Origin of the sequence: Limnohabitans sp. Bal53 (assembly GCF_003063355.1) — a bacterium.
Classification (GTDB): Bacteria; Pseudomonadota; Gammaproteobacteria; order Burkholderiales; family Burkholderiaceae_C; genus Limnohabitans_A.
The window spans coordinates 1-41,828 of sequence record NZ_NESH01000010.1; the positions used below are offsets into that span (position 1 = coordinate 1).

Annotated in this window: 27 protein-coding genes; 18 read left to right on the forward strand and 9 right to left on the reverse strand. The window is 57.8% G+C overall.

Annotation, left to right across the window (positions count from 1 at the left end):
• The first annotated feature begins 365 nt into the window (after positions 1-365).
• Entirely contained in the window at positions 366-2,651 is a 2,286-nt protein-coding gene (locus B9Z50_RS16710; RefSeq protein WP_108365894.1) for a TonB-dependent siderophore receptor, read from the forward strand.
• 289 nt (positions 2,652-2,940) lie between these two features.
• Here B9Z50_RS16710 and gtfA read toward each other — a convergent pair whose 3' ends face one another.
• The 3 genes from gtfA to B9Z50_RS16725 all read right to left on the reverse strand — a co-directional run bounded on the left by gtfA (position 2,941) and on the right by B9Z50_RS16725 (position 7,105).
• Complete coding sequence (gtfA, locus tag B9Z50_RS16715) at positions 2,941-4,419, reverse strand: sucrose phosphorylase (protein WP_108365895.1); 1,479 nt, start codon at positions 4,417-4,419, stop codon at positions 2,941-2,943.
• Between the two features lie 46 nt (positions 4,420-4,465).
• Positions 4,466-5,743 carry an MFS transporter gene (locus B9Z50_RS16720; protein WP_233249920.1) on the reverse strand — a complete coding sequence of 426 codons (1,278 nt, stop codon included), beginning with the start codon at positions 5,741-5,743 and terminating at the stop codon, positions 4,466-4,468.
• 252 nt (positions 5,744-5,995) lie between these two features.
• Positions 5,996-7,105: a lipopolysaccharide assembly protein LapB gene (locus B9Z50_RS16725; protein ID WP_108365897.1), complete on the reverse strand. Its 1,110-nt coding sequence runs from the start codon at positions 7,103-7,105 to the stop codon at positions 5,996-5,998.
• A gap of 486 nt (positions 7,106-7,591) precedes the next feature.
• On the opposite strand from B9Z50_RS16725, the gene B9Z50_RS16730 reads away from it, so the two are divergent.
• From B9Z50_RS16730 to B9Z50_RS16740, 3 genes are all read left to right on the forward strand, one after another.
• Positions 7,592-10,324 carry a TonB-dependent receptor gene (locus tag B9Z50_RS16730; RefSeq protein ID WP_108365898.1) on the forward strand — a complete coding sequence of 911 codons (2,733 nt, stop codon included), beginning with the start codon at positions 7,592-7,594 and terminating at the stop codon, positions 10,322-10,324.
• An 84-nt stretch (positions 10,325-10,408) separates the two neighbouring features.
• Entirely contained in the window at positions 10,409-11,926 is a 1,518-nt protein-coding gene (locus B9Z50_RS16735) for a tryptophan halogenase family protein (protein WP_108365899.1), read from the forward strand.
• 114 nt (positions 11,927-12,040) lie between these two features.
• Entirely contained in the window at positions 12,041-13,990 is a 1,950-nt protein-coding gene (locus B9Z50_RS16740) for a S9 family peptidase (RefSeq protein WP_158270701.1), read from the forward strand.
• Positions 13,991-14,024: 34 nt separating this feature from the next.
• Here B9Z50_RS16740 and B9Z50_RS16745 read toward each other — a convergent pair whose 3' ends face one another.
• A complete protein-coding gene (locus tag B9Z50_RS16745) occupies positions 14,025-14,399 on the reverse strand; it encodes a VOC family protein (RefSeq protein WP_108365901.1) in 375 nt (124 codons plus the stop codon).
• A 185-nt stretch (positions 14,400-14,584) separates the two neighbouring features.
• Here B9Z50_RS16745 and B9Z50_RS16750 point away from each other — a divergent pair, with 185 nt between their 5' ends.
• Both B9Z50_RS16750 and B9Z50_RS16755 read left to right on the forward strand, forming a co-directional pair.
• Complete coding sequence (locus B9Z50_RS16750) at positions 14,585-16,384, forward strand: glycoside hydrolase family 13 protein (protein WP_199221783.1); 1,800 nt, start codon at positions 14,585-14,587, stop codon at positions 16,382-16,384.
• On the forward strand, positions 16,381-17,316 hold the full coding sequence (locus tag B9Z50_RS16755) for an alpha/beta hydrolase (protein WP_108365903.1): 936 nt from the start codon (positions 16,381-16,383) through the stop codon (positions 17,314-17,316). The genes B9Z50_RS16750 and B9Z50_RS16755 overlap by 4 nt, the downstream gene beginning before the upstream one ends.
• 12 nt (positions 17,317-17,328) lie before the next feature.
• On the opposite strand, the gene B9Z50_RS16760 is transcribed toward B9Z50_RS16755, so the two are convergent.
• From B9Z50_RS16760 to B9Z50_RS16775, 4 genes are read right to left on the reverse strand one after another with little or no spacing between them, the layout of a single operon-like run.
• Entirely contained in the window at positions 17,329-18,549 is a 1,221-nt protein-coding gene (locus B9Z50_RS16760; protein WP_108365904.1) for an alpha-amylase family glycosyl hydrolase, read from the reverse strand.
• 55 nt (positions 18,550-18,604) lie between these two features.
• Positions 18,605-21,055, reverse strand: a complete 2,451-nt coding sequence (locus tag B9Z50_RS16765; protein ID WP_158270702.1) for an alpha-amylase family glycosyl hydrolase — start codon at positions 21,053-21,055, stop codon at positions 18,605-18,607.
• A 2-nt stretch (positions 21,056-21,057) separates the two neighbouring features.
• Positions 21,058-22,650 (reverse strand): alpha-amylase family glycosyl hydrolase, encoded by a 1,593-nt coding sequence (locus tag B9Z50_RS16770; RefSeq protein WP_108365906.1) that lies wholly within the window; start codon positions 22,648-22,650, stop codon positions 21,058-21,060.
• 12 nt (positions 22,651-22,662) lie between these two features.
• Positions 22,663-24,315: an alpha-amylase family glycosyl hydrolase gene (locus tag B9Z50_RS16775; protein ID WP_108365907.1), complete on the reverse strand. Its 1,653-nt coding sequence runs from the start codon at positions 24,313-24,315 to the stop codon at positions 22,663-22,665.
• Positions 24,316-24,480: 165 nt separating this feature from the next.
• On the opposite strand from B9Z50_RS16775, the gene B9Z50_RS16780 reads away from it, so the two are divergent.
• The 11 genes from B9Z50_RS16780 (at position 24,481) to B9Z50_RS16830 (ending at position 38,066) form a co-directional block, all read left to right on the forward strand.
• The gene (locus B9Z50_RS16780; RefSeq protein ID WP_108365908.1) at positions 24,481-27,312 is read left to right on the forward strand and encodes an alpha-1,6-glucosidase domain-containing protein; all 2,832 of its coding nucleotides are present in this window, start codon (positions 24,481-24,483) and stop codon (positions 27,310-27,312) included.
• Between the two features lie 5 nt (positions 27,313-27,317).
• Positions 27,318-28,583 (forward strand): ABC transporter substrate-binding protein, encoded by a 1,266-nt coding sequence (locus B9Z50_RS16785; protein WP_108365909.1) that lies wholly within the window; start codon positions 27,318-27,320, stop codon positions 28,581-28,583.
• A gap of 6 nt (positions 28,584-28,589) precedes the next feature.
• Entirely contained in the window at positions 28,590-29,504 is a 915-nt protein-coding gene (locus B9Z50_RS16790; protein ID WP_108365910.1) for a carbohydrate ABC transporter permease, read from the forward strand.
• Positions 29,501-30,337 carry a carbohydrate ABC transporter permease gene (locus tag B9Z50_RS16795; protein WP_108365911.1) on the forward strand — a complete coding sequence of 279 codons (837 nt, stop codon included), beginning with the start codon at positions 29,501-29,503 and terminating at the stop codon, positions 30,335-30,337. The genes B9Z50_RS16790 and B9Z50_RS16795 overlap by 4 nt, the downstream gene beginning before the upstream one ends.
• 22 nt (positions 30,338-30,359) lie before the next feature.
• Positions 30,360-32,000: an alpha-glucosidase family protein gene (locus B9Z50_RS16800; protein WP_108365912.1), complete on the forward strand. Its 1,641-nt coding sequence runs from the start codon at positions 30,360-30,362 to the stop codon at positions 31,998-32,000.
• A 71-nt stretch (positions 32,001-32,071) separates the two neighbouring features.
• Positions 32,072-33,205, forward strand: coding sequence for an ABC transporter ATP-binding protein (locus B9Z50_RS16805; protein WP_108365913.1), 1,134 nt, complete (start codon positions 32,072-32,074; stop codon positions 33,203-33,205).
• A gap of 34 nt (positions 33,206-33,239) precedes the next feature.
• Positions 33,240-34,970, forward strand: coding sequence for an alpha-glucosidase (locus B9Z50_RS16810; protein WP_108365914.1), 1,731 nt, complete (start codon positions 33,240-33,242; stop codon positions 34,968-34,970).
• A gap of 7 nt (positions 34,971-34,977) precedes the next feature.
• The gene (locus B9Z50_RS16815; RefSeq protein WP_108365915.1) at positions 34,978-36,564 is read left to right on the forward strand and encodes a glycoside hydrolase family 13 protein; all 1,587 of its coding nucleotides are present in this window, start codon (positions 34,978-34,980) and stop codon (positions 36,562-36,564) included.
• Positions 36,565-36,643: 79 nt separating this feature from the next.
• Entirely contained in the window at positions 36,644-37,105 is a 462-nt protein-coding gene (locus B9Z50_RS16820) for a DUF6249 domain-containing protein (protein WP_108365916.1), read from the forward strand.
• Positions 37,106-37,107: 2 nt separating this feature from the next.
• Complete coding sequence (locus B9Z50_RS16825; RefSeq protein WP_158270703.1) at positions 37,108-37,674, forward strand: RNA polymerase sigma factor; 567 nt, start codon at positions 37,108-37,110, stop codon at positions 37,672-37,674.
• Positions 37,671-38,066 carry a hypothetical protein gene (locus tag B9Z50_RS16830; RefSeq protein ID WP_108365918.1) on the forward strand — a complete coding sequence of 132 codons (396 nt, stop codon included), beginning with the start codon at positions 37,671-37,673 and terminating at the stop codon, positions 38,064-38,066. Before B9Z50_RS16825 ends, B9Z50_RS16830 begins: the two co-directional genes overlap by 4 nt.
• 87 nt (positions 38,067-38,153) lie before the next feature.
• Here the strand turns inward: B9Z50_RS16830 and B9Z50_RS16835 are convergent, their stop codons facing one another.
• Positions 38,154-39,539 (reverse strand): MATE family efflux transporter, encoded by a 1,386-nt coding sequence (locus tag B9Z50_RS16835; RefSeq protein WP_108365919.1) that lies wholly within the window; start codon positions 39,537-39,539, stop codon positions 38,154-38,156.
• 271 nt (positions 39,540-39,810) lie between these two features.
• Here B9Z50_RS16835 and B9Z50_RS16840 point away from each other — a divergent pair, with 271 nt between their 5' ends.
• The gene (locus B9Z50_RS16840) at positions 39,811-41,703 is read left to right on the forward strand and encodes a glucokinase (RefSeq protein ID WP_108365920.1); all 1,893 of its coding nucleotides are present in this window, start codon (positions 39,811-39,813) and stop codon (positions 41,701-41,703) included.
• The last annotated feature ends 125 nt before the right edge of the window (positions 41,704-41,828 follow it).

Sequence of the window (41,828 nt, forward strand, 5' to 3'; positions counted from 1 at the left end):
TCATTGTTTTTAATCTCCTCTTGTTGAGTTGCGATCTATGCAATCGTTTGCATGATACCCGTATTCCCATTTCACAATACTAGGGAAAACACTAGCGATATGAAAACACGGCAACTTTCAAACATGTTGCTGATCATACACACTAGGGAAAGTCCTATATTTCGGTAATTTCTCGAGTAGAAGGACCCTCCACCAAGACAGTCAAACTCGCCAAGATCAAAAAACTTTATTTGCAATCGTTTTCAAAGATTTGCAAAATAGAAGCTATCCAAAGTGCGATCACCCCCTGTGACGCTTATGGATCATCATCTGCAACAATCGATTCACGGTTTTTGCAATCGTTTCAATGTTTTGGAGACCCTTGTATGAAGAAGCAAAAATTCGCCACTCCGACCAAAGTGGCAACCGCAGCTGCCTTGGCAGTATTCCAACTGAGTTTCGCCCAAGCTCAGAACAACAATGACACGCTCAAATTGGACGAAGTTGTTGTCACAGGCACCGCCACCGGCGCCAGCAAAATGAAGCAGTCAAGCTCCATCTCCACCGTCGCTTCTGAGCAGATCTTGCAAGGCCAACCTACCAACGCCTCGGACATCCTCCGCTCAATTCCCGGCATCCGCGCGGAATCCAGTGGCGGTGGTGGTAACGCCAACGTCACCGTACGTGGTTTACCCATCTCGGCTGGCGGCTCCCGCTATGTTCAATTCCAAGAAGATGGCTTGCCCGTCATGCTGTTTGGCGATGTGGCTTTTTCCACTCCAGACATGTTCCTCCGCGCCGACAACTCCGTTGAAAGCCTTGAAGTGGTTCGTGGCGGCTCCGCTTCGACCTTGGCGACCAACGCGCCCGGCGGCATTATCAACTTCATCAGCAAAACCGGTGATGAGCCTGGAGGAAGCATTGGCATCACAACGGGCTTGAATTACAACGAAAAGCGTCTTGACTTCGACTACAGCGGCAAGCTCAGCGACAAAACACGTTTCTTTGTGGGTGGCTACACCCACAATGGTGAAGGTCCTCGCAATGCCACTGGCAACAGCAAACAAGGCGGTCAAATCAAGGCCAACATCACCCAAGAATTGGACAACGGCTTTGTTCGTTTGAATTTCAAATCTTTGGATGACCAGAGCCCACTGTACATGCCGGTACCAGTTCGGATCAGCAATGGCAAAGTCAGCGAATTGCCAGGCATCGATCCCCGTGTTGCTAGCATGTATTCACCTTACTGGGTGAAGGATCGCACCCTGACAAAAGACAACACCTTCACCAACACCGATGTGAACGATGGTCTACGTGTCAAACAAAACTCCTTCGGTGTTGAAGCCGAATTGAAATTGGCCAACGGCTGGAAAATGAGCGAAAAGTTCCGGCACGCCAGCATGAGTGGACGTTTCATTGGCTTGTTCCCTGCTGACGATGTCGCCCCAGCCGCTGCAGGCACCACTTACGCCACAGGTCCCAACGCCGGCCAAAGCTACTCTGGCAATGCCTTCACCAACACCGTGTTCAACACCTCCATGGATGACATGGGCAGCACGACCAACGACATCAAGTTGAGCAAATCTTTCGCTCAAGCCGATGGCGCCAAAATCAACACGACATTTGGCTTATTCCTGAATGTTCAAAAAGTCGGGTTGACTTGGAACTTCAACCAATACTTGATGCAAGCCACTGACAAAAACCCAGCTTTGCTGGCCAATAGCAACACCAACAGCTACGGTGCCACGGCCTTGGGCTCTGCTGTGTGGGGTGGTTGCTGCACCCGTGCGATCGACGCCACATACAACACCACATCCCCATACGCCGTTCTGGGTTGGGAAAAAGGTCCATGGGCGCTGGACGGCAGTATCCGACAGGACAGTCAAGTGGCCACTGGTTCCTATAACCAAGCTGTTGACAACGAGTTCCTTCCAGGCAACGCCAAAACGATCAACTATAAAAAGAACAACACGTCTTACTCCTTTGGAGCCAACTACCAGCTGAACAAGGACATGGCTGTGTTTGCACGCGTCAGTGAAGGCGCCGCATTCAATGCTGATCGCATCATGTTTGGTTCAGCCGCTGTGCCCATGGCCGGTGGTGCTGGCGTTGTTCCGATCAACACCGTTCAGCAGTACGAAGGCGGTGTCAAAATGCGTCAAGGCAAATTGAGCACCTTCATCACCCTGTTCAAGGCCAAGACCGACGAAAGCAACTTCGACGCGACAACCCAAAAGAGCACAGCCAACAAGTACGATGCCTCCGGTATCGAACTCGAAGCCGGTTACAAGATGGGATCGTTCCGCATCAATGGCGGCGTCACTGTCACCGATGCCAAAATTGTCAGCAGCGGCCTGACCCCCAACCGTCAGGCCAAAGTGGTGTACCAGTTGAGTCCCACTTACTCGTCTGGCGCAGTCACTGTGGGCGCGGCCATCGTGGGCTCCTCCAGCGCCAAGGACGCACAAGGCACACCTTTTGAAGCCACTTTGCCTGCTTACACGGTCGTCAACGCTTTTGCCAATTACGCTATCAGCAAGGATTTGATCGCTTCTTTGGGTGTTTACAACCTGACCAACACGCTGGGCTACACCGAGATCAATGATGGTCGCATGGCCGCACGTTCCATCAACGGTCGTTCAGCCAAAGTAGGTTTGAAGTACCAGTTCTGATACCACTTCAATTTCAGCAAGGTTTAACAATTCAAAGACCACCTTCGGGTGGTCTTTTTTTTGAGGGGTCAATTTGCTGAGTGAAAAATTTGCAACAGAACCTCTCTGCTTTGAGCCATGGCTGATCCAGTCGAACAGATCAAATCCACAAACTCTTTCATCGGCTCCATTTCAAGATGCACTGTGAGTCATTGCACACCTCGTCAAACCTTGCTCCTGATCGAAGTTCAGTGCGCCGAAAAAAAACCAGTCATGCTTGACTGGCTTTCGAAATGCTTGAATGCCCGGATCACTTCAGCTCAAACAGCCACTCCGGTCCACCATCCTCTGCGCTAGCGATGATTCGACCTGACTTGTCCAACAAATCGACCTCGAGTCGGGCATAGGCCGTCTGATGACGCCAGCTGAGGGTCAACAAATGGGTTGCAGGCGCGGCACTTTCAAAAGTTCCAGCAAAGGCCAGGTGGGCATTGCGAAACCGCATCAAATCGATCAATCGCTGAACAACGGGCTTGTTCAGATCGCCCAACACCTCTTCGCGCGAATAGTAATGACGGTTGATGTCGCGACCCACTTGGGTTTTCGCCAACAACTCCATGTCATTTTCACCCGCGAGCAAGCCCACGTAATAAACCTGTGGAATGCCCGGCACAAAGAATTGAATCGCACGCGCTACCAGGTAGGCTGCCTCGTTGCGACCCAGTGCATCAAAGAAGGTGCAGTTGACTTGGTACAAATCCAGATTGGAGGCGGCAGCACCTGTGGCTTGACGGCTTTGGCCTTGTGAGTTGTGGTGCATGCGCTCCACCAACTCATCGAGTTCTTCCGGAGGCACCAAGCCGGGGTTGTTCACACGGTCCGCTGCATCTGCACCAATGTCGATGATACCGATGCCGTCATGCGTATCCAGCACTGTCACGGCATTGTTGGGCCGCTGAGCAAGCCAATTCATCAATGGACCACTGCGGCCAAACTCCAATGCGTGCAAAACAAGGGGAGGCAGAGCGAAGTCATAGACCCAATCCACCTGTTTGGCGATTTCCATCTGGCGTTTATAGTACGAGTGGATTTCCACCAGCACCTCAAGGCCCAGCTCTCGGCCACGCTGCGCGAAGGCTTTGATGAAATCAAAGGTTTCGGGCATCATGAAGCAGTTGGTGCCCGCTTTCTTGATGGCATAACCCACCGCATCCAAGCGAACCATGGTGACGCCGCTTTGCGAGAGTTTTTGCAAGATCGATTCCAGATAGGCCTGTCCTACTGGCGTTTGAACATCAATATCAATTTGCTGAGGTGTAAAAGTCGTCCAGAGCAAACGCCGCTCGCCGTTGGCCAGTGTCGTCACCGTAAAGGGCATGCCAGGGCGTGGACGGTACACCGCCAACAAATCCTTTTCCGTTGCACCATCCGGGAAAACCGCATCCATCGTCAAAAACAATCCGTCGTATTCCGAGGCGCTGCCCTTTTGCGAGTAGTCCAGAAACTGAGGAGATGCTGAAGACATGTGGTTGACGATCACATCGGCCATCACCGCGATGTTGTTTGACAGTTTTCTCACGTCATTCCAATCCCCCAGCCTGTCGTCCACACGCGTATGGTCAATGGGATCAAAACCAGCATCTGCGCCGTCTATTTTGTAAAAAAAGGGCAGCAAATGCACACCGCCAAATGCCCCATTTAATGGCCCGGCCAACAACTCTTGTAGTTCAGTCAATGTCTGGCCGCCAAAACGGTCCACATAGGTGATCAATTGGACTTCATTGCGCATGGTTTTTGTTTTCTACTTCTGGATTCAACGGAAACTTGTTTGACTTTTAGGCAGGCTTGGATGTATCGGACTCAGGCACCTTGACTCGCAATGTCGCCAAAGCTGCCAAGATCAGCAAGCAACCTGCCAGGATGAGAACATTTCGGGGATCCCCGCCCAACAAGGAGCGGTAAATCAGAGGCAATGTCAGACCCTGAATTAACATGGGAATCACAATGAACATGTTGAAGATGCCCATGTAGACGCCCGTTCGTTCAGCTGGAATGCTGCGGGCTAACATGACATAGGGGTTGCCCATGATGCTGGCCCATCCAAGGCCAATACCGATCATGGGAATGAACAGCAAAGCTTGGCTCTTAATTTGTGGAATGGCCATCATCCCCAGACCCGCCGCCACCAAGCACAGTGCGTGCATCTTCCCGGCGCCCCATTTGCGTGTGAATGGCACCATGGCCAGCGCCGCCACAAATGCCACTGCGTTGTAGAAGCCGCCAATTTGTCCATTGACCAATACTGCGTCCCTGAAACCCGTGCTGGTGGGGTCGGAGGTGTCGAACAAGTTCCTCGCAATGGCGTAGGTGACATATTGCCAGTAGCACATCATGGCGTACCACTGAAACAATTTCATCCAGACCAACTGACGCATGGCTTGGGGCATTTCTTTGAGGGCATCTACGATTTCGCGCAGCGTACTGAGCCAGCCTTGTTTTTTGGCCTTCATGGCCGCCATCGCTTCTTGCGAAACAGGCAATTCAGGAACTTTCCAGATGGACCATGCCATCGTTGACGCAGACAACAAGGCCCCAATAATGAAAGCGACTTGGGTGATTTGAGGAATGTGATTTCCACCCACCGCGTCTTTGTTCATGCCCATCCAGACCATGATGGACGGCGCCAAATAGGACAAGGTTTGCGCCAAGCCGGTGAATGCGCTTTGGGTCAAGTAACCCAAGGCATGTTGGTCCTTGGGCAGGCGATCACTCACATACGCCCGATAGGGCTCCATGGTGATGTTGTTGGCCGCGTCCAAAATCCAAAGCAAACTGGCCGCCATCCACAGCGCCGAGCTGTAGGGCATGACCAACAAACACAATGAGCACAGCATCGCCCCAATGAAAAAATAAGGCGTTCGTCGCCCCCAGCGTGAAGTGGTTCTGTCGCTCATGGCCCCCACAATGGGCTGAACCAATAAACCGGTGACAGGCCCCGCCAACGCCAGCAAGGGCAATGCCGCTTCATCTGCCCCCAAGTAGCTGTAGATCGGGCTCATATTGCTTTGCTGCAAACCAAAGCTGAACTGCAACCCCAGGAAACCAATGTTCATTTGGAGGATTTGCAAGATCGATAAGCGAGGGGGTGGGGCGCTCAAGGGTGTGGTCATAGGACTTGAATCAATGGTGTGCAAAGGCAGCACAGGGAATTAATCATGTCAATTTACTCCCTATTGCAATCGATTGCAATAGGGTTTAACCTGATAAATGCTCAGATGCTCATCAACGCCGTCTTGGCCTCAGCTGCTCTGCTGAACTTGACTGATTGTTCGGATGTTGGGGTTCGGGACCCAGGCCATGCGCACTCAACGGGCCAGAAGCCCCCATAAGCTGGCCAGTTCAACGGCCAACGCATCGCCTTGCACCGCTGCCAATTGCTGGCGAGCGGCATCCTTCTGGCCTGCTTTGATCAAGCTGATCGCATGATGCAAGCGCAACTCTGGTTCGCGTCGTACACCCCCCACGGCCAAGGCTTTGGCATAAGCCACATTGGCGGCTGCCCAGTTCAGCTGCGAGGCATACACATTCCCCACCCCAGCCCATGCGGTACTGTCTTGGGCCGATTGTTCAAACTGCGCAAAGCTGCGCTCGTCTTCCTGCACCTTTTTTTGTGCCTCGGTGCGCAACTTGTTGTGGGCGGCAACTTCTGCACCCTGCCCCAAAATGCCCACGTCAAACCCTTTGGCCATCACACGCAGGGCCTCGGCTGGCAGTCCAGCCTTCAGCGCCAACTGGGCCATCTCGGTGTAGTCGCCGGCCTCTTCCAGGTTGTCGGTTTGGTCTAACAATCGGTACAGGTCGAGCTCCAGGCGAGGATTCAGACTGACTTGCTGCGCCAAGCGCTGGATCACTTCGGCCCAATAAGCCTTGGATGGATAAGCCTCCAGAAGGCGCCGCAAGGTCGACTGATAGCCCGCATTGTCTTTGAGCTGTCGCTGGCTCACGGCCAGCAAGCGCAATTCCTGCTCGGGCGTTTTGAGGCCAGCCGCAACATCGAGACGCACTTTTTCCTGCATCTCGTTCACGACCTGCTTGTGATCACCCATGACCGCCAGGGTCTGAATCATCACCAAACGGACAACCGGCTTTGGCCCGCCTTCCTTGAGGTACTGACGAGCCGACTTGACCACCTTGGCGTGGTCTTTTTTCTGCTGTGCGGCAGAGATCAAGGATTCAAGCAGGGGCAAGCGATCCGCTGCAGTCACTTCAGGCGAACTCAGCAAGTGCTCCAAGGCCTCGATGGCCAGATTCCAGTTTTGGGCCTTAAGTGCAGCAACAGCTTGGGTGCGTAAAACCAGGGTTCGCTCTGCACTCGTCAACTCAGCCACGGCCAAAGCTTCTCGGATTCGACTGAGCGCCTGTTCGGCTTGGTTGTTCTTGAGAGCCTCTTGGGCAGCCACTAAGGGCTGGTGCAACTCCGCTCTCAGAGCAATAGAACCCGATGTTTGAGCTTGCACTGCAGCCACGGTAAAAAGCAATCCTATCTGGAATGCCAGTTGGTTAACCCAATTAGCTTTGTAAGATTTTTTTGATTGCATGAGTGGTCTCCTAGACTTGAATTGTCGCTATAAATTTCCAATACCTCGCAGCAAAGCTAGATTTGGTACCCAATATGAAACACAGAAAAAAGAATCGCACTCAGAGTTTACGCAAACTACAGCGCCGTACGACGCAAACCAAAAAGTCTGTAATTTTGATACAAATCAAGACGTGGAACATCAAAGAAGTGTGAAAAAACCACAAAAAATACCTCAAAAACCTTGATGGAACCCCAAAACGATTAAAAAAATGCGCGTCAAAGGGTTTTCACCAGTATGGCCAACATCTAGTTTTACTACAAAATTCAATTGTGCTTACCCATCCAAGGTATGTGCCCATTTTCAATTCTCCAAGGTTCAAACATGAAACAAACAATTCAACAACGTGGCTTCAGGGTCAACCCTGTTGCAGCAGGTTGCGCTGTGCTGCTTCTGGCAGCGAGCGCCGCACAAGCCCAACAAGCCTCAGACAATGTTGTCGTAACGGGCATTCGCGCGTCGATCGAAAGCGCAATTTCGACCAAGAAAAACGCCGAGGGCATTGTGGAAGCCATTTCCGCAGAAGATATCGGTAAATTGCCCGATACAACAGTAGCCGAATCGATATCGCGCTTGCCTGGTGTTGCTTCACAGCGCAGCAAATCCACAGGCCGGGCGCAATCGGTCAGTGTGCGTGGCATGTCCCCTGACTTCAATGGAGCCTTGCTCAACGGCAGGGAGCAAGCTTCTACCGGTGACAGCCGAGGTGTGGAATTCGACCAATTCCCAGCAGAACTCTTGAGTTCCATCGTGATCCACAAAACGCCCGATGGAGCCCTGGTCGGTCAAGGCTTGGCCTCGACCATTGACCTGCGCACCGTGCGCCCCCTGGATTTCAAAAAGCGCACCATGACCGCCACTTTGCGCAAGCAAACATCGGGCATCGACTCCGGTGCAGGTGAGGGTTCGGGTGATCGCCAGTCCTTCTCCTACATCGACCAATTTGCTGACCGCACCATTGGTGTGGCCTTGGGCTTCACCAAGTTGTCCGACAAAGGCGCAGAGCAACAAAAATTCAATACATGGGGCGGCTGGAATGTGGACACCCCACAAGGCAAGATCCCCGGTGGTTTCACCGCCGACACAGAGCAAAGTAGCTCCAAGCGCGAAGGCCTGATGGGCGTGTTGCAATTCAAGCCCAACAAAGATTTCGAATCGACCTTGGATGTTTTCCGCTCCACCGGCACATTCGCCTTGAAAAAGACGGGTCTGGAAGGCGCTTTCCTGGACAACTCCAACTACGACCCGACAGGCACCGTGACCAACGCCACAGTCGCGGACGGTTTTGTCACCAGTGGCACCGTGGACAAATACAAAGGCGTGATCCGCAACCACCTGGAGTCTGGCGACGACAAACTCAACTCATGGGGCTGGAACACCAAATTTAAGGCCGGTGACTGGAAATTGGCCGCCGACCTCGCCCAATCCAAAGTCACCCGGGAAAGCAGCCGCTATGAGACAACGGCCGGTTTGCCCGGTGATGCCAAAAATAACGGCACCGCCACCGACACCATGTCATGGTCGGGTTTCAATGGCACCAATTTGGCAGATGTGAAATTTGTCACCGGCCTGAACTATGCCGACCGCTCGGTCATGAAGTTGACCGACGTGAACGGCTGGAGTGGTGGCGCATCATCGCCTCAAGCCGGATATGTCGCGCTGCCTCTCGTAACCGACAAAGTGGACAACCTGCGCTTAAATGCCTACCGCAACCTGGACATGGGACATCTGATCGGCGCAGAAGTCGGGATCAATTTTGCCGACCGCAGCAAGGTCCGCAGCGTAGAAGAAGGTCGCTTGGTGATTAAAGGCGGCGACCCTTATGCGGGTGCAGATATCCCTGGCTCGGCCGTAGGCGTGGCAGGTACAACAGGTCTGGCAGTCGCATCATGGGACCCACGGGGCTCTTTAGACACGATTTACGACTTGGCTAAAAAAGTGGATGCCAACATCTTGAACAAAGGTTGGTCAGTGAACGAAAAAGTCACCACAACATACGTGAAAGGTGATCTTGATGGCCAACTTTTTGGTCTGAGTTATCGTGGCAACGTGGGTGCCCAAGTGGTCCAAACACGCCAAAGTTCTTCCGGCACCAGCGTGGATACCGCCACCTGCACAGGCAATACAGAGGCTACATGCCCCAGCAATACTGTTGGCTTTAGCAAGTCGTACACCGATGTGAATCCAAGCCTAAACCTGAACTTTGACGCCGGTAATGACCAAGTGGTGCGTGTGGGCGTTGCCAAAGTTTTGGCTCGACCAAACATGGGCGATATGCGTGCAAGCGGGGGCTTTAGCTTCGACAGCACCAAAGGTTATTACACCGGTGAAGCAGGCAACCCTAACCTCGAACCTTTCCGTGCCAAGTCCTATGACATCTCTTACGAGAAGTACTTTGGCAAAAAAGCCTACTTCAGCGTGGCGGGTTTTTACAAGGATCTGGACTCATACATCCTGAAGACTGCCCTCCCCTATGACTTCAAGGACTATGTCCCAGCAGGCTTGGGTAACCCCACACAAGGCACCATGACCCTGCCGATCAACGGACAAGGCGGCTCAATCCAAGGTATTGAATTGGCGGTCAATTTGCCATTCTCCATGTTGACGGAAAAGCTCGATGGTTTTGGCCTGCAAGCCAACGTCTCCAACACCCGCAGCAGCGTGAGCCTGCCCACCGCAGGTTTCAGCACCCAAGAAATTGGTGCTGAAAGCATCCCACTGCCAGGCCTGTCGAAGAACGTCACAAACTTGCGGGCGTACTACGAAAAAAGCGGTTTCCAGGTCTCTTTGGCCAGCCGCAAACGCTCTGACTTCCTCGGCGAGATCAGCGATTACCAAGACAACCGCCAGCTGACCTTCATCAAAGGCGAGAACGTGGTGGACGCCCAAATTGGCTATGAGTTCCAAACCGGACAACTCAAAGGCTTGTCTGTCTTGTTCCAAGGCATCAACCTGACCAACGCCGAATTCAAGCGCTACAGCGGCACGCCCGACAACATCGTTGAACGTGTCAAGTACGGCAAAACCTACCTCATGGGCCTGACCTACAAGTACTGATTAAACGTACTTTTCCCACCCCAGGACCATCCTGGGATTTAAGATGGAGGGGGCCTTTTGCCCCCTCTTTTTTATCGACAGAACATGCACAACCCCTTGATTCAAACCCTCGTGATTGTTGGCGGTGGCACCGCAGGGTGGATGACAGCCGCCGCCTTGTCCACCGTTTTGCGGGGGCGCTACAAAATTCGGCTTGTCGAATCCGAGGACATTGGCATCGTGGGCGTGGGTGAAGCCACCATCCCGATGATTCAACGCTTCAACACCATCGTGGGCATTGACGAGACCGAATTCATCCAAGCCACCCAAGGCTCTTTCAAGCTAGGTATTGAATTTGTCAACTGGGGCCAACAAGGTGACCGCTACATGCATGGCTTCGGCCCCATCGGGCAAGACCTGTGGACGGTCCGGTTCGACCAATATTGGCAGAAGATGAAGGCCCTGGGCAAAGCCCATGAACTGGGGGCTTACTCGATCACCCGCATGGCCGCCCAAGCCAACAAGTTCATGCCGCCACGGCATGACTTGGCCAACTCCCCCCTGAACGACATTGCCTACGCTTACCACTTTGATGCGAGTCTGTATGCGCAGTATTTGCGCAAAATTTCCGAGTCACGCGGCGTGCTGCGCACCGAGGGCAAGATCACCCAAGTCACCCAGAGAGAGCATGACGGCCACATCACGGCGGTCGTTTTGGAGAGCGGCGAGAAAATCGAAGGCGAGCTGTTCATCGATTGCTCGGGCTTTCGTGGCTTGCTGATTGAACAAACCTTAAAAACCGGTTACGAAGACTGGACACATTGGCTGCCCTGCGACAAAGCCATGGCTGTGCCATGCACCTCGGCGGCCAGCTTGACCCCCTATACGCGCTCAACCGCCCATCAGGCCGGTTGGCAGTGGCGCATCCCCTTGCAGCACCGCACCGGCAATGGCCATGTGTTTTGCAGCCAATACATCAGCGAGGACGAAGCAGCCTCGGTGTTGCTGGCCAACCTGGACAGCAAAGCGCTGGCAGACCCGCGCCTCATCCGGTTCACCACGGGGATGCGCAAACAAGCTTGGAACAAAAACGTGGTGGCCATTGGCCTGTCCAGTGGTTTTCTGGAACCGCTGGAATCGACCAGCATCCATTTGATTCAGAGCACCATTTCGCAACTGATCGAGTTCTTCCCCGATCAAGGGTTCAACCCCACAGACATCGCCGAATTCAACCGGCAAAGCCGTTTCCATTTTGAGCGCATCCGGGATTTCATCATCCTGCATTACCACCTCAACCAAAGAACGGATTCGGAGTTTTGGAAGGCCTGTGCCCACATGGCCATTCCAGAGACTTTGCAACACAAAATCGACCTGTTCAAAGCCACTGGCCGCGTGCTGCGCACCGATGGTGAGCTGTTCACCGAAGCGGGCTGGCTGCAAGTCATGGCGGGACAAAACCTGCACCCCCAGCAGCACCATCCGCTGGTGGACTTGCAATCCGAAGACAACATCCACGAATACTTGGAAAGCGTGCGCGAAGTCATTGCCAAATGTGTGGATGTGATGCCGGACCATGCAGACTTCATTGCCCAGCACTGCGCCGCCCCCAAAATCACCATGTGAAAGCCGCCGGGCACAAGCGGACACAGAGCCGCCGCCCATTTTTTCAACCAGGGAGGATCGATGTTCCACATCCAAAAATGGCGCCATCAAGCGCTATGTCTGGCAAGCGTTTGCTTGCCCCTTTGGGCCAATGCACAAACAGCCCCCAGTACACCCACACCCAGCCCGCGCTTGTCTGCCGAGGCTTTTTTCCAGCAGCCCCTGTTCAGCAATGCCGTGTTGTCGCCCGATGGGCAAAAAGTGGCGTTCAAACTGCGAGAGCCCCAAACACCGGCCAAGCTGGTGGTGCTGGACCTGGCCACCCAAAAACCCACGGTGGTGGCCGCTTTCGAGCAGGAGTCGGTGGGCTCGTTTGCCTGGGTCAACGAGCAACGCTTGGTGTTCAATCTGGCGGCCTGGCTCAAAACGGGTGAGCAACGCGACATCAATCCAGGCATGTTTGCGGTAGACGCCAATGGCGACCGCTACAGACAACTGGCTGAAACCCGTGGCAGCTGGGTGCAAAACAGCGACAACGCCGAACTGCAACCGCAGTGGACCCAGCTGCTGAGAACATCCTCCCGCCAAACCGGCGATGACATCTGGATCACGGTGACCGAGGCCTACGACCAAAAGGTCGGTGCGGATTACCGCAGGGTGCGCAAACTCAACACCGTCACCGGGCGCTGGAGCGAAGTCGATGCCCCTCAGCATGCGGCGCACTGGGTCTTTGACACACGAGATGAATTGCGTGCCGCCTCCGAAAATCGCAACGGCCAACTGAAAATGTGGCTGCGCGAACCCGGCCAGGCCTGGAAAACCGTGGCCACCCTGGACAGCCTGAAGCACACGCTCTACCCCGCCCACATGGACGCCCAAGGCACGCTCTACGTCAACAGCGACCAAGGGCAAAACACCGTGGGCCTCTACACCTGGAACTTTGAAACGAACAAGCCCAGCGACAAACCGGTGCTGCACAGCCAGGCATTTGACCTGGCCCCCCAACCCGTGGTGCGCGAAGGCCAAGTGCAAGGCTGGCGCTACACCGTCGATGCGCCCTTCACACAGTGGACAGACCCCGCCGCCAAAACCCTGCAAGACGCCATCGACAAAGCCCTGCCGCACACCGTGAATGTGCTGTCCACCGGGCTGCGCTCTACCTCGCCCCATGTACTGGTGCACACTTTTTCGGACCGCAATCCGGGCAGCACCCTGGTCTACAACCGCGACACGCAAAAGTTCATCCGCTTGGGTGATGTGCGCCCCGGCCTGCGCGGACAGGCCATGGCCGGTATGGATTTTGTGCACTACAAGGCCCGCGATGGGCTGAGCATCCCCGCCTGGCTGAGCCTGCCTGCGGGCAGCGCCAAAAAGAACCTGCCCTTGCTGGTGTTCGCCCATGGCGGCCCCTGGGTACGTGGGCAAAGTTGGGGCTGGGATGCCGAGGTGCAGTTTCTCGCCTCGCGCGGCTATGCGGTGTTGCAGCCGGAGTTTCGCGGCAGCACAGGCTATGGGCGCAAGCATTTTGAAGCCGGCTGGAAACAGTGGGGCCAGGCCATGCAAAATGACCTGGCCGATGGGGCCAGATGGGCCATCACACAAGGCATTGCCGACCCCCAACGCATTTGCATCATAGGGGCCAGTTACGGCGGTTACGCCACCCTCATGGGCCTGGTCAATGACCCGGATCTGTTTCGCTGCGGTATCAACTGGGTGGGCGTGACCGACCCACAATTGATGTACAGCGTGCGCTGGAGCGACACCACCGACCAAGCCAAAACCTATGGCCTGCCCCGCTTGATGGGTGACTCGGTCAAAGACGCCGACATGCTGCGCACGCATTCACCCTTGCAGCAGGCCGCCCGCATCAAAGCCCCTTTGCTCATGGCCTATGGCGGCAAAGATGAACGTGTGCCCTTGGTACATGGGGAAAAAATGCGCGACGCCCTCAAGCCCCACAACCCGCGTGTCGAATGGGTGGAATACCCCGATGAAGGGCACGGCTTTGTGGACCTCAAGGCACAGCTTGATTTTTGGCGGCGCGTGGAGAAGTTTTTAGCCACCCATTTGAACCCAGGCTCATGAAATCGGGCTCGCACTGGGGGCGTGGGTGAACTCGCTATACCGCGAGGATTTGCCCCACGCGAATGAGGTTGCCATCTGCGTCCACGATGGCAAACTCGCGCAGACCCCAAGCTTTGTCTTCCAGTTTGTCCAAGCGCGGTATACCCGCCGAAGGCAAACCCAGACGCAAGCACGCACTGTAGAAGTGATCGACCTCGGCCACACGAATGTAACAACCCGAAAAAGAATCACAAGGCCTCAACGAAGCATGTTTGAAAAAATGGATTTCAACACCCTGCCTTGTCATGATGGCGTAATCGCTGTTGAACCCATGGGGCCCACCTTCGAAGCCCAGACGCTTGTAAAAATTAACCGTATCTAAAATTGATCGACAAGGCAAAATCGGAATAGCAAGATCAATCGCGGACATGGCATGCCCTCCCTAGTTGTGAACACCTTGAAATCTTCCGAATTATGACTAAGCCAGCCGAGGCCCGCCCACTTAACCCTCTGCTTGGGCCTACGGCCTTAAAGCTCTCATTCATCCTGCCTTGGCTTCAAGCCAAAATTTACATCCTGCTCAGCCTTTGCCTGATGCAGGCAAGTCCCTCAGCCATGGCCTTGACACTACAACACATCGAGCCCCCCAACTGGTGGGCAGGCATGCAACACCAACAAGTTGAAGTCATGCTGCACGGGCACAACGTAGCCCAATGGGAGCCGTCTCTGAGCCATCGGGATGTACAACTTTTGGGCAGTCATCGCTCAGACAACCCGAATTACCTTTGGCTTCAACTGCACATCAAGCCTACAGCCCAGCCCGGCTGGCTTGAGTTCCATTTACGGCATGGCCAAGAAAACTTTATCCTCCAGTACGAACTACAAGCGCGCAAAAATGGCTCAGCCGAACGCGAAGGTTTCAGCAGCGCCGATGTGGTGCTGAACCTGATGCCTGACCGATTTGCCAAAGGGGCCCCCAGCAAGGACAAACTGACCGGATTCGATGAGCCAATCCACCGAGAATCCATGACAGGGCGGCATGGCGGGAACATAGCGGGCATCGTCACACACCTCAACCACATCGCGGGTATGGGTTACACCGCCATTTGGCCCACCCCGCTGGTTGAAAACAGGCAAGCAAAACACTCTTACCACGGCTATGCCGCAACAGACCTTTACCGAATTGACCCCCGCTTCGGCAGCAACGAGGACTACCGTCACATGGTTCAGGCGGCGCGTCAAAAGGGTCTCAAGGTGATCAAAGACATCGTGCCCAACCACATCGGAGACTACCACTGGTGGATGCGTGACCTGCCCGCCAAAGACTGGCTGAGCAACCACAACCAATACATCCAGACCAACCACGCCCGCACCACGGTTAGCGACCCCTATTCATCTTCCATAGACAGAGAGGGATTCATCAGCGGCTGGTTCACTCGCGCCATGCCCGACCTCAATTCACGCAACGCGCGTGTGGCCAATTATCTGATCCAAAACGCCATATGGTGGGCCGAGTACGCGGGCATCGCAGGTTTTCGGGTCGACACCTATGGCTACTCGGATGCATCATTCATAAACGAATGGGTGCACCGCATCCGGCAGGAATACCCCCAATTGGGCATCGTGGGCGAAGAGTGGACCGACAACCCGGCGGTGCAATCGTATTGGGCGCGTGGCCGCACGCAGGCCAATGGCTACCAATCCCACCTTCCCAGCGTGATGGATTTCGTGCTGCATGGCCAGCTGCTTAAGGCCTTGACCGAACCCGAATCGTGGAATACCGGATTCAGGCGTCTGTACGAGTCTCTGGCCAACGACCAACTTGTGGCGCACCCGCAGGACCTCATGCTGTTTGACGGCAACCACGACACGCCGCGCCTGTTCAGTGTGCTCAACGAAGACCCAGCACTGACACGCATGGCCCTGGCCTATGTGCTGACCATGAAGCGCACACCTCAGTTGTACTACGGCACCGAAGTGCTCATGACCAGCCCAAAGAAACACGACAACTTTGACGCGTTTCGCGCAGATTTTCCGGGCGGCTGGCCCGGCGACACGGTCAACGCGTTCACGGGCGAGGGGCTGACGACGCAGCAAAAAGAGCACCAACAATGGTTGCGTCAATTGCTCAACTGGCGAAAGACACAAAGCGTGATCCACCACGGCCAGCTGATGCACTTTGTGCCCGACAACGGCACTTATGTGCTGATACGCTACAAGCACAACACCCGTGTGGTGGTGGCCTTCAACAAGAATGTGCATGAGGCCACCTTGGACACCACCCGCTTTCGCGAGATCTTGCCCGTTCAAGTCCAGGCCAAGGATGTGATCACGGGCCAACCCCTGACTTGGGGACCCACGGTCACATTACCAGCCCGATCTGTTCGCATTTTCCAGATGGACACACCGCCATGAATTTATTTAAACGCGTCGGTCTTTGCTGGATCACCGCCCTGTTCATTTCACCATTGGTCCTGTCTCAAGAACTGCCCCAACCCGAGTTTGGGCGCATTGAGCGGCTGGCCAGTTTCCCGTCCCAACATGTCAATGCACGGCATGTGGACGTTTGGTTGCCCGCCAACTTTGAGGCCATCAAGGCTTCTGGCCAAAGGTTCCGTGTGATTTATATGCACGATGGGCAGATGCTGTTCGATGCCCGCACAACCTGGAATAAACAAGCTTGGCATGTGGACCGCAGCATCACCCGTTTGATGAACAGCGGACAAATCACCCCCACTTTAGTGGTGGGGGTGTGGAACAACGACAAATTTCGCCACAGCGAATACTTTCCACAAAAGTTCCTGCAGCACATGTTGCCCGAATCTCGTGCGCAGTTGGTTCAAAAAGGCCTCCAAGGCAAACCGCAATCCGACGCCTACCTGCGCTTTCTTGTGCAAGAGCTCAAACCAGCAATCGATGCCCGCTACCCCACAAACACCGATGCTTCCCACACGGCCATCATGGGTTCAAGCATGGGTGGGTTGATTTCGGTGTACGCTATGAACGAGTACCCACAGGTTTTTGGTGCTGCAGCTGGCCTTTCAACCCACTGGATTGGTGGCCACAGCCCCAACGCACACATGCCGCTGGCGGCCTATATTTACCTGCGCGATCAACTGGCCGATCCGCGCACCCACAAGCTTTACCAAGACCACGGCACCACCGAACTTGATGCCCTGTACGCCCCCTACCAAGTGTTTGTTGACCAACTGGCTCGCGACCGGGGTTACACCGATCAAGGGGTAAACCCCAACTTCATGACCCGCGTGTTTGTTGGCACTGGGCACAACGAACGTGCTTGGGCGGATCGGCTGGAAATTCCGCTGTTGTTTCTGCTGGGCAAATGACAAGCACCGACCTCAGGTCTGAACGATCGACCAGGACCAGCCCGCCAGCTTTTCTCCTTCGGGCAAGGGCTGAGCCTGCCCCGTCAGGTTCACCGTCACCTGAATGCTGCGACCTTCGCTGACACGCTGAAAACGAAACACGCCGGTATGGCCCGTCTCCATGATCTCGACAGAGCCACCGAGGGCCCCATTGCGCAAGGCGGGGTGAGATTTTTTCAAGTGCAGCAAGCCCGCATAAAAATCGGCATGTGCATCCGTGCCCCAGTCGATCTCATCTTTCTCGAAAAACGCCAACTGTTGATTCAAGCCCGACTCCTGGCCGCTGTAGACCAGCGGCATACCGGGCAAAGTGGCGGCCAGCACGGCCATGGCGCGGAAGGCTGCGCCGTAATGCGCCCCATCGTGGCCGTGCCATGAATTGGTGTCGTGGTTGGCGGTGAAGGTCATGCGGTAGGCGTCTGCTGGATACAGCTTCTCGGGCTGCTCCAGATACGTGCGAAGGTCGCGGGCATCGCCTTCGCCCCGGGCGATTTTTTTGAGCACCTCGTGAAGCGACCAGTCATAGGTCATGTCGAACGCCTTGGCGTGCAAGCCCGGATCGGCCCACTCGGCCAACATGAACACGGGTTTGATCTGTTCCATCTGCGTGCGCGCCTGCTCCCAAAAGAGCGTGGGCAGCAAACCCGCCACGTCGCAGCGAAAGCCATCCACATCGGCCTCGCGCAGCCAGTACAGCATGGCCTCGGTCATGGCTGGCCACAGCGCAGGCTGCTGGTAGTCGAGGCCACAGACATCGGACCAGTCTTCGATCTCGGTGCCGTTGTCGTAGAGGTAGCTGTGGATTTCGCCCTGGTCGTTCTTCAGGTACCACTCGGGGTGCTGTTGTGTCCACACATGGTCCCAAGCGGTGTGGTTGGCCACCCAGTCCAGGATGACCTTCATGCCCAACGCATGGGCCTGCTGCACCAGGGCGCAAAAGTCGGCCATCGTGCCGAACTCGGGGTTGACCGCCGTGTAATCGCGGATGGCGTAGTAACTGCCCAGACAGCCCTTGCGCTTGAGCTGGCCAATCGGCTGAATGGGCATGAACCACAAGATGCTCACCCCCATTTTTTGCAGGCGCGGCAAGTGCTTGGCCATCGCGTTCAGCGTGCCTTGCGGGGTGTATTGACGGACATTGACTTCGTAGATGTTGGCGTGGCGTGACCAGTCGACATGGGGAAAGAGGCTCATGAAAAAAGTGCTCTAAAAGTGACAAGAAGTGGGGTCTGCGCAGTGACAGCGGCGTTCAGGGCGTGCCCCAAACCCAGCCGCCCACGGGCGGCACGGTCAGCGTCATGCGCTGGCCTTGCACAGCCACCGCGCCCGAACCCCACCACAGCGCACCAGACTTGCCGCGCAAAGCGGGGGGCACATCCATCGTCACGGTCTGGGCTTGCGCGCTGTTGTTGTAGGCCATAAGGGCCACTTGCTTGCCGTGTTGGCGCGCCAGCACCACCACATGGGGAGTGCTCAGCAGCGGGGCCAGCAACACGCCCCGGCGCAACACGGCCCGCTTCTGGCGCAGTTGCAGCAAGGCCTTGAAGTCGCTGCGCAAGGCCAAGTCCGGCTGTCCGCCCTGATCAGCCCAGGGGTACGGCATGCGGTTGTACGGGTCATCCCCCCCGCTCAGCCCCACTTCGTCGCCGTAATAGACCGTGGGCGAGCCGGGCAGTGTCATTTGCACCAAGGTGGCCAAACGCAGTTTTTGCTTGGCCTGCTGCAGGGCTTCGGGCGCAGCGCCGATGGGGCCGCCCAGCACATGCAAGGCACGCGCCTGGTCGTGGCTTGACAACAAATTCATCAAGGCATGGAAGGCCTGCGGGGGATAGGCCTCGCGCAAGTGCTCCAGGTTGGCCACCCATTTGCGGGCATCACTGCCATTGGCAAAGTCCAGCAGCGCATTGCGCAGCACGTAGTTCATGGTCGAGTCAAAGGTGTCGCCCAAAAAATACTTGGATGCATCAAACCAGGTCTCGGCAATGGTGATGGCGTCTGGCCGGGTTTGCTTGACAGCTTGACGCCATTCGCGCCAGAAGTCATCGGGCACCCAAGGGGCCACGTCCATGCGCCAGCCTGCCGCGCCTTGGCGTAACCAGCTGCGGGTCACCGAGTCCTTGTCGCCATACGCAAACTTGCGCCAGCTGGGTGAGGCTTTGTCGAGTTCGGGCAAATCGCTCACCCCCACCCAGCCTTTGAATTGCTTGTCGGGCTCGGCCTGTGAAGCATCCAAGGTGAACCAGCGGGCATAGGGCGAATCGGCCTGGATGCGGCCGTTGGCAAATGCGCCTTGGTCCTGTGTGCTGTAGTTGCCAAAGCGGTCAAAGTAGCGCGAGTCGGCCCCCACATGGTTGAGCGATGCGTCGGGGATGATGCGGATGCCCCGCTTGGCCGCCTCTTGGGTCAGGCGCGTGAAGTCGGCATTGGTGCCAAAAGACGGGTCGATCTGGTGGTAGTCTGCCGTGTCGTATTTGTGGTTGCTGGCGGCTTTGAACACCGGCGTCATGTAAATGGCGTTGGCCCCCAGGTCGCGGATGTCGTCGAGCTTGGCGATGATGCCTTGCAGATCGCCCCCAAAAAAGTCGTTGTTGTAATGCGCGTCCGAGCCATCACCTGTGCCGGGTTTGAAGGGCTGCGCGTTCCAGCGGCCATGCACCTCGATGCCATGGTTCTGGTACTTGCGCTCACCGACTTTCGGGTCGTTGGCCGGGTTGCCGTTGCGAAAGCGTTCGGGAAAGATGTAGTAATACACAACGTCCTGTGCCCAAGCGGGTACTTTGAAGGCCGGGTCGTGCACCGTGATGCGAAAGCGCCGCACACGCCGATCTTGTGCAATGGGCAAGCTCACCTGGCCCAGCCCACCACTGCCTTTTTCTTGGGTCCAGTAAATCGGCTCGGCGTTGTTCTGATAGACGTACTTCACACCACCGATCAGGACTTCGAACCAGTAGCCGTAAATGGCTTTGTCTTTGAATCGGTAACGGGCCTTGAACAACTCATGCGCACCCGCTGACGTGCGCTGCATGTTGATGCGTGTCAGGTTGCGGTAGTCCAGCACCTCTTGGTTACCTTCGAGGCGGCGCACATCGAGCACCAACGTGGCCTGCTGCACACCGGGCAAGGCTTTGAGCGCCCAGTGCACGGTCTGGTTTTGTGGCACCGCGCCAAAAGGACGGCGGTAAGCCAGGTCCCGCGAGTCGTGGTGCAGGCTGAGCGCCACCGGGTCGGTCACCGGCTGCTGGCGGGGGTCCACAAAATGCGGGGCCTGTACCTGCAGCTGCGCAGTCGCCCCCTGCCAAGTCAAACGCAAAGTGTGCGCGCCCGCAAAGCTGTGTTTGGCCCCCGGCACACCCGGCTTGTCGGGGGCCATGAGCAGCACCTCCTTGGCTGCACCCGACACCGCCATGGACCAGCTGCGCCCCGCGCTCCACTGCGCATCGGCCAGTTTGAATTCGTGCTCGCCCTGCAAGTTCACATTGAGGTAGTAGGCGTTGCAGTCCCAAAAAAACTCAAAGTCGTCTTGCGCCGTCCAGCCGTTCATGCTGCCACGCAAATACAGGGGCGGCATGCCCGCTGGTGCGGCGCTGCAGGTGGTGTTGCTGCCTTGGGCCAGGTTATCGGGCACGGCCGTTTGCGCCAAAGCACTGTGCACACAGGCTGCCGCCATCAGGGCCGCCAGGCCCACTCGATCAGACCACATCGTCATTTCTCCAAAGCAAACACATGCACCGACTGGGCAGGCACGGTGATTTGACCCATGCGCAGCTGCTGCACACGCCCCGCAGGGTACAAAGGCCGCAGCTTGGCGTTGGCTGCTACACCTTCGATGGTCAGGGAGGCCGCTTGCTCGCCATAGTTGATGAGCACCAGGCTGTGCTCATGCCCAAAGCGGCGTTGGTAAGCCATGAGCGGGCCTTGTGCCTGTGCAAACTCGTAGCTGCCGCGTGCAATCGACACCCGGCTGTTGCGCAGCGCCAGCATGTCACGGTAAAAAAACCCGATCGAATGGGGGCTTTGCATCTGCCCCAAGACATGGTGTGTGGCCAGGTTGCTGGCCAGTGCCCGGTAGGGCTGGCCCGTGGTGAAACCCGCGTTTTTCGGGTCGGGTGTCCAGCTCAATGGTCCTCGAATTTTAGGGTCATCACTGAGGCCCTTGACCCCGCCCATGCCAATGTGCTCACCGTAATAAATGAAAGGCGTGCCCGGCAACAAAAGGTAGGTGGCGGCCGCCAATTTGTAGTGGATCTCGTTGCCGCCCACCTGATCCCACAGGCGCTGACCGGCGAACTGATCATGGTTGGACACGAAGGTGGCCAGGGTGTGTGGTGCCTTCACAAAGTACTGCACCACCTCTTGAATGGCTTTGGCATCCCCTTTGGCGGCCGGGACGATTTTGTTCTCCAGTCCAAACGCAAACGAGCCGCCACAGACCTCTGGGTTGGCATAGGCGCGGGGCTGAGCCGTTGCTTCACACACCACATAACGGCCCGGGTAGGATTGAATCAGGCGCGTCAAATCGCCCGTCAACTGTCGGCTCTCGGGCTGGTCGTTCCAGTCCTTGGCGTTGTTTTCGATCAAGTGGGGCACCGCGTCCAGGCGCATGCCGTCCAGCCCCCGGTTGAGCCAAAAGCGCAGGCTGTCCTGGTGGTAGGCCACCACCTGAGGATGGCGAAGATTGAAGTCGGGCATGGGTGCGCCAAAGGTGGCCAAATAACTGCCCTTGTGGGTTTGAATCCAAGGATCGCGCCCCCAGATGTCCCAGCCTTGGGGGTGTTCCTGCCGCCACTCGTACCAAGCGCGGTAAGGCCCTTGGGGCTCACGCTGGCTCTGTACAAACAATGGGTGTGTGTCTGCGCTGTGGTTCACCACATAGTCCATGATCACCCCGATGCCCCGCGCATGGGCTTCGCGGATCAGTTCATCAAAATCGGCCAAAGTACCGTAGGCCGGTTCGATGTCGCGGTAATCGGTGGTGGCGTAACCATGGTCCCCGTCAGCGCTGCGCGTGATGGGCATCAGCCAGATGCCCCGGATGCCCAGCTTTTGTAAGTGGTCCAAGGACTGCGTCAAACCGCGCAAGTCACCAACACCATCGCCATTGCTGTCGCGCCAGCTGCGCACAAAAATTTCCATGAACGCACCATGCTGCCAGCCCTCGGGCAAGCCACTGGGCCGCAGTTGTGCGGGCACAGGGCTCAGGTCCACCGGCGCTTGGGCCTGCACAGCGCCAGACAGCGCCAGCATCCAGGCGGCACAGGCCTTTCGGACCAAATGATTTGAAAACAATAAAAGCATGACTTATTGTGCTCAGTGGTGAAGTCGGTACACGGTGACCGATTGGGGTGGCAGGCTCAGGGTGGCTGTGCCATCCAGACCGGCCACCATCTCAGGCGCTGACGGGTACTCAGCGACCCACCGGGTCGCGGCACCCAGCGAATTCAGAGTGACGGGCTGCGCCATCAGCCCGTAGTTGTAAAGCACCAGGGTGCGCTCGCTGCCCCAGTGGCGCTGAAAACCCATGAGCGTCCCCTGCGCCCAAGCCGCGCTGTAGTCGCCCCGCGCCAAAGAAGGCAAGCGTTGACGCAGGCCGATCAGGGTTTTGTAAAAACTGTGCAAACTGCCCTCGACCCCGTGTTGGGCTTGCACATGGTTGACCGCAATGTTGGCCGACGCGGCGCGAAACGGCACGCCCGATGTGAAGCCGCTGACCTGCCCCGTCCAGCTCATGGGCGTGCGCAAGGCCCAGTCCCCAGACAGGCCCGAGCCATTGGCCATGCCGATTTCTTCGCCGTAATAAATGAAGGGCGTGCCCGGCAAGAGCAGATAACTGGCAGCGGCCAGCTTGTACTGCGCCAAGTTGCCCGACAACTGGTTCCACACGCGCTCACCCGCAAAGCTGTCGTGATTGGCCAAAAACGTGGCCATGCCGGGCGGTGCCGTGAGAAAGTACTGGTTGAGCGAGGCGATGGCCGCGCTGTCCCCCCGAACTGCACGCAGGATGTGGTCCTTGAGGTCAAAAGCAAAGGCGCGGCCACACGAGGCCGTGGCCGCAAAAGCCTGGGGGGCCGCAGGCGCTTCACACACCATGAAACGCTTGTCGTAACTGTTCAACAGCGCCTGAACCTGCCCCATGATGCGGTGGTTCTCGGGTTGACTCTCCCAGGCCGTGGGGCCGTTTTCGACCAAATTGCCCACCGCATCAAAACGGAACCCGTCCACCCCCAGGTTCAACCAAAAGCGCAGATTGTCATGGTGAAAGGTCGTGACCTGCTCGTTTTTCCAGTTGAAGTCGGGCATGCCGGACCAAAAGGGTGCGTAGTAAACACCGTTGCCGCTGCTGTACCAAGGATTTTGACCCCACACACGCCAGCCCGAAGGTGCCGTGTCCTGCCAGACAAAATAGGGGCGCTGCGGGTTGCGTTTGGCCGAGGCGGCATTCAAAAACAAGGGATGCTGGCTGCTGGCATGGTTGATCACATGGTCCAAGATCACCCCCATGCCACGCTGGTGGGCTTGCGTCAGCAGTTGGCTCATGTCGGCCAAGCTGCCGTAATCGGTGTCAATGCTGCGGTAATGCGTGACCGCATAACCGTGGTCGTGATCTTCGCTCTGGGTCACGGGCATCAGCCACAGACCCTGAACACCCAAATCTTGCAAATAGTCCAGCTGCGAGATCAAGCCCTTGAGGTCGCCTTTACCGTCGCCATCGCTGTCTTTGTAGCCCCGCACATAAATTTGCATGAAGGCACCGTTCATCCAGCCATCGGGCAGCGAGCTGGCCCCCCCTTGGGCCTGCACAGCGCCCAAATCGGGGACCGCCAAATTGCGGCCTGTGCCCGACTCCAGGTTCACAGACGCACTTGGCACCACCCCACCCCCACCACCACAGGCCGCCAACAGCACAACGAGGACCACAAACCCAAGCCCTTTCAGGCTGAATGCGCGAAGTGTTTTTGTCATGGGATATCTCAAATCAACAGGCCGCCGAAATGTAGGAAAGTTACAGATTTTCCCCGCTACAGCCCCATCACTGCTAAGTAATTACCCTAAATAGATGTCAAAAAGCCTGACTTTATGTAGTTTTATTACGATAATCAACTTGTCTGTGACCCACTTCCTTTGCGCATGACCAGTTTATTGACCCGTTCGGCTTTTCGATGGTTCACCTCGGTGTGCGCGGGCGCGTGCCTGTTCGTCCCGCTTGCCAAGGTGTCAGCCCACGCCGCACAACCCTCGCTCGCCGCACCGGTGGCTGACCTGTGCAACAGCACGGACCCCAGCACGGTACTGCAGGCCAACCCACAGGCACTGCCCGCACAGGCGCACTGGCTGCACGGTGCACTGCTGCAGTGGCCCGCTCACACCGCCCTGACCAATGGCCACCGTTTCAGCCTACTGGCTTCGCCAAAAAGCCGTTTGCAAGTGCAGCTTGGCCGCCCCGCCGAAGGGGTTGAGCAGCGCTGGCCCCTGCGCATTTCCCCTGGTCCTTTATCGCCAGCTCTGCGACAACGCTTTGACTTCCTCAAACCAGGTGTGTTGCTGCAGATGCCCCCGCTGTCTGGCACCGCGCAGCGCGCCCTGCACACACAACAAACCGTGCTGGTTGAAGAAGACGCACAAGGCCGGGTGGTGGCCGCCACACGCGTGCAGGCCGCAGGCGCGCTCGATGCGCTTTTTGCGCCCAGCGCACAAGCTGTGCACTTGGGCCCCAGCTTTCACGGCCAACAAGTGAAACTGGCCCTGTGGGCTCCCACCGCGCAACAGGTGCAGCTGTGCCTGTACCCCGGGGCCACAACACCTGCCAGCCAAATGCAAGTGTTGCAGCGCGACGCCACCAGCGGCACCTGGTCGGCCACGCTGCCCGCCAAAGCCACTGGCGCGTATTACCGTTTTGCCGTGACCGTGCATGTGCCCGGTGTGGGTTTGGTTCGCAACCTCGTCACCGACCCTTACGCCGTCAGTTTGAGTGCCAACTCCCTGCGCAGCCAGATTTTGGACCTGAACGACCCGGCCTTGCAGCCTGCGAACTGGATGCGTGACACGCCCCCGGCCACCGTCCGCCAAGCCACCGACATGGTGATCTACGAATTGCATGTGCGGGACTTTTCAATCAGCGACGACTCCGTGCCCGTGGCCGACCGTGGCAAGTACCTGGCTTTCACCCATGGTCAGTCGCGGGGCATGCAGCACCTCAAAGCCTTGGCCCGTGCTGGCCTGACCGATGTGCATTTGCTGCCCGTGTTTGACCTGGCCAGCGTGCCCGAAACCTCGTGCCTGAGCCCACAGCCCTCGGGCAACGCCAACAGCGACAGCCAACAAGCCGCAGTGAAAGCCGTGGCCGCACAAGACTGCTTCAACTGGGGCTACGACCCCTTCCATTTCAATGCCCCCGAAGGCAGCTACGCCAGCGATGCACAAGACGGCACACGCCGCGTGATCGAGTTGCGCCAGATGGTGCAAGCCCTGCACCGCGCGGGGCTGCGCGTGGGCATGGACATGGTCTACAACCACACCTCGGCCTCTGGGCAGCACGCGCAATCGGTGCTCGACCGCATCGTCCCCGGCTACTACCAGCGGCTCAATGACCAAGGCGTGGTCGAGCGCTCCACCTGCTGCGACAACACAGCCACCGAGCATGTGATGATGGACAAGCTGATGTCCGACTCGGTGCTGCTGTGGGCGCGCCACTACAAAATGGACTCCTTCCGATTTGACCTGATGGGGCACCAACCCAAAAAGGCCATGGTGCGCATGCACCAGCGCATCGAGAAGGCCTTGGGACGGCGCATCGACTTCATTGGCGAAGGCTGGAACTTTGGCGAAGTGGCCAATGGAGCACGTTTTGTGCAGGCCTCGCAGCTGTCTTTGAACGGCACAGGCATCGGCACCTTCAATGACCGTTTGCGCGACGCCGTGCGTGGCGGCAGCGCCAGCGACACCCCCGAGCGCATTCAGGCCGACCAAGGCTACATCAGCGGCTTGGTGCTGCAGCCCAACGCCCAGGCCCGCGCTGGACAAAACCCACAAGACCTGATGAAAGTGGCCGACCAAGTGCGTGCCGGTTTGGCAGGATCACTGCGCACTTACCGCATGACCACCGCCACCGGTGAGCCACGCGCTTTGCAGGACATCCCCTACGGCACACAGCCCACGGGCTATGTGCAAGAACCCAGCGAAGTGGTGAACTACACCGAAAACCACGACAACCTGACGCTCTGGGATAGCTTGGCCTTCAAACTGCCCCGCACCACCAGCTCAGCAGAACGCGCCCGGGTGCAAGTGCTGGGCGCAGCCCTGGTGGCCTTCAGCCAAGGCGTGGCCTACTTTCATGCGGGGCAAGACATCCTGCGCTCCAAGTCGCTTGACGGCAACAGCTACGACTCGGGCGACTGGTTCAACCGCTTGGACTGGACCTACCAAACCAACCACTTCGGCACAGGCTTGCCGCCCCAACAAGACAACGGGCACCTGTACCCTCTGATGCGCGACCTGCTGCCAGACCCGGCGCTGCAAGCGGCCCCCGCCGACATCGTTTTTTCGCGTGATGCCTTCCGTGACTTACTGAAAATCCGCGCCAGCAGCACGCTGCTGCGCATGCCCACGGCGGCGGACATCCAGCAACGGTTGCGATTTTTCAATGTCGGTCCCACACAAAACCCGGCCGTGATCGCCGCGCACCTGAATGGCCGTGGCCTGAGCGGAGCCCGCTTTGACGAAATGGTGCTGCTGCTCAATGTCGACGCCCGCCCCCACAGCGTGAGCGATGCGGCGCTGCAGGGCAAAGCCTTGCAACTGCACCCGGTACACCTGGACCCGGCAGCCGCCGACACACGGCCAGCACAGCTGGCCCACCATGATGCGGCCACCGGGCGCGTTGAGGTGCCTGCACGCACCGCTCTGGTTTATGTTTTGCCTGCCAGCACGTCTGACACCAAGCCCATGGATTCCCCTCAATGACTGCAATGAAACCACCTCTTCCAACCCTGCACCGCTGGATGTTGGGCATGGGCCTGGCCTTGGGCCTGGGCACCGCCGCTCAGGCCGTGGAGATCACCATCACCTGCGGCCCCAGCGGCAGCGATGTGGAGTTCTGCCTGAAACACGCCCAAGCTTGGGCCGCCAAAACCGGCCACACCATCAAGAACTTTTCGCCGCCCACCAGCTCCACCGAAAAACTGGCGCTCTACCGCCAGCTCTTTGCCGCCAAGTCGGGGGACATCGATGTGCTGCAAATCGACACCGCCTGGCCGGGCATCCTCAAAGACCACCTGCAAGACCTCAAGCCCTTCAGCAAAGGGCTAGAAAACCAGCACTTCCCGGCCATCGTGGCTAACAACACCGTAACCGGACGGCTGCTGGCCATGCCTTGGTACACCGATGCGGGCCTGCTGTACTACCGCAAAGATTTGCTGACCAAGTACAAGCTGCCCGTACCCACCACTTGGGAAGATCTCACCGCCGCCGCGCAAAAAGTGCAAGCTGGGGAACGCGCCAAAGGCGACAATGATTTTCATGGCTTTGTGTTCCAGGCCAAGGCCTACGAAGGCCTGACCTGCAACGCGCTCGAATGGGTCAGCGGCAGCGGCGGTGGCACCGTGGTCGATGAACAAGGCCAGATCACCATCAACAACGCACAGGCGGCACAAGCCCTGAACCGCGCCGCCCGCTGGATCGGCACCATCTCGCCCGTGGGCGTTCTCAACTACGAAGAAGAAGAGGCACGCGGCGTGTTCCAAAACGCCAACGCCTTGTTCATGCGCAACTGGCCTTATGCCTGGTCCTTGCTGCAAAAGGACGACAGCTTGGTCAAGGGCAAGGTGGGCATTGCCAAACTGCCCGGCACCCCCAGCGCCGCCACCTTGGGTGGCTGGCACTTGGGCGTGTCCAAGTACAGCAAGCACGCCGCCATTGCCGCCGATTTGGTGATGTACATGACCAGCGCCCAGGTGCAAAAAGCCCGCGCCATAGGCGGCTCCTTCAACCCCACGCTGCCTGCGCTGTACAAGGACAAAGACATCATCACCGCCAACGACTTCATGTCGAGTTTGGCCGATGTGTTTGCCAACAGCGTGGCCCGCCCCACCACCGCCACCGGCCTGAAGTACCCGCAGGTCAGCCAAAGTTTTTACAACGCGGCGCACGAGGTCATGTCCCAACGCGCCACCGGGGAAGAGGCGGTCAAAAAACTTGAATCCCGCCTCAAACAAATCCGCCGCAAACACTGGTAAGCCCCCATGAACTCCAGAATCCGCACCGCCTGGCTTTTCCTCACCCCCATGATCGTGCTCATGCTGATCGTGGCGGTGTGGCCCTTGGCCCGCTCCATTTGGTTCAGTTTCACCGACACCAACATCAACGACATCGCCGCAGGCCAATATGTGGGCCTGGAAAACTACTTCGGTGAATACGGCTTGTTCTTCAACCCCAACGACGAAGAGGGTTTTTGGGCTGGGGACTGGGGCGTGTCGATCCGCAACACCTTCAGTTTTGCAGTGGTCTCGGTCATCCTCGAAACCCTGACAGGTTTGGGTTTGGCGCTGCTGCTCAACCAAGAGTTCAAGGGCCGTGCCTTTGTGCGCACCGCCGTGCTGGTGCCGTGGGCCATCCCGACCATCGTGTCGGCCAAGATGTGGGGCTGGATGCTCAACGACCAGTTTGGTGTGATCAACACCCTGTTGCTGAACGCCGGGCTGATCAGCCAAAAAATCGCCTGGACGGCCGAGCCCAGCTACGCGCTGTGGACGGTGGTCATGGTCGATGTGTGGAAGACCACACCCTTCATGGCCTTGTTGATTTTGGCCGCGCTGCAAACCGTGCCCAAGGACTGCTACGAAGCCGCCCGCGTGGACGGGGTGCACCCGCTGCGCGTGTTCTGGAAGATCACACTGCCCCTGATCCGCCAGCCGCTGTTGGTGGCCATTGTGTTTCGCCTGCTCGACTCGCTGCGGGTGTTTGACCTGATTTATGTGCTGACCGCCAACGGCAGCACCACCATCAGCATGTCCGGCTTTGTGCGCCGCGAAATGGTGGAGTACGGCAACATGGGTTTTGGCTCAGCGGCGTCAACCTCGCTGTTCCTCATCATCATGCTGACCGCCATCCTTTTCCTGCGCTTGGCCCGCGTGAAACTTGCCGAGGACGCCCGATGAACCACCGCTCCAAACTGGCCACAGCCCTGCTGTACCTGATCTCCGCCATCGTGGTGGTCTTGTCGGTCTACCCCTTCATTTACGCCATCTCGACCTCGCTCAAAACCGGCACCGCCCTGTTCAACTCGCAGTTGATCCCCAGCAACGCCGACTTGCGCAACTACGTGGCCTTGTTTGAAGGCGTGCAGCCCTTTGGCAAAAGCCTGCTCAACTCGATCATGGTGGCGGTGCTGACCGTGGGCTTTGCCATGCTGATGGGCGTGACCGCCGCTTATGCGCTGGGCCGCATCCGTTTCAAGGGCAAGGGCCTGCTTTTGGTTTGCATTTTGGGCGTGTCCATGTTCCCGCAGGTGGCGGTGCTTTCGGGCATGTTCGAGCTGATCCAGTCGCTGGGCCTGTACAACAAGGCCCTGGGTCTGGTGCTGCCCTACACCATCTTCACACTGCCCTTTACCGTGTGGATTCTCACCACCTTCATGCGAGAGCTGCCCGGCGAACTCGAAGAAGCCGCCATCATGGACGGGTGCGGACCGATCCGCATCATCTTTCAGGTCTTCATGCCGCTTTTGTGGCCCGCGCTGGTGTCCACCGGACTGCTGGCCTTCATCGGGGCTTGGAACGAATTCATGTTCGCGCTGACCTTTGTGGTGAGCGACACCGAGCGCACCGTGCCGGTGGCCATCTCGATGATCGCGGGGGCCACGGCGTTTGAAATTCCCTGGGGCACCATCATGGCCGGTTCGGTGATCGTCACCGTGCCGCTGCTGCTCTTGGTCTTCGTTTTCCAAAAACGCATCGTGTCAGGCCTGACGGCCGGTGCGGTCAAAGGTTGAACTTTTTTTCATTACAAACACCATGAGCAAAGCACCCAACAACAACTGGTGGCGCGGCGGCGTCATTTACCAAATCTATCCCCGCTCTTTTGCCGACAGCAACAGCGACGGCGTGGGCGACTTGCCGGGCATCACCGCCCAGCTGGACTATGTGGCCAGCCTGGGCGTGGACGCGATCTGGCTGTCACCGTTTTTCAAAAGCCCAATGAAGGATTTCGGCTACGACGTGAGCGACTACTGCGACGTCGATCCGCTGTTTGGCACGCTGGACGATTTCCGCACCTTGGTGCAAAGCGCACACGCCAAGGGTCTCAAGGTGGTGATCGACCAGGTGCTCTCGCACACCTCGGACCAGCACCCCTGGTTTGAGGAAAGTCGCGCCTCCAAAACCAACCCCAAAGCCGACTGGTATGTGTGGGCCGACGCCAAGGACGACGGCAACCCGCCCAACAACTGGCTGAGTGTGTTCGGTGGCAGCTCCTGGCAATGGGACACCCGCCGCAAGCAGTACTACCTGCACAATTTTTTGGCCAGCCAGCCCGACCTGAACTTCCACAACCCCGAAGTAGTCGAGGCCATTTTGGGCACCGTCAAATTCTGGCTGGAACTGGGTGTGGACGGCTACCGCTTGGACACCGCGCCGTTCTACTTCCACGACAAGGAACTGCGCAACAACCCGGGTCGCGGGGGGGCCAAGGAAGGCGACAACACGGTGTCCGACGTCAACCCCTACGGCTGGCAGTGGCATGTGTATGACAAAGAGCGCCCCGAGAACCTTGAATTTTTCAAGAAACTGCGCGCCCTGGTCGACCAGTATCCCAACACCACCATGGTCGGCGAGATCGGCACCGACGACAGCATTGCCACCATGGCCGCCTACACCAGCGACGGCGACAAGCTGCACATGGCCTACAGCTTTGACTTGCTGGGCAAGGATTCGAGCGCTCCTTATTTGCACGGCCTGATGCAAAAATTCGCCGAAAAAAGCCAGGGCGGCTGGCCGTCTTGGGCGCTGGCCAACCACGATGTGGAGCGGGTCGGCTCGCGTTGGGGCGGCCCCGAGCGCAACTTGCAAAAACTGCGCTTGGCGGCTGCTTTTCAGATGTGCCTGCGCGGCTCACCTTGCCTGTACCAAGGCGACGAACTCGGCCTGCCCGAGGCCGACATCGCCTTTGAAGACCTGCAGGACCCGCCCGGCATCGCCATGTGGCCTGAGTACAAAGGCCGCGACGGCTGCCGCACGCCCATGCCCTGGGTGAGCCAAGCCACCGACATCGGCTTTGGCGATGGCTCGACCAAAGCCTGGCTGCCCTACACCGAGGCCTACCGCCCACTGGCCGCCGATGTGCAAGAGCGCGATGCGGCGTCACACCTGAACTTTTATCGACAACTGCTGCAGTGGCGTCGCACGCAACCGGCCCTCATCCACGGCGAACAAACGTTGCTGCCCGTGGACCCGCAGGTGATGGCCTTTGTGCGCGAGCACGAGGGCCAACGCGTGCTGTGCGCTTTCAACTTCAGCGCGCAAGCGGCCAGCCTGCCCCTGCCGTCCGACATGCAGGCACTGCACACCTTAACGCTGCCCGGCCTGAGTGGCGGCTGCTTGTCGGGCCACGCTTTGGCCTTTGAGCCCTTTGGTGGCCTCATCGTTCAATTGGCCTGAATTGACCTGAATGGGCCTGAATAGGCCCGCACCGGCCCCACCGAAACCTACACCGCGCTGGAGTACACCTCATGTCCCGCATCGAATTCAAGAACATCTGCAAGCGTTACGCACCGCATTTGCCGATGACCATCCACAACGCCAACCTGACCATCGAGCACGGCGAGTTTTGTGTCTTTGTTGGCCCCTCGGGCTGCGGCAAGTCCACCCTGCTGCGCATGGTGGCCGGTCTGGAAGACATCAGCTCCGGCGATTTGCTGATCGGCGACCAACGCGTGAACGACCTGCCCCCCGCCAAGCGCGGCGTGGCCATGGTGTTCCAGAGTTACGCGCTTTACCCGCACATGACCGTGGGTGAAAACATGGCTTTTGGCCTGCGCGTGTTGGGCTCGAACAAAGCCGAGATCGACCGCAAGGTGAAAGAGGCCGCAGACATTTTGCAGCTGACCCCGCTGCTGGACCGCCTGCCCAAAGCCCTGTCGGGCGGGCAGCGCCAGCGCGTGGCGATTGGCCGCGCCATCGTCAAGCAACCCAAGGTGTTTTTGTTTGACGAACCCCTGTCCAACTTGGATGCGGCTTTGCGCGTGCAGACCCGGCTGGAGATTGCCAAGCTGCACAAAGACATGGGCTCGGCCAGCATGATCTACGTGACCCACGACCAGGTCGAGGCCATGACCCTGGCCAACAAAATCGTGCTGCTGCACACCGGGGCACTGATCCAAGAGCGCGGCAGCGTGGCGCAAGTGGGCTCGCCCATGAACCTGTACCACCGCCCGGCCAGCCTGTTTGTGGCCGAGTTCATCGGCTCGCCCAAGATGAACCTGCTCAAAGGCACACTGCAAAGCGCCGAGGCCACACACGCCACGGTGAATGTGGGCGAGCAGACGCTCACAGTGGCGGTGGACGCACGCCATTTGAAAACCGGTGAAGCGGTGCAAGTGGGCATTCGCCCTGAGCACATTCCTTTGGGTGCCGAAGGTGCAGGCACCGGCGTGACCGCCAGCTTGCAACACATCGAACGCCTGGGCGATGCGTCGCTGCTGTATGTGCAAATCACAGGTCAGCCCATGGCCACCGTCAAGGTCGAAGGCAGCGCCGCACTGACCGCTGGCTCGGCGCTCACGCTGCGCCTGATCCCCGATCAGATGCACCTGTTTGACAGCCAAGGCATCGCCTGTCACCGCACCGTGGAACTGCCCGAATAAGCCCCTGCTTTTTCATTGCGTATTGGCCCCCGTCATGAACTCATCCGATCAAGCTTGGTGGAAAAGCAGCGCCGTCTACCAAATCTACCCCCGCAGCTTTTGCGACAGCAACGGTGACGGCATCGGCGACATCCCGGGCATCACGAGCAAGCTGGACCATCTGAAAACGCTGGGCGTGGACGTGGTCTGGCTCTCGCCGGTGTACGAGTCGCCCAACGACGACAACGGCTACGACATCAGCGACTACCGCGCCATCATGGCCGAGTTCGGCAGCATGGCCGACTTCGACGCGATGCTGGCGGGCATGAGCGAGCGCGGCATGGTGCTCATGATGGACCTGGTGGTCAACCACACCTCGGACGAGCACGCATGGTTCCGCCAAGCGCGGTCTTCGCGTGACAACCCGTACCACGATTACTACATCTGGCAAGAACCGGTGGAGGGCCGCGAACCCACCAATTGGGAGTCGGCCTTCAGCGGCTCGGCCTGGAGCTTGAACGAGGCCACGGGCGAGTACTACCTGCACATGTTCTCGCCCAAACAGCCCGACCTGAACTGGGAGAACCCCAAGGTGCGCGCCGAGGTCTATGACCTGATGCACTTTTGGTTCAAAAAAGGCGTGCGCGGTTTTCGCATGGACGTGATCAACCTGATCTCCAAGCCCTGGCGTGCGGACGGCAGCCTGGCCGATGCGCCCGTGGTGCAGCGGGGTTTTTTGCAGCCCGCCTTCGAGATGGTCAAACACGGCCCGCGCTTTGTCGAGTTCATGCGCGAGATGCGCCACGAAGTGCTGGACCATTACAACAGCCTCACTGTGGGCGAATCACCCTGCGCTACCGTGGAAGAAGCCGCCGAGATCACCCATCCCGACACTGGGGCCTTGAACATGGTGTTCCAGTTTGAACACATGGACCTGGACAGCCAAGCGGGCAAAGGCAAATGGGCGCTCAAAGCCCTGCACTTGCCCGACCTCAAAGCCAGCCTGAGCCGCTGGCAAAACGGCCTGCATGGCCGAGGCTGGAACAGCCTGTACTGGAACAACCACGACCAACCGCGCATCGTCTCGCGCTTGGGCGACGACGGCCACCAATACCGCGAGCGCTCGGCCAAAATGCTGGCCACCTGCTTGTACCTGATGCAAGGCACGCCCTATGTCTACCAAGGCGAAGAACTGGGCATGACCAATGTGGCCTGGCCCGACATCACGCACTACCAGGACATCGAAACCCGCAACATGTACCGCGTGGCCACCCAAGAAAAAGGCCAGTCCCCCGACAAAGTGCTGCGCAGCATCCACGCCAAAGGCCGCGACAACGCCCGCACCCCCATGCAGTGGACCGCACAGGCCCATGGCGGCTTCACCACCGGCACGCCTTGGCTGTCGGTGAACAAAAACCACGACCACATCAACGCCGAAGCAGCGCTGGCCCAGCCCGACTCGGTGTTTCACCACTACCGCCAACTGCTGGCCCTGCGCAAGCAATGGCCCGTGTTGGTGCATGGCCGCTACACGCTGCTGCTGCCCGCACACCCCCATGTTTTTGCCTACCTGCGCTCGGACGAACAACACAGCGTCGTGGTGCAGTGCAATTTCAGCGGGCAGTTCCAGCGCCTGCCGCTGACAGAACTGCCCGATCTGCGCGCAGCCACCCCCCTGATCGGCAACCTGCCCTTTGAAGAATGGCCCATGGCCCCAGACACCCTGGCCGGTTGGGAGGCCCGGGCTTACCTGCTGCCCGGTGCAGCTTTAACACACAACGATTGAGTCCTTCATGACACACCACCGCCGCTGGCAACGCACCGCACTCTGGCTGGGTCTTGCCCCTCTCACCCTGCTGTCCGCTCAGTCCATTTCAGCAAGCTCGGTCTACGAAGCCCGAGAAAAAGACTGGCGCAATGGCGCCGTGGTCTACCAAATCTTGGTGGACCGTTTTGTGCCCTCGGCCAATCTGGCCGCCAAAAAGCACCTCTACCCGGCCCCCAAAGTGCTGCACGACTGGCACGAAGTGCCGCAGCGCGGCGTGGATCTGCCCGACCAGAAACTCAACAGCCAGGAGCTGGCTTTTTGGGGTGGCGACCTGCAAAGCGCCCGCTCGCGGCTGGACCATGTGCAGCAACTCGGGGCCACGGCGGTCTACCTCAACCCCATCCACCTGGCCTGGACCAACCACAAATACGACGCCCTCGACTTCAAGGCCATCTCCCCCGAATTCGGCACCCGCGAAGACTTCAAACAATTTGCCCGCGAAGCGCACCAGCGCGGCATGAAGGTGGTGCTGGACGGTGTGTTCAACCACATGGGCCGCAACAGCCCGGCCTTCAAAGAAGCCATGGCCAAGCCGAGCAGCCCTTGGCGCCACTGGTTTGCCATTGGCCCGCAATACAAAGGCGGGGCACGGGTCTGGACCGGTTACCAAAACCTGCCCGAACTCAACTTAGAACACCCGCCCGTGCGCCAGTACCTGTATGAAGCGCCCGACTCAGTGCTGCGCGGCTACCTGCGCGACGGGGCCGACGGCTGGCGGCTGGACACGGCGTTTGAGTTGGGCCACCGTTACCTGCAAGACCTGCGGCATGCCGCCCGCCAAGAGAAAAAAGACGCGCTCATCGTGGGCGAGATCGTCAACTACCCCGACCAATGGCTGCAATCGATGGACGGGGTGATGAACTTCACGCTGCGGCAAATCATCCTCGGCCTGGCCCAAGGCGAACTGAGCACGTCCGCCGCCACCCGCATGACCGAACGCCTGGTGCGTGACGCCGGCATCGAGCCGCTGCTCAAGTCTTGGAACGTGATCGACAACCACGACATTCCCCGCATCCACACCCAACTGCCCGACACGCGCCAGCGCCGGTTGGTGCAAGCACTGCAATTCACCCTGCCGGGCTCACCCAATGTGTATTACGGCAGCGAAGTCGGCATGACCGGCGGCGGCGACCCGGAAAACCGAGGCCCCATGCGCTGGGACCAAGTGCAGCCCGACCAAGCCGAGCTGGTCTGGATGAAACGGCTGATTGCCCTGCAACAAGGGCACCGCGCCCTGCGCGTGGGCGACTACCGCCGCATCGAAGCCGAGCGCCTTTTCGCCTTTGAACGCCACACCGACAAAGCACTGGACACCCGCATCGTGCTGTCCAACCCCGGCAACACGCCCGTGACCGAAAAAATCATGGTGGCCAATGCCGCCCTGATGGACGGCACCCCCCTGGTGAACCTGCTGGCCGACGACCCCCGCCAAGCCGTGACCACCATGGGCCCCGGCCTGATCACAGTCACCGTGCCCGCACAAAGCGTGATGGTGCTGCAACCCATGGAACGCGACTTGGGCGGGTACAGCCGGTACAAACGGGTGCGGTGAAATTTGCATATAGACCGACACATGTGAATCCAATCGGAATACAGATTGCATCTAAGTGGTTTTCAACTCGGAGAACGACATGGACAAAAACTTCTGGCCCCCGATCTTGGCTTTGGCGATTCCGCTGCTGGCTTTGCTGATTCCCATGGCTTACATTGTTTTTCGCTTTGTGCTGCAAAGCCGCAAGGCCCAGCTGACGCATGAGACCATTCGACACTTTGCACAATTGGGGCAGCCCATTCCGCCTGAATTGCTGCAACAAGATCCGCCCAGCGCCGCCTTGGCTGCCCCCACACCAGAACAAAAAACCGAGCGCGTGGCCAGCTTGCTGCGCAAGGCGGTGTTGGCCATATGTTCGGGCTTGGGGCTGGGCTTGGTGGTGTATTGGGTCAACCTCGATCACGGTGAGTTCAACGGTTTCCACGGCTGGGCCTGGGGCTTGTTGCCCTTCATCCTGGGCTTGGGCTGGCTGTTTCTTTGGGTGGCCGAATCTCGGCAGCTGCGGCATGAACAGGCACTGGCGCGTGGCGAGTCGGACTGAGTGTGTCCATCCCCTCTTTGGCACAGGAGCGCGAGTGGCTGCGCTTGGCGCAGCACCATCACGATGCACAGGCCTTCGGGCAGCTGGTGGCCCTTCACCAGGGGCGTGTGCGTGCGGTGCTGCGCAAGCTCACCCGGGGCCAGCAGGCCCTGGCCGATGAGTTGGCGCAAGAAACTTTCATCAAAGCTTGGCGGGCCTTGCCCACGTTCCGGCACGGGGCGCAGTGGAGCACTTGGCTGCACCGCATTGCTTACCTCGAATTTTTGCAGCACCAAAGGCGTTGGGCCGATGAGCATGCCAGCACCGCATCGCCCGAGCATGAGGCCATCGCAGCCACGCACTCGGCCCACGATTTGCGCCTGGACTTGGAGAAGGCTTTGGCACAATTGCACCCTTTGGAAAATGCCGCCATCGTGTACTGTTACCACAGCGGTTTGAACCATGCCGAGGCGGCGCAAGTTTTGGACTTGCCTTTGGGCACCGTCAAAAGCCATGTCATGCGCGGGCGCGCCAAACTGCAAACGCTGCTGGCCGCCTGGAAGCACACAGACATTCAGGAGTCACCATGAACAAGACCACCGCTGACACCTCGAATGCCGACGACTGGCTGACGCCTTTGTTGTTGCAGGACGCGCATGGGGACCCTAGCCTACAACAGGACGCGGCTTTTGTGGCGCAAGTCATGGGCCAATTGCTTGAGCCCGCCGATGCACTTGCAAAGCCCCAAAAGCCTAGGGTCAACACGAACTTGACCCGCGAGCGCGGAATGTTGCTGGGCTTTCAGTTAATCATGGTTGTTTTAATCGTCATATCCGCACCTACAGCCGTGCAAGCCTGGCTTGAAGTTGCAAAAGCTCCTATGAACATGACGGCTTGGTATGACCAAAAACTGTGGGGCTTCGCTTTGGGGCTGAGCATGATGTTTTATGGTTCATATGAATTACTGAACACGCCTGAGTAGGCTACTGTCATTGCAATTGACTCAACCAAATTTTTTGTTTGAGCGCCAATTCAGATTGACCCTTTGTTGATTGCAAAATGTTCGATATCAACCGATAAGCCCAAGCTCTTGACGTCGCATTCGTGCGTGAGTAGCTCGGGCATGAGGCACCCAGCCCTGCCTGAGCCAACGCCGCCACATCAACAAACCACGTATCCACTCATCGGCCGCGTAGGCCAGCCAGACCCCCATCAATCCCCAACCCCAGTGCACTCCCAGCAGCCAACTGCCGCCCGCAAGCACCACCGCCTTGGAGCCCGCTCCGGCATAAAACGGATAGCGGGCATCGCCCGTTGCGCGCAAGGCCGAGATCACAATCAGGTTGAAGGTACGCCCTGTCTCCAGCAGGATCGACAGCCACATCAGTTGGCTACCTATCCGCACAATGTCAGGGTCCTGTGTAAAAAAACCCAATAGCCATGTACCCAGTAGCGCCTGCACACAGGCCACAAGCAGTGTCACGGCAAAGCCAATCTTTTGCGCCTTGCGCACCAGATCGTGTGCCTGCCGAAACTGGCGTGCTCCGACCATGTGGCCGATCACCATTTCAACGGTGATGCCAATCGCCAAGGCGCTGATCAATACCCACATGTTGAACTGCAAGACATAGGCCTGGGTGGCCAACGCCTGCGTGCCCATGAGGCCAACAGCGGCCACGCTGACCATGAAGGCCGCCTCCCATGACAAGTTTTCTGCCGCACCGGGCAGGCCGATGTGCAGCACCGGCTTCAATTGAGTCCAACGCACCCGCCACCAGTCTGTCCACTGTGGACGCAGCCCAAGCCGCAGCCGCCACAAATACAGGTGCAAGGCCATACCCACCAAACGGCTGATGATGACGGCCACAGCAAAACCCGGCAAACCCAACGCCGACAACGGCCCCCAACCGGTCATCAAGGGCCAGGCCAGCGCCATGTGGGTGGCATGCATAACGATCATCACTGCCAGCGTGTCTCGGTTGCGCAGGTGCGCCCGCATGACCCCGGCCATACAGGCGTTCCAGGCGTCCAGCACCAATGCGAGCGCCAGCGATTGCAAAAACGGTGCGGCCAGCAGCAACACATCAGCGGGCGCATTGAGCATCTGCAGCATCGGGCGTGCGCACAACAAGGCCAGCATGGCTGCCACCCCCCCCATCCAGGTTCCTGAGGCCTTTGCAGCGCGTGCGACCCGGTCAGCCTCCGCGCGATGCCCGGCCCCAAGGTTTTGCGTGATGACCACGCTTACCCCCGCTCCCACCAGACGGAAGACCATGAACAACAAACCAAACACGTGGTGGGACAGCGCAAAAGCACCTCCCGCCGCGTCAGAGATGCCAGCAGCCAGTGCCGTGCCAACCATCCCCACCACCAGTCCAAGCGACAGTTCAACCAACAGGGGGAAAACGAGACTGGTTATGGCTGTGTGATTGGAGATGCCAAATGTGGATTTCATGAAAAGGCACTTGCCAAAATGATCAAGCCACATTGATTTACATTCATGGCGCCGACCGACGTCCGTAACATTACTACATCTCCTCTTCAGCATTCAGCCTAGAATGGAATATGTATGAACCGTACCGTCAGATTTTGTGCGCGTGCGACTTTTATGGGTTTTTGAATCCCCCAGACTGGTGCCCCACAATGCGTTCAATATCGATTGTTTCCGGTGTAATTGAATTACAAAACAACCCCCTTAATGGCCTTGACTCACAACCAAGCACGACATGATTACCTTCGAATCTCCCCGTTTGCTTGCTGACATTGGGCGCGTCTACGCTCGTTTTGCCATAGAGCTCGAGCGTGACCAATACAGCCACCAAGCTTCTTTGCGGTGCGCTGACCACCCGAGTCTTGAACAAGCAATCAGAACCTATCTGGAATCCGTACAGCCATTAACGGTTGAACATGCAGCCATAGCCATTGCCACGCCTGTCGATGGTGACCAAGTACGCATGACCAATTACCACTGGCAATTTTCGATAGAGCAAACACGTCAAGCTTTGGGACTCGATACTCTGGTTGTCGTCAATGATTTCACCGCATTAGCCATGGCCTTGCCACGGCTAGGGCCCGATGCCATTCGCCAAGTAGGCGGAGGCCAGCCGGTTAAAAGTAGCGTCATAGGTTTACTGGGTTCGGGTACTGGTCTAGGCGTTTCAGGACTGATCCCATCTGGTGATGGTTGGATTTCTCTTGGATCAGAAGGTGGCCACACCAGCTTTGCCCCCAGAGACGCCAACGAAATTGCTGTTTTGCACCACGCACTGACACTTTACGACCATGTCTCTTTTGAGCGTTTGGTGTCTGGTTCCGGATTGGAACTGATTTACCAAGCATTGAGCCAGACACGAAAAGGGGTGGCTGAATTTTTGAGTGCCCCCGAAATCACACGCTTGGCGCTTGACGAAGACAATGCTTTGTGTCGGACCACACTTGACGTTTTCTGCAATATGTTAGGCACGGCGGCCAGTGATCTGGCCGTGACCCTAGGCGCAACTGGCGGCGTCTATATTGGCGGAAGCATCATCCCAAGACTGGGCGCCTATTTCGATCAATCCGGTTTTCGTCAACGCTTTGAAGACAAAGGTCGTTTCAGGCAGTATGTAGAACACATCCCGACCTATGTGATCACCGCCGACAATCCAACTTTCATGGGTGTTTCAGCGATCTTGGAGACACAACTACGGACTCTTCAGAATTCCATAGGATCGGCTATCTTGTCCCAAATCCGTCGGTTGCGTCCACAGCTCTCGCCCGCCGAACAGCGCGTTGCAGAATTGGTTCTGTCACAACCTCGGTCGGTACTGAATGACCCGATTCATGATATTGCCCTGGCGGCTCAGGTCAGTCAGCCTACCGTGATCCGCTTCTGTCGATCGGTGGGCTGCAAAGGACTCTCTGATTTTAAATTGCGTCTTGCATCTGGTCTGAGCGTTTCAGTCCCTATCACGCACTCCAAAGTTACTCACGAGGACTCTGTTCTGGAGTTGGGCTCCAAAGTTCTGGGCAATACCGCCAATGCTGTATTGCAACTGCGCAACGAATTGCAGCGCGAATCCATTGACAAAGCCATTGATCTTGTCATGGCGGCTCAGCGAGTTGAAATTTTTGCAGTCGGTAGCTACGCGTCTGTTGCGCTAGATGCGCAGATGAAATTTTTACGGCTCGGCATTCCCTGCGGCGTCCACACCGACCCACACACGCAACATTTGGTCAGTAAACTTGTTAACCGTGACACCGCCACCCTCATCATCAGCAGTGGTGGTTCTTTACCAGAATTGATTTCATTGCAACACGTTCTCAGTGAGCAGGGCGCATCTGTCGTTGCCATCACAGCCAATCAATCCATCCTAGCCAAAAAAGCCGATGCTGCACTTGTGGCCGAGCACAACGAACATGCTGCGACCCATTTACCCATGATCAGCCGTGTCCTGCATCTTTTACTGGTGGACATTTTGGTTGTAGGTCTAGAAATGCGTCTTGCTGAATTAGGGCGGACTTCAGAGGCACTCGTCATGGGAATCAATGAGATCCCGACATCACCCTCACATACTTCACCGGTACAAGGCGTGCGTATGTCATCTCCTGTGCGTCCATCAATTTCACACAGTCAATGATTTCAAAGGGATTACCCTTATGTAGTTTTGTTTCTCGAGTCTTTGATTTTTATGTAATCGAATTACAATTCTCCAAACTTACACCACTGAAGTGGCGGCTTTACGAAGGAGAAGACAAATCATGG

Coding starts and splice junctions, on each gene's coding strand:
- B9Z50_RS16795 (WP_108365911.1), top strand. CDS start 29,501: ATGAACCACCGCTCCAAACTGGCCACAGCCCTGCTGTACCTGATCTCC.
- B9Z50_RS16775 (WP_108365907.1), bottom strand. CDS start 24,315: ATGACAAAAACACTTCGCGCATTCAGCCTGAAAGGGCTTGGGTTTGTG.
- B9Z50_RS16730 (WP_108365898.1), top strand. CDS start 7,592: ATGAAACAAACAATTCAACAACGTGGCTTCAGGGTCAACCCTGTTGCA.
- B9Z50_RS16800 (WP_108365912.1), top strand. CDS start 30,360: ATGAGCAAAGCACCCAACAACAACTGGTGGCGCGGCGGCGTCATTTAC.
- B9Z50_RS16785 (WP_108365909.1), top strand. CDS start 27,318: ATGAAACCACCTCTTCCAACCCTGCACCGCTGGATGTTGGGCATGGGC.
- B9Z50_RS16810 (WP_108365914.1), top strand. CDS start 33,240: ATGAACTCATCCGATCAAGCTTGGTGGAAAAGCAGCGCCGTCTACCAA.
- B9Z50_RS16770 (WP_108365906.1), bottom strand. CDS start 22,650: ATGCTTTTATTGTTTTCAAATCATTTGGTCCGAAAGGCCTGTGCCGCC.
- B9Z50_RS16755 (WP_108365903.1), top strand. CDS start 16,381: ATGAATTTATTTAAACGCGTCGGTCTTTGCTGGATCACCGCCCTGTTC.
- B9Z50_RS16815 (WP_108365915.1), top strand. CDS start 34,978: ATGACACACCACCGCCGCTGGCAACGCACCGCACTCTGGCTGGGTCTT.
- B9Z50_RS16820 (WP_108365916.1), top strand. CDS start 36,644: ATGGACAAAAACTTCTGGCCCCCGATCTTGGCTTTGGCGATTCCGCTG.
- B9Z50_RS16760 (WP_108365904.1), bottom strand. CDS start 18,549: ATGAGCCTCTTTCCCCATGTCGACTGGTCACGCCACGCCAACATCTAC.
- B9Z50_RS16710 (WP_108365894.1), top strand. CDS start 366: ATGAAGAAGCAAAAATTCGCCACTCCGACCAAAGTGGCAACCGCAGCT.
- B9Z50_RS16840 (WP_108365920.1), top strand. CDS start 39,811: ATGATTACCTTCGAATCTCCCCGTTTGCTTGCTGACATTGGGCGCGTC.
- B9Z50_RS16750 (WP_199221783.1), top strand. CDS start 14,585: ATGGCCTTGACACTACAACACATCGAGCCCCCCAACTGGTGGGCAGGC.
- B9Z50_RS16735 (WP_108365899.1), top strand. CDS start 10,409: ATGCACAACCCCTTGATTCAAACCCTCGTGATTGTTGGCGGTGGCACC.
- B9Z50_RS16790 (WP_108365910.1), top strand. CDS start 28,590: ATGAACTCCAGAATCCGCACCGCCTGGCTTTTCCTCACCCCCATGATC.
- B9Z50_RS16720 (WP_233249920.1), bottom strand. CDS start 5,743: ATGAACATTGGTTTCCTGGGGTTGCAGTTCAGCTTTGGTTTGCAGCAA.
- B9Z50_RS16805 (WP_108365913.1), top strand. CDS start 32,072: ATGTCCCGCATCGAATTCAAGAACATCTGCAAGCGTTACGCACCGCAT.
- B9Z50_RS16780 (WP_108365908.1), top strand. CDS start 24,481: ATGACCAGTTTATTGACCCGTTCGGCTTTTCGATGGTTCACCTCGGTG.
- B9Z50_RS16745 (WP_108365901.1), bottom strand. CDS start 14,399: ATGTCCGCGATTGATCTTGCTATTCCGATTTTGCCTTGTCGATCAATT.
- gtfA (WP_108365895.1), bottom strand. CDS start 4,419: ATGCGCAATGAAGTCCAATTGATCACCTATGTGGACCGTTTTGGCGGC.
- B9Z50_RS16830 (WP_108365918.1), top strand. CDS start 37,671: ATGAACAAGACCACCGCTGACACCTCGAATGCCGACGACTGGCTGACG.
- B9Z50_RS16765 (WP_158270702.1), bottom strand. CDS start 21,055: ATGTGGTCTGATCGAGTGGGCCTGGCGGCCCTGATGGCGGCAGCCTGT.
- B9Z50_RS16835 (WP_108365919.1), bottom strand. CDS start 39,539: ATGAAATCCACATTTGGCATCTCCAATCACACAGCCATAACCAGTCTC.